This is a genomic window from Gluconacetobacter entanii (genome assembly GCF_003206495.1).
In the GTDB taxonomy this organism is placed as follows: Bacteria; Pseudomonadota; Alphaproteobacteria; order Acetobacterales; family Acetobacteraceae; genus Novacetimonas; species Novacetimonas entanii.
Map to the genome: position 1 here is coordinate 1 of NZ_NKUF01000020.1, position 54,442 is coordinate 54,442.

General features: G+C 64.7%; 49 protein-coding genes, 1 tRNA gene and 2 pseudogenes. 23 read left to right on the top strand and 29 right to left on the bottom strand.

What is annotated here, in order from left to right; all coding sequences use genetic code 11:
* Both CFR72_RS09905 and CFR72_RS09910 read left to right on the top strand, forming a co-directional pair.
* A pseudogene (locus tag CFR72_RS09905) lies at positions 1-217 on the top strand (transposase); the annotation flags it as partial.
* A gap of 257 nt (positions 218-474) precedes the next feature.
* Positions 475-1,443: a YihY/virulence factor BrkB family protein gene (locus CFR72_RS09910; RefSeq protein WP_110913831.1), complete on the top strand. Its 969-nt coding sequence runs from the start codon at positions 475-477 to the stop codon at positions 1,441-1,443.
* On the opposite strand, the gene CFR72_RS09915 is transcribed toward CFR72_RS09910, so the two are convergent.
* On the bottom strand, positions 1,406-1,972 hold the full coding sequence (locus CFR72_RS09915) for a septal ring lytic transglycosylase RlpA family protein (RefSeq protein ID WP_233044586.1): 567 nt from the start codon (positions 1,970-1,972) through the stop codon (positions 1,406-1,408). The two genes, CFR72_RS09910 and CFR72_RS09915, sit on opposite strands and share 38 nt — an antisense overlap.
* Before the next feature lie 269 nt (positions 1,973-2,241).
* Here CFR72_RS09915 and aroQ point away from each other — a divergent pair, with 269 nt between their 5' ends.
* Genes aroQ through accC form a run of 3 tightly spaced genes read left to right on the top strand, consistent with a single transcriptional unit; the run spans position 2,242 to position 4,504 of the window.
* Positions 2,242-2,697: a type II 3-dehydroquinate dehydratase gene (gene aroQ, locus CFR72_RS09920; protein ID WP_003616996.1), complete on the top strand. Its 456-nt coding sequence runs from the start codon at positions 2,242-2,244 to the stop codon at positions 2,695-2,697.
* A complete protein-coding gene (gene accB, locus CFR72_RS09925; RefSeq protein WP_110913801.1) occupies positions 2,694-3,155 on the top strand; it encodes an acetyl-CoA carboxylase biotin carboxyl carrier protein in 462 nt (153 codons plus the stop codon). Before aroQ ends, accB begins: the two co-directional genes overlap by 4 nt.
* The gene (accC, locus tag CFR72_RS09930; RefSeq protein ID WP_110913802.1) at positions 3,155-4,504 is read left to right on the top strand and encodes an acetyl-CoA carboxylase biotin carboxylase subunit; all 1,350 of its coding nucleotides are present in this window, start codon (positions 3,155-3,157) and stop codon (positions 4,502-4,504) included. Before accB ends, accC begins: the two co-directional genes overlap by 1 nt.
* Before the next feature lie 127 nt (positions 4,505-4,631).
* Here the strand turns inward: accC and CFR72_RS09935 are convergent, their stop codons facing one another.
* The 4 genes from CFR72_RS09935 to CFR72_RS18290 form a co-directional block, all read right to left on the bottom strand.
* Positions 4,632-6,866: an FUSC family protein gene (locus CFR72_RS09935; protein WP_110913803.1), complete on the bottom strand. Its 2,235-nt coding sequence runs from the start codon at positions 6,864-6,866 to the stop codon at positions 4,632-4,634.
* Positions 6,867-7,023: 157 nt separating this feature from the next.
* Entirely contained in the window at positions 7,024-7,554 is a 531-nt protein-coding gene (locus CFR72_RS09940; protein ID WP_110913804.1) for an adenine phosphoribosyltransferase, read from the bottom strand.
* 180 nt (positions 7,555-7,734) lie between these two features.
* Positions 7,735-9,048, bottom strand: coding sequence for a multidrug effflux MFS transporter (locus tag CFR72_RS09945; RefSeq protein WP_110913805.1), 1,314 nt, complete (start codon positions 9,046-9,048; stop codon positions 7,735-7,737).
* Between the two features lie 191 nt (positions 9,049-9,239).
* On the bottom strand, positions 9,240-10,052 hold the full coding sequence (locus CFR72_RS18290) for a TVP38/TMEM64 family protein (RefSeq protein ID WP_110913806.1): 813 nt from the start codon (positions 10,050-10,052) through the stop codon (positions 9,240-9,242).
* A gap of 87 nt (positions 10,053-10,139) precedes the next feature.
* On the opposite strand from CFR72_RS18290, the gene CFR72_RS09955 reads away from it, so the two are divergent.
* Complete coding sequence (locus tag CFR72_RS09955; RefSeq protein ID WP_208630005.1) at positions 10,140-11,240, top strand: COX15/CtaA family protein; 1,101 nt, start codon at positions 10,140-10,142, stop codon at positions 11,238-11,240.
* 182 nt (positions 11,241-11,422) lie between these two features.
* On the opposite strand, the gene treF is transcribed toward CFR72_RS09955, so the two are convergent.
* Entirely contained in the window at positions 11,423-13,780 is a 2,358-nt protein-coding gene (gene treF, locus CFR72_RS09960) for an alpha,alpha-trehalase TreF (protein WP_110913833.1), read from the bottom strand.
* Between the two features lie 795 nt (positions 13,781-14,575).
* Here treF and tldD point away from each other — a divergent pair.
* Positions 14,576-16,033, top strand: a complete 1,458-nt coding sequence (tldD, locus tag CFR72_RS09970) for a metalloprotease TldD (RefSeq protein ID WP_110913807.1) — start codon at positions 14,576-14,578, stop codon at positions 16,031-16,033.
* A gap of 126 nt (positions 16,034-16,159) precedes the next feature.
* Here tldD and CFR72_RS09975 read toward each other — a convergent pair whose 3' ends face one another.
* From CFR72_RS09975 to CFR72_RS09990, 4 genes are all read right to left on the bottom strand, one after another.
* Positions 16,160-16,951, bottom strand: a complete 792-nt coding sequence (locus CFR72_RS09975) for a pyridoxine 5'-phosphate synthase (protein ID WP_110913808.1) — start codon at positions 16,949-16,951, stop codon at positions 16,160-16,162.
* On the bottom strand, positions 16,948-17,919 hold the full coding sequence (pdxA, locus tag CFR72_RS09980) for a 4-hydroxythreonine-4-phosphate dehydrogenase PdxA (RefSeq protein ID WP_208630011.1): 972 nt from the start codon (positions 17,917-17,919) through the stop codon (positions 16,948-16,950). Before pdxA ends, CFR72_RS09975 begins: the two co-directional genes overlap by 4 nt.
* A 27-nt stretch (positions 17,920-17,946) precedes the next feature.
* Positions 17,947-19,356 carry a M20/M25/M40 family metallo-hydrolase gene (locus CFR72_RS09985; RefSeq protein ID WP_110913810.1) on the bottom strand — a complete coding sequence of 470 codons (1,410 nt, stop codon included), beginning with the start codon at positions 19,354-19,356 and terminating at the stop codon, positions 17,947-17,949.
* A gap of 262 nt (positions 19,357-19,618) precedes the next feature.
* Entirely contained in the window at positions 19,619-19,909 is a 291-nt protein-coding gene (locus tag CFR72_RS09990) for a hypothetical protein (RefSeq protein ID WP_110913834.1), read from the bottom strand.
* 180 nt (positions 19,910-20,089) lie between these two features.
* On the opposite strand from CFR72_RS09990, the gene CFR72_RS09995 reads away from it, so the two are divergent.
* The 3 genes from CFR72_RS09995 to CFR72_RS10005 are packed head-to-tail and all read left to right on the top strand — an operon-like array spanning position 20,090 to position 21,876.
* The gene (locus tag CFR72_RS09995; RefSeq protein ID WP_233044592.1) at positions 20,090-20,476 is read left to right on the top strand and encodes a LapA family protein; all 387 of its coding nucleotides are present in this window, start codon (positions 20,090-20,092) and stop codon (positions 20,474-20,476) included.
* A gap of 6 nt (positions 20,477-20,482) precedes the next feature.
* Positions 20,483-21,238, top strand: a complete 756-nt coding sequence (pyrF, locus tag CFR72_RS10000; protein ID WP_110913811.1) for an orotidine-5'-phosphate decarboxylase — start codon at positions 20,483-20,485, stop codon at positions 21,236-21,238.
* 2 nt (positions 21,239-21,240) lie between these two features.
* On the top strand, positions 21,241-21,876 hold the full coding sequence (locus CFR72_RS10005; RefSeq protein ID WP_110913812.1) for a phosphoribosylanthranilate isomerase: 636 nt from the start codon (positions 21,241-21,243) through the stop codon (positions 21,874-21,876).
* 200 nt (positions 21,877-22,076) lie between these two features.
* Here CFR72_RS10005 and CFR72_RS10010 read toward each other — a convergent pair whose 3' ends face one another.
* Together CFR72_RS10010 and CFR72_RS10015 are read right to left on the bottom strand one after the other, a co-directional pair.
* Positions 22,077-22,391, bottom strand: coding sequence for a hypothetical protein (locus CFR72_RS10010; protein WP_110913813.1), 315 nt, complete (start codon positions 22,389-22,391; stop codon positions 22,077-22,079).
* 197 nt (positions 22,392-22,588) lie between these two features.
* Positions 22,589-23,146, bottom strand: a complete 558-nt coding sequence (locus tag CFR72_RS10015; protein ID WP_110913814.1) for a DUF721 domain-containing protein — start codon at positions 23,144-23,146, stop codon at positions 22,589-22,591.
* On the opposite strand from CFR72_RS10015, the pseudogene mutY reads away from it, so the two are divergent.
* From mutY to hemH, 3 genes and pseudogenes are all read left to right on the top strand, one after another.
* Positions 23,064-24,234: pseudogene (gene mutY / locus CFR72_RS10020) on the top strand (A/G-specific adenine glycosylase). The gene CFR72_RS10015 and the pseudogene mutY sit on opposite strands and share 83 nt — an antisense overlap.
* A gap of 100 nt (positions 24,235-24,334) precedes the next feature.
* Positions 24,335-24,472 (top strand): hypothetical protein, encoded by a 138-nt coding sequence (locus CFR72_RS17540; protein ID WP_167400348.1) that lies wholly within the window; start codon positions 24,335-24,337, stop codon positions 24,470-24,472.
* Between the two features lie 289 nt (positions 24,473-24,761).
* Positions 24,762-25,811: a ferrochelatase gene (gene hemH / locus CFR72_RS10025; RefSeq protein ID WP_110913815.1), complete on the top strand. Its 1,050-nt coding sequence runs from the start codon at positions 24,762-24,764 to the stop codon at positions 25,809-25,811.
* Between the two features lie 207 nt (positions 25,812-26,018).
* On the opposite strand, the gene CFR72_RS10030 is transcribed toward hemH, so the two are convergent.
* The 5 genes from CFR72_RS10030 to CFR72_RS10050 form a co-directional block, all read right to left on the bottom strand.
* The gene (locus CFR72_RS10030; RefSeq protein ID WP_320442935.1) at positions 26,019-26,378 is read right to left on the bottom strand and encodes a hypothetical protein; all 360 of its coding nucleotides are present in this window, start codon (positions 26,376-26,378) and stop codon (positions 26,019-26,021) included.
* Positions 26,379-26,497: 119 nt separating this feature from the next.
* The gene (locus tag CFR72_RS10035; RefSeq protein WP_208630006.1) at positions 26,498-27,148 is read right to left on the bottom strand and encodes a hypothetical protein; all 651 of its coding nucleotides are present in this window, start codon (positions 27,146-27,148) and stop codon (positions 26,498-26,500) included.
* Positions 27,149-27,411: 263 nt separating this feature from the next.
* Positions 27,412-27,488: transfer RNA gene (locus CFR72_RS10040), tRNA-Pro, on the bottom strand.
* Between the two features lie 56 nt (positions 27,489-27,544).
* Entirely contained in the window at positions 27,545-28,129 is a 585-nt protein-coding gene (locus CFR72_RS10045) for an LOG family protein (RefSeq protein ID WP_110913816.1), read from the bottom strand.
* Between the two features lie 51 nt (positions 28,130-28,180).
* Complete coding sequence (locus tag CFR72_RS10050; RefSeq protein ID WP_110913817.1) at positions 28,181-29,377, bottom strand: MFS transporter; 1,197 nt, start codon at positions 29,375-29,377, stop codon at positions 28,181-28,183.
* 246 nt (positions 29,378-29,623) lie between these two features.
* Between CFR72_RS10050 and CFR72_RS10055 the strand changes: the two genes are divergently transcribed.
* Positions 29,624-30,208 carry an NUDIX domain-containing protein gene (locus CFR72_RS10055; protein ID WP_110913818.1) on the top strand — a complete coding sequence of 195 codons (585 nt, stop codon included), beginning with the start codon at positions 29,624-29,626 and terminating at the stop codon, positions 30,206-30,208.
* Positions 30,209-30,363: 155 nt separating this feature from the next.
* Here the strand turns inward: CFR72_RS10055 and CFR72_RS10060 are convergent, their stop codons facing one another.
* The 5 genes from CFR72_RS10060 to CFR72_RS10075 all read right to left on the bottom strand — a co-directional run bounded on the left by CFR72_RS10060 (position 30,364) and on the right by CFR72_RS10075 (position 34,474).
* Entirely contained in the window at positions 30,364-31,098 is a 735-nt protein-coding gene (locus CFR72_RS10060; protein WP_208630007.1) for a methylenetetrahydrofolate reductase, read from the bottom strand.
* Positions 31,098-32,009, bottom strand: a complete 912-nt coding sequence (gene folD, locus CFR72_RS10065) for a bifunctional methylenetetrahydrofolate dehydrogenase/methenyltetrahydrofolate cyclohydrolase FolD (protein WP_110913820.1) — start codon at positions 32,007-32,009, stop codon at positions 31,098-31,100. The genes CFR72_RS10060 and folD overlap by 1 nt, the downstream gene beginning before the upstream one ends.
* 77 nt (positions 32,010-32,086) lie before the next feature.
* On the bottom strand, positions 32,087-32,257 hold the full coding sequence (locus CFR72_RS17545; RefSeq protein WP_167400349.1) for a hypothetical protein: 171 nt from the start codon (positions 32,255-32,257) through the stop codon (positions 32,087-32,089).
* Between the two features lie 54 nt (positions 32,258-32,311).
* Positions 32,312-33,871 carry a Do family serine endopeptidase gene (locus CFR72_RS10070; RefSeq protein WP_110913821.1) on the bottom strand — a complete coding sequence of 520 codons (1,560 nt, stop codon included), beginning with the start codon at positions 33,869-33,871 and terminating at the stop codon, positions 32,312-32,314.
* A gap of 165 nt (positions 33,872-34,036) precedes the next feature.
* Entirely contained in the window at positions 34,037-34,474 is a 438-nt protein-coding gene (locus tag CFR72_RS10075; protein WP_110913836.1) for a nucleoside deaminase, read from the bottom strand.
* Positions 34,475-34,887: 413 nt separating this feature from the next.
* Here CFR72_RS10075 and CFR72_RS18295 point away from each other — a divergent pair, with 413 nt between their 5' ends.
* The 9 genes from CFR72_RS18295 (at position 34,888) to CFR72_RS10115 (ending at position 45,774) form a co-directional block, all read left to right on the top strand.
* Positions 34,888-35,022: a hypothetical protein gene (locus tag CFR72_RS18295; RefSeq protein ID WP_261310486.1), complete on the top strand. Its 135-nt coding sequence runs from the start codon at positions 34,888-34,890 to the stop codon at positions 35,020-35,022.
* An 89-nt stretch (positions 35,023-35,111) separates the two neighbouring features.
* A complete protein-coding gene (locus tag CFR72_RS10080) occupies positions 35,112-35,849 on the top strand; it encodes a gamma-glutamyl-gamma-aminobutyrate hydrolase family protein (protein WP_110913822.1) in 738 nt (245 codons plus the stop codon).
* Entirely contained in the window at positions 35,846-36,622 is a 777-nt protein-coding gene (locus CFR72_RS10085) for a pseudouridine synthase (RefSeq protein ID WP_110095252.1), read from the top strand. The genes CFR72_RS10080 and CFR72_RS10085 overlap by 4 nt, the downstream gene beginning before the upstream one ends.
* 10 nt (positions 36,623-36,632) lie before the next feature.
* Positions 36,633-37,208, top strand: coding sequence for a 16S rRNA (guanine(966)-N(2))-methyltransferase RsmD (rsmD, locus tag CFR72_RS10090; protein ID WP_110913837.1), 576 nt, complete (start codon positions 36,633-36,635; stop codon positions 37,206-37,208).
* A gap of 179 nt (positions 37,209-37,387) precedes the next feature.
* A complete protein-coding gene (locus CFR72_RS10095) occupies positions 37,388-40,240 on the top strand; it encodes a DNA translocase FtsK (RefSeq protein WP_110913838.1) in 2,853 nt (950 codons plus the stop codon).
* On the top strand, positions 40,237-41,088 hold the full coding sequence (locus tag CFR72_RS10100) for an RluA family pseudouridine synthase (RefSeq protein ID WP_110913823.1): 852 nt from the start codon (positions 40,237-40,239) through the stop codon (positions 41,086-41,088). The genes CFR72_RS10095 and CFR72_RS10100 overlap by 4 nt, the downstream gene beginning before the upstream one ends.
* Positions 41,089-41,111: 23 nt before the next feature.
* Positions 41,112-43,217 carry a hypothetical protein gene (locus CFR72_RS10105; protein ID WP_110913824.1) on the top strand — a complete coding sequence of 702 codons (2,106 nt, stop codon included), beginning with the start codon at positions 41,112-41,114 and terminating at the stop codon, positions 43,215-43,217.
* Positions 43,218-43,386: 169 nt separating this feature from the next.
* A complete protein-coding gene (locus CFR72_RS10110) occupies positions 43,387-44,052 on the top strand; it encodes a histidine phosphatase family protein (protein ID WP_110913825.1) in 666 nt (221 codons plus the stop codon).
* A gap of 78 nt (positions 44,053-44,130) precedes the next feature.
* The gene (locus CFR72_RS10115) at positions 44,131-45,774 is read left to right on the top strand and encodes an NAD-dependent malic enzyme (protein ID WP_110913826.1); all 1,644 of its coding nucleotides are present in this window, start codon (positions 44,131-44,133) and stop codon (positions 45,772-45,774) included.
* A gap of 119 nt (positions 45,775-45,893) precedes the next feature.
* Here the strand turns inward: CFR72_RS10115 and CFR72_RS10120 are convergent, their stop codons facing one another.
* The 7 genes from CFR72_RS10120 to CFR72_RS10150 form a co-directional block, all read right to left on the bottom strand.
* Positions 45,894-46,232: a YnfA family protein gene (locus tag CFR72_RS10120; RefSeq protein ID WP_408869968.1), complete on the bottom strand. Its 339-nt coding sequence runs from the start codon at positions 46,230-46,232 to the stop codon at positions 45,894-45,896.
* 176 nt (positions 46,233-46,408) lie between these two features.
* Positions 46,409-47,389: a glycoside hydrolase family 113 gene (locus tag CFR72_RS10125; RefSeq protein WP_208630010.1), complete on the bottom strand. Its 981-nt coding sequence runs from the start codon at positions 47,387-47,389 to the stop codon at positions 46,409-46,411.
* Complete coding sequence (locus tag CFR72_RS10130) at positions 47,386-48,846, bottom strand: hypothetical protein (protein ID WP_110913827.1); 1,461 nt, start codon at positions 48,844-48,846, stop codon at positions 47,386-47,388. The genes CFR72_RS10125 and CFR72_RS10130 overlap by 4 nt, the downstream gene beginning before the upstream one ends.
* A complete protein-coding gene (locus tag CFR72_RS10135; RefSeq protein WP_110913828.1) occupies positions 48,843-50,711 on the bottom strand; it encodes a glycosyltransferase family 2 protein in 1,869 nt (622 codons plus the stop codon). Before CFR72_RS10135 ends, CFR72_RS10130 begins: the two co-directional genes overlap by 4 nt.
* A 14-nt stretch (positions 50,712-50,725) precedes the next feature.
* The gene (locus tag CFR72_RS10140) at positions 50,726-51,616 is read right to left on the bottom strand and encodes a hypothetical protein (protein ID WP_110913829.1); all 891 of its coding nucleotides are present in this window, start codon (positions 51,614-51,616) and stop codon (positions 50,726-50,728) included.
* Complete coding sequence (locus tag CFR72_RS10145) at positions 51,606-53,537, bottom strand: hypothetical protein (protein WP_110913830.1); 1,932 nt, start codon at positions 53,535-53,537, stop codon at positions 51,606-51,608. Before CFR72_RS10145 ends, CFR72_RS10140 begins: the two co-directional genes overlap by 11 nt.
* Positions 53,538-53,673: 136 nt before the next feature.
* Positions 53,674-54,442: cupin domain-containing protein (locus CFR72_RS10150; protein WP_146220705.1), on the bottom strand; the 769-nt coding region annotated here is incomplete at its 5' end.

The window sequence follows — 54,442 nt, forward strand, 5'->3', positions numbered from 1 at the left end:
CGCCATGGGAAAATGGACCCTCGAAATCATCAGGCGGTCCGATACGACGAAGGGCTTTCAGATCCTGCCGCGTCGCTGGGTGGTGGAACGGACATTCGCCTGGCTGGGACGGTGCAGGCGGCTCGCCAAAGATTGGGAAAAGTCCATTGCGTCCTCAACCGCATGGACATTGATCGCCTCGATCCGCATGCTCACACGACGGACAGCAAGGCATTGTCAAGCTTGGAAAACTTTCGGATCGGGCTCTAAGGTGGGCGAAATCGACCAAAATATTGTCGTGATTCATTTTTCGTCCCCGGCAGGACGGGAGGCCGGGGACGCAGCATGTCGCCCACCGGCCCCGGCCACCGGGACCCAAGTGACCAGAACCTGGACAACGCATTGATCTCTTCTTCCCCAGACCAGATCGAGGTGGCGGCCTCCGTCACCCCCGCGCCGCCCACCCCCGGACGCGCCACAAAGAACGGCACGGACATGAATGACGCCCTGCACCGTCACATCCTGCCCGTCATGAAACAGGTGGCCACCAACATCGCGTCGGACCAGATCACGCTGGCGGCCGCGGGATGCGCGTTCTACGCCACGCTGTCGCTGTTCCCGGCCATGAGCACGATGATCTCCATCTACGGGCTGCTGTTCGATCCCCAGACGGTGGAGCCACAGCTTGTCGTCCTGCGCAACCTGCTGCCGCCCGCGGCATACGACCTGATCGGCGAGAGGATCCACATCCTTGTCGCACAGTCCCATTCCTCGCTGACACTGAACCTGATCGTCTCGACCACCATCGCCATGTGGTCGGCTTCGGCGGCGACGCGTTCGCTGCTGCTGGCGATGAACGTGGCCTATAACACGCCTGAAACCCGCAGCTTCCTGCGCTTTCAGGCCATGGGCATGATCATGACGCTGTGTGCGATCTTTGGCGGCATCCTGACGCTGGCGCTGATGGTGGCGCTGCCGATCCTGCTGGATTACCTGCCGCAGAAGCTCTCGCTCGCCCCGCCGCCGGGGTCGGTCGAACTGCTGGTGCATATGGGCGGGCCGGCGCTGATGCTGCTGTTCGTGCTGTCGGGATGTTCGCTGCTCTACCGATTCGGCCCCAACCGGCAGAGCACGTCATGGCGCTGCATCCTGCCCGGTTCGGTGGCCGCGACCCTGCTGTGGCTGCTGACCTCGTTCGGGTTTTCCTATTACGTCAGACATATCGCCGGATATGGCGCGACCTATGGACCCCTTGGCGCCTTTGTGGCGACGATGATGTGGTTCTACGTCTCGGCCTATGTCGTGCTGCTGGGCGCGGAACTCAACGCCGGGCTGGAAATCCAGATGTGCCTGCGTGACAACGGCCCGCAGATGGAGGGATGGTCCATCGCGCGCAAGTCCCACCACGCGCCAGGGACCGAGGCCACTACCCCTGCGAAGCAGCCCCCGGGGGAAGCGCCGTAATCTCGACCATCATCGTCCCGCGGTCGAGCAGGCCGATCATCCGCGCCGCCGCCGGCGACAGGTCGATGATCCTCCTGCCGCGATAGGGGCCGCGGTCATTGATCCTGACAATGACCGAACGCCCCGTGGAGGTCGAACGAATCCGCACCAGTGTGCCCAGCGGCAACTGCCGGTGCGCCGCCGTCATCGCCATGGGGTCGAACACATCCCCCGATGCCGTGCGATGGCCGATTTCGCGATGGGTGCCATACCAGCTTGCCAGTCCGTGCTGCGACCATGTGGATGAAACGCTGTGCATCGGGGGCAGGCCGGGCAGACGGCGCAGGGCATGGTGATGATGGTGCCGGGTGGCCGCACCCTGCCGGGCCACGGCGTGATGCACGCCATGTTTGGCATGCCGGGCATGGGCATCACGGGCGCCACACATCAGGCCAAGGCAGACCATCAGCAGACATGACAGGACCCATGCCGGAAAATCCGGTATCCGCCGCCGCTTTCGCGACTGTATATGAAGGGGTCCGACAGTCATGGCGGGAACCATTACATAATATACATGAACGCGACCAGCCCGATTCAGGTATGCGTCCATCCCGTATATTATGACTTCAAAAGTCAGCTTTATATTTATTGAGGGATTATTTCCTATCCCTCATGTCATTAACATAGGGAAACTGTCCGCCACATGCCGCGCGGGCACATCCGCCAGGCCCACGGGACGGCATGGGCGGCGTTCGATTCGCCATGGCATGCAGAACAGGCTTGGATCGCAGCGAAGGGCATGCTACGGCGCCTGTCATTATGGAGCGTCCCCTGATTGCCGTTCTCAACGGCCCGAACCTCAACATGCTTGGACTGCGGCAGCCGGAAGTGTACGGCGTCGCAACCCTTGATGATGTCGAACAGGTCTGCGTGCAGGCTGCGGAGCAGCTCGACGTGGCGATCGATTTCCGCCAGACCAACGGCGAAGGGGAACTCGTTTCATGGATTCAGGAATGCCGGGGCCGCGCACGTGGCATCATCATCAACCCGGCGGCCTATTCCCATACCTCCATCGCGGTCCTTGACGCCCTGCTGGCGGTCGATCTGCCGGTGATCGAGGTCCATATTTCCAACATCCATCGCCGTGAGGCGTTCCGCCATACTTCCTACGTCTCCCGCGCCGCCATCGGCGTCATCTGCGGGCTTGGCGTGCGGGGGTACGCGCTGGCGCTTCATGCGATGACCGACATGATTCTGGACGAGGACGATCAATGAGCCGACTGCTCGTGGATGCGGATGCCATTCGGGCATTGGCCGAAATTCTGACCGAAACTGGCCTGACCGAAATCGAGATCGCGGAAAAGGACAGCCGCGTCCGTGTCGTGCGCGCGGCGCCGGCCGCGACCCATGCCGTCGCCCCGCCGCCGCCGGTCGCAGCGCCCGCCCCGGTCGCGGCCCCGGTGCCCGTCGCGGCCCCGCCCGCCGACCTGTCGAAGCATCCGGGCGCGGTCACCAGCCCGATGGTCGGCGTGGCCTACCTGACGCCCGACCCGTCGGCCCCCCCCTTCGTGACCGAAGGCCAGCAGGTCGTCGCGGGCCAGACCCTGATGCTGATCGAGGCGATGAAGACCTTCAACCAGATCAAGGCCCCGCGCGCGGGCACCCTGACCAAGATCCTCGTCCCCTCGGGCGAGCCTGTTGAATACGGCGAAGTCCTGGCCATCATAGAGTAATGTTTTCCAAGATCCTGATCGCCAATCGCGGCGAGATCGCCCTGCGCATCCTGCGGGCCTGCCGCGAACTGGGCATCCCCACCGTTGCCGTGCATTCGACGGCCGATTCGGATGCGATGCATGTCCGCCTCGCGGATGAGGCCGTGTGCATCGGCCCGCCCGCCAGCCGCGATTCGTACCTGAACGTCGCGGCCATCCTGTCGGCGGCCACCATCACCGGGGCGGACGCGATCCATCCCGGCTATGGCTTCCTGTCGGAAAATGCGGATTTCGCCGAAACGGTGGAAGCCCACGGCCTGACCTTCATCGGCCCGACGGCCGACCATATCCGCATGATGGGTGACAAGATCACCGCCAAGACCACCATGCGCGCGCTTGGCGTGCCGCTGGTGCCGGGGTCCGACGGGGCGCTGGAAAACCTGGAGCAGGCGCGCGAAGTCGCCGACAGGGTCGGCTATCCCGTGCTGATCAAGGCGGCGGCGGGCGGCGGCGGACGCGGCATGAAGGTTGCCACCACCGCCGACGACCTTGAGGAAGCATGGAGCGTCGCCCGCACCGAGGCCCGCGCCGCGTTCGGCAATGACGAGGTGTATCTGGAAAAATACCTCGACCGGCCGCGCCACATCGAACTGCAGATCATGGCGGACACGCACGGCAATGTCGTGCATTTCGGGGAACGCGACTGTTCCCTGCAGCGTCGCCACCAGAAGCTCCTCGAAGAAGCCGGGTCGCCCGCGCTCGATGCGAAGCAGCGCGACGAAATCGGCGAGATCGCGACCTCGGCGCTGAAAAAGCTGGGCTATCGCAACGCCGGCACGCTGGAGTTCCTGTATCAGGACGGGCAGTTCTGCTTCATCGAGATGAATACCCGCCTGCAGGTGGAACATCCGGTGACGGAAATGGTCTGCGACGTGGACCTCGTGCGTGAACAGATCCGCATCGCGGCGGGTGAACCGCTGGGATACGACCAGAAGGACATCCACTTCTCCGGCCATGCGATCGAATGTCGCATCAATGCCGAAGATCCGCAGACCTTCATGCCCACCCCCGGCACCATAAGCGTCTTCCACCCGCCCGGTGGCCTGGGCGTGTGCGTGGACAGCGCGCTGTATGCCGGATACCGCGTCCCGCCCTATTACGACAGCATGATCGCCAAGCTGATCGTGCGCGCGCCGACCCGTCTGGAGGCCATCCAGCGCATGCGCCGCGCCCTTGATGAGTTCGTGATCGAGGGGGTGAAGACGGTGATCCCGCTGCACCTGAAGATCCTTGACGATCCGCAGTTCCGGTCGGGTGACTACACCATCCACTGGCTGGAAAAATTCGTCGCCGCCCAGAACGCGGAATAACACGGCCAGACAGGACAGAGGGCCAGCGGGATGAGAAATCCCCTGGCCCTTTTTTTGTGTCCAGAACCAACATTCCGGGTGCCGCCTTCCGATCGAAAGAGGCGGCGTGCTTTGAAACTTTTAAATGTCAGTTCAGGACCGGGTCCAGATACGGGCTGGAGGCGTCAAAGAATTTCTGGTTGTTGTCGAGTTCGTAAGAAATCACATACAGGCAGACCAGCGCCACGTTCATCTCCAGCCGGACCCCAAGGTTCCTTTCCTCCTGCGTCATGCTCTGGATATGGGCGATCGCCAGCTTCGTGGCCCGCGCGGTGCGGCCATAATGCCCGCCGTAACGCCCGCTGAACTGTGCCATGCGGGCCATCATCTCGCCCAGTACCTGCTGCGCGCCCGGTGGCAGGAGGTTACGTTCCTGAACCCCGCGCAGGCGGATGATGTTCAGCCCGATCGTCATGGCCGACAGGATGCCCTGCAGGTAGGAATCGATGATCACGTCGGGCGTGTTTTCCGCATTCGTCAGCAGCCGCACGAAACGGTCCACATTGCGTTCCACCACATACAGCGTCGTCGGCAGCGTGCGTGCGTGCGCGACGTGACGCAGGCCCCGCAGGATGCTGGTACGCATCTGCCAGCGCATGTCGTTGGTATCGAACGGCAGCACCAGCCGGAAGACCCACATCGCGTACCACAGGCCAAGGATCAGCGGCATCGCCGTGTTGAAGAACGAGACCTCGTCCAGTCGCGACTGGTTCCCCGGCCCCAGCAGGATCGGCATGAACAGGTTGTATGACACCGCCCCCAGAATCAGCACCGGATAGGCAAAGGCCAGCCCGCCCATCAGCATCGGGATCATCAGGCACATGGCCATGACTTCATAGGTGGAGGGCGTGGGCAGCACCCACAGGACCAGCACACCGGCCATCACGCTGGCCCAGATCGCACCACCCAGGAACGCCTTGGTCGCAAGTGCGGGCTTCTCCAGCGTCGCGAACAGGCTGCACACGATGGAGACGAACATGATGAAGGTCAGGCCGGACGACCATGCCGTCGCAATCCAGATCAGGCCGGCCCCGAAAATGGTGACAGAGGCGCGCAGGCTGTTGGTAAAGGCCTGCTGCCAGTCGCGGAACGTCTTGATCCGGTAATGGAAATGGTCATGGCGCAGCGTATGGCGGCTGGCGTCGAACTGGATGATGGCCTGTTCAAGCTCATCGAGCATCTCGCCAAGCCCGTAATGCAGCATCCGCTGCTGCTCCAGGATATGCGCAACGGCGGGCGAGGCCGGGTCGCGGGTGTCGCTGCCCATTTCATCTTCGATGGAATCGGCGACACTCTGGCGGCATTCCGCCTGCAACGTGGCAAGTTCGGCAAGGACGGGATGGATGTCATCCGTCATTTCCAACTGCCCGACCATATCACGCAGGAATGCCTGCACCTTGGCCGATGTGGCGTTGAAGGCCGCGCCGGGAATGTTGCCGGGGATATGCATCAGCGCCGCAAGGTCCAAGCCGCGCGACAGCAGCATCGCCACCCGGGCAAGGGCCGCGCGTGCGTGATCGCCCTCATGCCCGCGCTGGGCGCCCATTTCTACCTCGGCGAACTCGATCTGGTCACTCAGGCTCGTGATATTGGCAAAGACCTGCCGCGACCTGCGCAGGACATCATGCTCCCCCGCCAGCAGGGAGGCCAGCGTCTGGCCCGCCCCGTCGATGGCCGTCAGGAAATTGGCGGTCAACCGGTCCTGCGCCCGCTTGCCCAGCCGGTACTGGAACAGGGAGGAGACGGTGCTTTCCAGCACGATGCCCAGCACGATATAGGTCGCGCGCGACATCGCGGTCATGAAGATGTGCTGCGGATCGGCAATCCCGTCGAGCGAGATGATGGCGTAGGTAAACCCGCTGGCCCGCATGCCGTGGATGCGGTAATTCGTCATCGTCGCGGGGCCGGGCAGCAACGTGCCGATAAAGCAGAACATCCCGATCCCGCCCGCAAGCAGCAGGATGAACATCAGCGGCGCCTGCGGGAACGCCGCGACCAGCAGCACGGCGCAGATCGTGCCCACCACCATGCCGAACAGGTGCCATCGCGCCTTGGCCACGCTCTTGCCGCGCGACCCTTGCGCGACCATCCACACCGTCAGCGCCGCCCATTGCGGGCTGCCGAGTTCCCACCACAGCGCAATCCCCAGCGCGATCAGCGAGGTGATGGTCGTACGCAGGGCATAGCCGAAGGTAAACAGCCCCGGCGCGAACAGCCAGCGCATGTGATCCTGCCGGATCGTGGCCCCAGGGGGCCACAGACGCCGCAGGAAGGCGACGATCCGGGTCTGGAACTGGATCAGGGAGAGCTCAAGACTATTCATCCCGGCATCCGCGCTCCATGAGATATGAAAAACGGCTATGCAGTTTCAGGTACACTTTACACGTGTTGCCGCAACACCGACATGTGATGTCCGGTATATCAGCGTTCATGAAACTGTATATTGCAAGACGGCCCCGCCGGCAAAGCAGCGATACCGATCAGTCGTCGTAAGCCACCAGCGTCCTGACCGGCACATCAAGGCGGTCACGCCCCCCAAGCCCGGTCAGTTCGATCAGCGTGGCAGCCCCCACGACCTCCGCGCCGACCTTGCGCAGCAGCGCAATGGAGGCGGCAAGCGTGCCCCCGGTCGCCAGCAGGTCGTCCATCACGACCACGCGCTGTCCCGGCGTGATCGCATCGGCCTGGATATGCAGCGAATCCTTGCCGTATTCGAGGTCATAGTCATAGGAAATCGTCTCGCCCGGCAGCTTGCCCGGCTTGCGCAGCATCACAAGGCCACAGCCAAGGCGGCTGGCCAGCGGGGCCGCCGTCAGGAAGCCGCGCGATTCAATGGCCGCCAGCACATCGACCGACCACGGCGCGACCGCCGCCGTCAGACGCCCCATCGCGATCTGCCAGGCATCCGCATTCCGCATCAGCGTCGAGATATCGTAGAACAGGATACCCGGCTTCGGAAAATCGGGAATGCCCCGGATGTACTGCTTCAGATCAATGGTGGGAGTCGTCATGGCCTGTCTATATTCCCGCAAACCTGTTCCGGGCCGCGACGTCCGACGGACATCCCGGTCCCGTAAATTACGCCCGTGGTCACGGGCGCGCGATGCACGTCGCCTGTAGCGGCCGGGTCGCCGGACGGCAACCCCGTCATGGCCGCTTTTGTCGCAGACCGCCCGTGCGTGCGCCAGACATTATGGCCTGGCCCTGCCTGCCGTCGTGGCCTCCGCCGCGGGGGCATCGGCCGGGCGGCGCGGACGCAGCACCACCATCAGCAGCATGACCACAGCCCCCCCCATCATCACCGCCGCCATGGGAATGGGGGAGTTCGACGGCAGCATGCCGACGATCGCCCCCGCCAGCGCGCCCAGCACGTACTGCAGCGTCCCGACGAAGGCCGAAGCACTTCCCGCCAGACGCGGATGATCCGCCAGTGCGCCCACCGTCGCGTTCGGCCCGATGATCCCGGTCGTGCCGAGCGAGAACATCATCGTCCCCACCAGCGCGATCATCAGCCCGATGGAGGGATGCCCCCCCGCCTTCGTCGTTTCCGAAATCAGGCTGGCGACCAGCGTCATGCCGATCGTGCCGACAAGCGCGATGATGACCGACACACCAAGGATGCGCGCCGCGTCGATCCGCCCCACCAGCATGCCGTTCAACTGCGACGCGCCGATCATGCACACGGCGAATACGCCGAACATCATGCCGAAATGCGCGGGCGACAGGCCGAACTGGTGAATGAACACCGACGGCGCGGCCGACAGGTAGGTAAAGGACATGAAGCACGAGAAACCGGCGATCATCGCATTGGTGAAGAACCCGCGGTCACGCACCAGCAGCAGATAGCGGCTGCACAGTGTCACCGGCGACAGTTCGCTGCGGTTTTCAGGCTTCAGCGTTTCAGGCAGGACGCGCCAGATCAGCAGCATGCACACCACGCCATAGACCGCCGCCGCCCAGAAGATCGACCGCCATGTCGTGAACGACAGCACCATGCCCCCCAGCGTGGGCGCAAGGATCGGCACGACCCCCATCACCAGCACAAGGCGCGACATCATGCGTGCGGATTCATTGCCATGCGACATGTCGCGCACGCACGCGCTGGGGATGATCAGGCTGGCCGAAGCGCCAAGCGACGCGACAAGGCGAAAGGCCGAGAAGGTATAGATGTCCGTCGCCACCGCGCACCCGACGGAGGCCAGCGTATAGACGAACGTCCCCAGCAGCATCGGGATGCGCCGGCCGAACCGGTCGGAGACGGGACCCATCGTGATCTGCCCGATCGCAAGGCCCACGAGCCAGATCGCCAGCGTCATCTGCGCGGAACCGGTGCGCGCATGCAGCGACTTTTCCAGTTCGGGGAAGGCAGGCAGGTAGATATCCGTCGAAACGGGCCCGACCGCCGTCAGGACCCCCAGCAGGATGGCAATCCATCCCATGGACCGTCCGGCTGTCTTGCCAACGGATGCATCGGACGACTGCGCCGCGAGTGCGGAAGAGCCCATGACGGCACTCCAGAAATCAAGGGAAGCAAGGATTGCGAAAGTATCTAGCCGAGGACACCGGAAATTTTCATCCTCTATTCCGGCATTCCAGCGTTTCGCTCACCGAAGGTATCGCGCGTGCATGCGCGTCGCGTCAACCATCCGTGAAGACAGAAAAACACGACGATACCTAAAACATTTTTTCAAAGTGTTCATGTGGTACGATCGGCACGCGCGATCCTGCTGGCACGCAGCAGCCACACCCCGCCAAGGCCCGAAATCACGAACAGCACGACAGCCAACGCAACCTGCCACTGATGGTTCACTTCCGTCCCGCCACCGACCAGGACGAACACCACCGTCTGCGGCAGGCTGCCCAGCAGCGTGGCGGCGATGAACCCTGCCGCCCGCGCACCCGCAAGGCCCGCCGCGATGCTGAGCATCATGGCAGACCCCACCGGCAGCAGGCGCAGCACCAGCACGCAGCTAAATGTCCGCTCACGCAGGGGGCGGCCCAGACGCGCGCACATGTCGCGCACACGTGGCGGCAGGCGTGCGCCCCCCCCCATGCGCCCCATCGCCCGCGCGACCATGAAATCCGCCATTCCCCCCGCAACCGTGGCGCAGGTGGCCAGCGCCATGCCCGCCGCCGTGCCATAGGCCATGCCCGCCGCAAGGCACACCGCCTGGCGTGGCAGGCCCAGCGCGCAGAACGCCGTCCCCGCCAGCACGAACCACACCCGCCCCCATATCCCGTCACGCAGCATGGCGACATTGCCCGGCCCCATCTCCAGCCCCGTGCGCAGTCCCGGTATCGCGCGCACCGCGACCACCACCGCCACCGCCAGGGCGACCATCAGCGCGGGACGCAGCAGCACGCCCAGGCCCGCACGCGGCGCGGCGGCGGAAGACGGGGTACCGGAAGGGGCATGGGCCACGGAGGGCGGGGGGCGGCATGATCGCGTCACGCGGGGAAAGACATCCTCTGTTGCGATATATGTGGCGCGGGCACGCACGCCAGTCATGCCGTGGACGTGCGGCAGACACGAAAACCTTACCAGCGCCCTAGCATTGCCTTGCGGCGGCGTGCAAGGCCAGTCTAAATCCGGCCTATGTCCGCACATCCTTCCTCTGGCCTCGCCAAGGGCCGCGACTCCGTTTTCCCGGCCAGCGCGCATGACCGCCGCCGGGTCTCGAACTGGCTGTTCGCCATCTGCTTCATGCTGCTCGGCATGATCGCGCTCGGCGGGTATACCCGCCTGACGGGGTCGGGCCTGTCCATCATGGACTGGCGGCCGATCACCGGCATGATCCCGCCGCTGTCGCATGCGGAATGGGAACGGCAGTTCGAACTGTACAAGACCATCCCCCAGTACAAGATCCTGCATGACGGATTCGGCCTTGCCGGGTTCCAGCAGATCTTCTGGGCGGAATGGATCCACCGCTTCTGGGGGCGGTTGATGGGGATGGTCCTGCTGATCCCCCTGATCTGGTTCGCCGTCACCGGCGTCCTGTCGCGCCGCCTGATCGCGCGCCTGCTGCTGTTCTTCGTGCTGGGCGGACTGCAGGGTGCGATCGGGTGGTTCATGGTGGCCTCGGGCTTCAATCCCGACAGCACCGCCGTGGCGCCCGTGCGCCTCGTGCTGCATCTGTGCTGCGCCTTTGCGCTGTATATCGCCATCCTGTGGACCGCGCTTTCGACCCGTGCGCCGGAACCGGTGTTCATCCCCGCAACACCGGAGGTCGTGCGTATCCACCGCCTGGCGTGGGCCATCTGCTGCATCATCGGCATTACCGTCATCGCGGGCGGGTTCACCGCCGGGACGCATGCGGGCTTTTCGTACAACACCTTCCCGCTGATGGACGGGCACCTGATCCCGGCGGGATATGCGCGACTGCATCCCTTCTGGCTCAACTGGTTCCAGAACATCCCCGCCATCCAGTTCGACCACCGCCTGCTGGCGACCGCCACGGCGATGCTGATCGGTGTGACGATCTTCCTTGGCCTGCGCACGCCAAAACTGGGCCGGCCCGCACAGGACGCGCTGATGCTGATGGGGTGGGTCGTGCTGCTGCAATATGCGCTGGGCGTGACCACGCTGCTGCTGGTGGTGCCGGTCTGGGCCGCCACGGTGCACCAGACCTGCGCCGCGCTGCTGCTGACCACCGCGATCGTGGTGCTGCACCGCCTGCGCGGGGTTGGCCGGGTCTGACGCCTGATGGTGGGGTAACCGGCTGATAAAATAATAAAAGTTCTGGGTGCCGCCTTTTTTTGAAAGGCGGCATTCTTTTATGACCGGCTGCCGCCTGACACTGTACCTGATGAACCGGGGTGCATGGGCCTGTGGTCCCTGCCGGGTCCGGGCAGGGCCCGCGATCCCGCCCCCTGACGCGCTTAATGCGCGACAGGTTGTGATGCGGCGGAATTATCCTTTGGCACATCGGTGATATGCGGCGGCAGGGTTGGCGTGGCCTCGTCCTGCTGCGCCTTCGGCTGCGCGGCAGGAGCAGCACTCCCCGGCGGCACGGCCGAAGCCCCCGCTGGCGGCTGCGCAGCCGGAGCCGGGGAGGCAGCCGTGGAGGTCGCGGGCGCAACCGCGTCCTGCGCCCCGGCCGCATGATCGGCGGCAGGTGCCGCAGGTGCGGTGGCGGGGGGCTGCGCCGTTGCCTGTGCCTGTGCGCCAGAGGACGTATCGGCGGGCGCGGGCGCGGCGGCCGATTTTGACGCGGCCTCCGCAGGGGTGGCCGCTGTCGGAGTCGCCGTTGCAGGGGCGGGCGTCGGGGGTGCGGACGGCTGGACCGGCGGCGCGCTCGACGGCGGGGTGGGCGCGCTTTCGCCCACGCTCGACACCTGCGGCAGGGACGGCGTCGGCGCGACCGGGCGCGGCGTCAGGGTCGTGGTCGGCAGGTTGTAGCTGTTGATCGTGGCCTTGTCGCTCTGCACGCCATAGGCGTTCATGGGTGGCAGAGCATGGGCCACCGGACGGTCCGGCAGGTCGGCGGCCGGGTTATGATCCAGCACCACGCGGGTATTCTGCGGGTAACGGTCCATCAGGCCCAACAGCGTGCCATTGGTCCAGCCAAAGCCGATCTGCATCGGGTATTCGCCACCACCCTTGCCCCCCTTGGGGCTGATATAGGGGTTGGAGACGTCATATTTTTCCAGCAGCACGCCCGATTTTTCGTACGTGCCGATCACGCGCCCCATCCAGCGCGCGGCAATGTCGCTGGCCAGTTCGTCGTACCCGTACTGGTTCAGGCCCTTGACCGCCATCCACTGCAGCGGGGCCCAGCCATTGGGGGCGTCCCACTGCTGCCCGCTGTTGGTGCGTTCGGTGGCGATCAGGCCCCCGACCTTCAGCAGGTTCTTGCGGATCGTCTCCGCCACGGCCTTGGCCTGTTCGGGGGTCGACATCTGCAGGAACAGCGGCATGGCCGTCGCCCCCGACAGGATGGAGGTCGATTCGCCCTTCTTCCAGTCATAGTCGATATAGGCGGCGCGACGTTCATCCCACAGGATGCGCTGCATGGCGGCGACCCGTTCGTCCGCGATCTTCGCATACCGTGCGGACGCTTCCTTGTCCCCCTTCAGGGCATAGGCATGCGACAGCGTCTGCGCCAGATGCGGGATCAGGCAGTTCAGTTCCACCGTCAGCAGTTCCGTCGTGTGGATGGTTGACAGCGTATGCCCGTCCGCCAGCCAGCGCGAGGAGAAGTCCCATCCCGTTTCCGACCCGGCGCGCAGGTCACGATAGACCTCCTCCGGCTTGCGCGCCGACTGCGACGCCGCCGTGGCGAGGTCTTCGGGATAGCTTTCGTCGCGCGGCGAATCGCGATCATCCCAGTGGCGGTTCATCACCGTCCCGTCGGGCAGGCGCACGACATGCCGGTACGCCCCGCCCGGTGCGACCGAATCCGCGCCATCCATCCAGTAGTCATATTCCGCCTGCAGTTCCGGCAGGAACGTGGTGTAGGCGATCTGCCCGTCATGCATCGCCAGCAGATCGACCATCAGGGAGAAGAACGGCGCCTGCGAACGGCTGAGGTAATAGGTGCGGCTACCGTTGGGGATATGGCCATAGCGGTCGATCATCGATGCCATGTCGCGCACCATGTCGCGCATCAGGTCGATCTTCCCGTCTTCATACAGGCCGATCATGGTGAAGTAGCTGTCCCAGTAATACAGTTCGCTGAAACGGCCACCGGGCACGACATAGGTATAGGGCAGCGGTAGCTGCGACGAGTACTGCACCTGCGTGTCGGGCGGACGCTGCAGCACGTCCCACATGCCCATGATGTAATCGCGCACGTTTTCATTGGGGCTGCGCTGGTAGGTGACGGTCTTGCGTTCCGGCAGGGTGAAATGCTGGCTGACGAAATCCTTCAGCACGAAATCCGGGCGCACCTTCGCCGCCCTGTACTGCGCCAGCAGGTCCTCGGGCGACTCGTCGGGGATGGCGTCCACCGCCGTCTTGGCGTCGGTATAGATATGCGCGCGGGCAATATCCTCGAACAGGCCGTCAAGCACGACCGATGGCGGGCGCAGGTCCTGCGTGATGGTCACCGGCGCCGCCGCCTCCGTCAGCAGGGCATTGGCGGGGGGAACCATGTGCGAGCCGGCAAGTTCCTCCCTGTGCCCGTCCTGTGGCGTGGGGGCAAGGATGCCTGCGGGCGTATCGACATGGGCCGCGGGCGACGTCGCCTTCGTGCCATCGGCGGCGGTGGCGGACGGTGCGGATGCCGGGACCGCCATGCCCTCGCCCCCCAGTCCCTGCGGCGTCGGCGCGGCATAGGAATCGTCATCCGGCGTTGTCGCGGCAGGTGGGGCCGCAGGCGCGGAAGCCGCCGGGGACACGGCGGGCGTCGATGCAGGCGCGGGGGTGGCAGGCGTGGAAGATGCGGCGGGAGCAGCGGGAGACGGCGTGGCAGGCGGCGGCGCGGCGGCGGCTGGCGCGGGCGCCGTGACCGGGGGCGTGCCGGAAGCCGTAGCAGACGCCGCCGGAGCGGACACCGGGGGCATCATCGGACCTGCCGCTACTGTCCCTTCCGCATGGGGCTGCGCGGGGACGGCGGGGACGGAAGCGGCAGGGAGAGATGCTGCGACGGAAGCCTGCGAAGGGATTGGTGCGTCCTGACGGACTTCCTGCGAAAGGGCTGGACTCACTGATGACACGAGCGCGACCAGCGCGGTGCCGGCGCAGCACGCGGCCGGACGCGACAGGGCCGAACCGGCCATGAGGGAAACATTCACGAGACGTCTGAACTCCACGCTGTTGGGACCGCATATACCCCACACCATGCCCTGCATGCGAAGGGAACGAAAAGAAAAACCGCCTACATGGAGGGAAGTTCATTTTTTATTGTGTCCAGTTTATGTCCAGTTCATGTTGCGCCCCTTTTCCGCCGCATCCGCGATGTACGGTTTCGTCCCGACGGCAATGGCATTATGATTCGGGGGCATGGCCATGCACGCCCCGCCCTTCCCGCGTCGCACGACGCCCTGCCACCGGGGCGTGGCCACGTTCCCGTTACCCGCGGAGTATTCCCGATGTCGCCTGACCCCACCCCGTCCCCCCTGGCCACCACGGACAGCCTGTTTTTCGAACGCGCCGACGCACGCCTTGGCCGGACGGAGGCCGAACGCCTTGTCCAGCAGGCGCTGTCGGGCATGGATGACGGCGAACTGTTCCTGGAATACCGCGAAAGCGAGATGATCTCCCTCGACGAGGGGGTGATCCGTTCGGCAACCTTCGACACCTCCTCCGGCTTTGGCCTGCGTGCGGTGATCGACCAGGAAACCGGATTCGCCCATTCGGACGAAATCAGCGAAAGCGCCATCCGCCGCGCCGGTGAAACCGTGGCGCAGATCCGCGCGGGACGCAGCGGCACGCTGGCGGTGGGGCCGCAGGCGACGAACCACCGGCTTTACCCCACCCTCAACCCGCTGGGGGAGACGGACTTCGCCTCACGCGCGGCGTTGCTGTCGGAACTCGACGCCTATGCCCGCGCGCGCGACCCGCGCGTGGTGCAGGTCATGGCGTCGCTGTCGGCGCAGTGGCAGGCGGTGCAGATCATCCGTCCCGACGGGCAGCGCGTGGCCGACATCCGCCCGCTGGTGCGCATGAATGTCTCGGTCGTGGTGGAAAAGGACGGCCGCCGCGAAAGTGGCGGGCACGGGCTTGGCGGGCGGTATGCCTATACCCGCCTGCTGGATGCCGCCGTGTGGAAACCCGCCGTGGACGAGGCGCTGCGCATGGCGCTCGTCAACCTTGACGCCGCCCCGGCGCCTGCGGGGGAAATGGAGGTCGTGCTGGGCGCAGGCTGGCCCGGCATCCTGCTGCATGAGGCCGTGGGCCATGGGCTGGAGGGAGATTTCAACCGCAAGGGCACCTCCGCCTTCGCCGGCCTGATGGGCCAGCGCGTGGCTGCTCCCGGCGTGACGGTGGTCGATGACGGCACCCTGCCCGAACGTCGCGGCAGCCTGACGGTCGATGATGAGGGCACGCCCACGGGCCGCACCGTCATGATCGAGGACGGGATCCTGACCGGCTACCTCCAGGACCGGCTGAACGCGCGCCTGATGGGGGTACGGCCCACCGGGAACGGACGGCGCGAATCCTATGCCCATGCGCCCCTGCCGCGCATGACCAACACCATCATGCTGGGCGGTGACGCCACGACGGAGGACATGATCCGCACGACGAAGCGCGGGCTGTACGCCGTCAATTTCGGCGGCGGGCAGGTGGACATCACCTCCGGCAAGTTCGTCTTCGCCGCGTCGGAAGCCTACCTGATCGAAGACGGGAAGATCACCACACCGGTCCGTGGCGCGACCCTGATCGGCAATGGCGCTGATGCGATGACCAAGGTCACCATGATCGGGCAGGAACCCGCCCTTGACCCCGGGATCGGCACCTGTGGCAAGTCCGGGCAGGGCGTACCGGTGGGCGTGGGACAGCCGACGCTGAAGATGACCGGCCTGACGATCGGCGGCACGGGCGGCTGACCCCCGCGCCGGGTCGTCCGGAAGTCATGGTTTCCAAAGGGCAATGCCCTTTGGCGGGTTTCAGGGCAGAGCCCTGAGGAGAAAGTGCCTTTTGAAGCTTTTAAAAAAAAGCTTCACCAAAAACTTCTATCCGTCATCTTCCATGGGGGAGGCCGCCCCGTCCTGCTCCGTCCTGTTACGGGCATGGGCCATCAGGCCCTTCATGTGACGGATGACGACGGGCAGGCCATCGAAAATCGCCTGCCCGATCAGGAAATGACCGATATTGAGTTCAACGATTTCCGGCCGCGCGGCAATCGGTGCGACATTGTCGTAACTCAGCCCATGGCCCGCATGCACCTCCAGCCCCATGGATGCGGCCAGCGTCGCCCCACGGGCGATCCGCGCCAGTTCACGCACCTGCGCATCCTCGCCCACGGCCCCGGCATAGGCCCCGGTATGCAGTTCCACCACCGCCGCGCCAACGCGCGTGGCCGCCGCGATCTGTTCCGCATCCGGGTCGATGAACAGGGAGACACGTATCCCCGCATCCCGAAGGCGCGCGACATGCGCGGACAGCGCCGTCTCCGTCCCCGCGACATCAAGGCCGCCCTCTGTCGTGACTTCCTCTCGCCGTTCGGGAACAAGGCAGCACGCATGCGGGCGCAGGCTGGTGGCGATCCCGACCATCTCTGGCGTTGCGGCCATTTCCATGTTCAGCGGGATCGCCAGTTCCGCGCGCAGGCGTGACAGGTCACGGTCGCGGATATGCCGCCGGTCCTCCCGCAGATGGGCGGTAATGCCGTCCGCACCCGCCGCCTGCGCCAGCAGGGCCGCGCGCACGGGGTCCGGGTCGGCCCCGCCGCGCGCATTCCGCACGGTGGCGACATGGTCGATATTCACACCCAGACGCTGCGGGTGACGCGGGAAAGATGTCATGACCTGTTCCTGTGTACTGCCATTTCGGCGGCCATGCGCATCGCCGCCACCAGGCTTGACGGGTCGGCGGTGCCATGGCCCGCGATATCAAAGGCCGTGCCGTGATCGGGGGACGTGCGGATGACCGGCAGGCCGAGCGTCACATTCACCCCCTGCGCCATGTCCAGTGTCTTGAGCGGGATCAGTCCCTGGTCATGGTACATGCACATCGCCACATCATAACGCGCGCGCGCCGTGGGCGTGAACATCGTATCGGGCGGCCACGGGCCGGTGATGTCCATGCCCTCCGCCCGCAGGGCCTCGATCGCGGGGATGATGATGTCGCGTTCTTCCGTGCCCATCGTGCCGCCCTCGCCCGCATGCGGGTTGAGGCCCGCAACCGCGATGCGTGGTGCATCAATGCCGAAATCCCGGCGCAGCGCGGCATGCGTAGTGCGCGTCGCACGGATGATGCCCGATGTATCCAGTTCCGCAATCGCCCGGCGCAGCGCGACATGGACCGTCACCGGCACCACCCGCAGGTACGGGCAGGCCAGCATCATGACCTCGCGCCCCGGCGCATCACACAGTTCACCCAGATATTCGGTATGGCCCGGATGAGGAAAACCCGCCCGGCGCAGCACGACCTTGCTGATGGGATTGGTGACGACGCCCGCGACCTCCCCCGACAGCGCCATGCACACGGCGCGCGCGATGCTGCCGGTGATGGCCCCGGCATTGGCGCTGTCGGGATGGCCCGGCGTCACCGGGGCGGCAAGCGACAGCGGCAGGACGGGAATCGCGTCGGCAAATGCAGCGCGCGCCGCCGCCACGTCAGGCACCACGCGCACCTGCCCCCCCGCGCGGGTCAGGATATCGGGATCACCGATCACGACGAAGGCCGGACCCTGCCGGTGCAGCGCGCGCCACGCGCCCACCGTGATTTCCGGGCCGATCCCCGCCGGGTCGCCCATCGTCAGGGCCAGCATGTCGGACATCGGCCGTACCTCCCGTCGTCAGCCCTGCGCCCCTGCCGCGATGGCGTGCAGGATGCGCACCCACGACCGGATGCCCTTGTGGAAGGAGACGAGGTCATATTTCTCGTCCGGGGAATGGGCGCGGTCATCATCCTGCGCGAACCCGATCAGCAGCGCGGACATGCCAAGGATGTTGCGCATGTCCGCGGCGACGGGAATGGACCCGCCACATCCGATGGTGACGGCAGGCACGCCCCATTCCGCCCCCAGCGCCGCAATGGCCGGACGCAGGCCGGTGGCGTCATCGGCCACGACACACGCGCCCGACCCGCCATGGGGGGCGAATTCCACCGTGCAGTCCTGTGGCAGGGCGGCGCGCACATGGCTGCAGAAGCTTTCGCGCACCCGCACCGGGTCCTGCCCCGCGACAAGGCTGAACGACACCTTGGCCGACGCCATCGCGGGCAGGACCGTCTTGAACCCCTCCCCCGTATAGCCGCCGGAAATGCCGTTGATCTCGAAACTCGGGCGGCACCATGTCTGCTCTATGGCGGTGTAGCCCTTCTCCCCCGCAGGCTGCGACAGGCCGACCGCACCGAGGAAGGTCGCGTCATCGGGCGCGATCTCGCGCCAGCGCGCGCGCAGTTCGGGGGAAGGTTCGCGCACGCCTTCGTAAAATCCCGGCAGCGTGACGCGACCGCTTTCATGATCCCGCACGGAGGCAAGGATCGTGCACAGCAGTTCGATCGGGTTGCGCGCGGCATTGCCGTAAATGCCCGAATGCAGGTCGCGCGTGGCGCATTTCAGGGTCACCTCCTCCCCCACCATGCCGCGCAGGGCGGTGGTGACGGCGGGTGTCGCGCCCAGCATGCCGGTATCGCAGATCAGGCCGATATCGGCGGCGAGTTCGTCGCGATGTTCCATCAGGAACGGCACGAGGTTGGGGCCGCCGCTTTCCTCCTCCCCCTCGATGACGAGGGAGATGCGCACCGGCATCGTACCCCGTGTCGCGCGAATGGCGCGCAGGGCCTCGATGAAGGTCATGACCTGTCCCTTGTCGTCGGACGCGCCGCGCGCGACGATCTGGCGCGCGCCGTCATCGCGCGTCACCATGACGGGTTCGAACGGGTCGCTGTGCCACAGGTTCAGCGGATCGACAGGCTGCACGTCGTAATGGCCATAGAACAGGACATGCGGGCCTTCGGGCGGGGTGCGGTCATGGGCGACGACCACCGGATGGCCCGGCGTTTCGCACACGCGGGCGGAAAAACCGATCTCCTCAAGCTCACGGCACAGCCACTGCGCCGCCGCACGGCAGTCGCCGGCATGTTCGGGCCGGGTGGAGACACTGGGAATACGCAGCAGGCCGAACAGGCGCGACAGGCTTTCCTCAAGCGCGCGATCGACATGATCGAGCACAGGCGTCAGGTCAGTGGAAAGGTCGGTCATCGGTCCTGGGATCCTTGCTGCTTTGGTCTGGTGCTGCGTTACCGCAACGCGCGCGACTGTGCGAATGATGCCATGAAAATGCAATCCCGCCGGATGACTGCCTGAAATGCCGTTTCCAACAGGGTGTACAGATATGAAAAGTTTTTGGTGAAGCTTTTTCCAAAAAGCTTCAAAGAACGCCGCCTTTTTGAAAAAAGCCGGCACCCAAAAACTTTTATTCATTTTATCAGCGGGTTATTTTAAATACCACGCGGATGCCGGATCAGAAGAACTGCCCCCGCAGGAAGCCCAGCGCGGGCAGCGGACGCCATGCGCGTGGCAGGTCGGTGCGCCGCACGGGGCGGATGTCATAGACGGGCACGGGCTGCCCCGACTGCCGCAGGAACGCGCGATAGGCCGCGACCTGCTGCATGCGCCATTCGCAATCCGCAAGCGCCGCCTGCCGCGTGGCATAGATGCTGGCGATACGCGTGCGCCGCCCCAATGTTGCGACCACGCCCCACATCCCGTCGTCCCGACGGGCGGTGGCGCCAAAGGCAATGACTTTTCCCATTGCGCCCCTTTCCACCGCGCCATCATGGCGCAAGCCGCGCCATTCCGGCAATCCGAACATCCACGACATCATGTTGCATCGGCCGGATCAAGCTTTCATGCTGTCACAAACATTGTGACCACACCGCCCCGACAGGGTTTTCCTTGCAGGGGAAAATCCTTGACGCTAGGGAAGCGCATCATGATCCGTCTGTTCATCACGCTGCCGTTCGTGCTCGGGCTTATTATCCTGGCCGCCTGTAACCAGGGCTCAGCCCCCATGACATGGCTGGAGTGGCAGTGGAACTCCTCCCCCGGCGTGCTCGCGCTGCTGACGGGGGCGGTGTTCTATGCGCTGGGATATGTCTGCGCCTGGATCGGGACGCTGGGCCAGATCCGCCGCGCCCGAAAGGCGGAGCAGCAGGTCCGCACGCTGGAGGCCGAGGCCGCGACCCTGCGCGCCAGCGTGGCGGCCAATTCCGCAATGCCGGCGGCGGCAGCCACGCCTGCTCCGGCAGCGGCGCCCCCCACGCCTCCGCTGGCGGCACCTGTCATCCCATCCCCGACCCCCACTGAAAACAGGACCTGATCGCCCATGCCCGCAGGCCCCGCGCATTCCGCCCGCACACGTCCCACGCGCCTGATCGTCTCGCTCGACACCAAGGATCGCGCACAGGCCATCGCATGGCGCGACGCGGCCGTGAATGCATCGAAGCGTCCGGAGATCATGCGGCCGCCGATGGTGAAGCTGGGGCTGGAGTTCACCTATGCGCAGGGGCTCGAAGCCGTAAGCGAGGTCGCAGGCGACCTGCCGCTGTTCCTTGACCTGAAGCTGCATGACATCCCCAACACCGTGGCCTCCGCCATCGGCAGTCTGGCGCGGGTGCGTCCGGCGATGCTGACAATCCACGCATCAGGGGGACGCGCCATGATCGCCGCCGCACGCAGGGCCGTGGACGACGCCTTTCCCGAAGGCGCGCGCCCGCTGCTGCTGGCGGTAACGGTGCTGACGAGCCTCGACGCCGAGGCGCTGCATGAAACCGGTGTCGAATCGAGCGTTGCGGACCAGGTGGTGCGACTGGGCCGTCTGGCGGTTTCGGCCGGGGCGGACGGACTGGTCTGCTCCCCCCATGAAATCGGCCTGCTGCGCGCGGCACTGGGCGAGGAACCGGTACTGGTGGTGCCGGGCATCCGTCCCGCCGGAAGTGCGGCGGGCGACCAGAAACGCATCATGACCCCGGCGCAGGCCCATGCGGCGGGCGCGGATTATATCGTGGTGGGGCGTCCCATAACCCGCGCGCCCGATCCGGCAGCGGCGGCGGCGGCCATCATGGCGGAACTGTTGGCCTGAACATGGCCATCGGGGTCAAGATCTGCGGCATTACCGAGGCCGGTGCGCTGGACACGGCCATCAAGGCCGGTGCGCGATGGGTCGGGTTCGTGTTCTTCGGCCCCTCCCCCCGCAATATCGCGCCAGATGTCGCAGCCACACTGGCGGCACGGGTGCCTGCTGGCGGTCCCGGACGGATCGGCCTGTTTGTAAAGCCCACGGATGCGGAGATTGAACGCGTGCTCGACACCGTCACGCTTGACGGGTTGCAGGTCTATGCCCCCGAGGCACGCGCCATGGAAATCCGCGCGCGTTTCGGCCTGCCGGTCTGGCGCGCGGTCGGGATTGCGACACATGCCGACCTGCCGGACAGCACCGGCCTTGACGGGCTTGTCATTGAATCGCGCCCACCGGCAGGCAGCACACGACCCGGCGGCAATGCCCGCTGCCTCGACTGGGGCCTGACCGAGGGGTGGCGCGCGCCCGTGCCATGGATGCTGGCCGGTGGCCTGAATCCCGTCAATGTGGCCGACGCCATCCGGCGCAGTGGCGCGCGGGCGGTTGACGTGTCATCGGGCGTGGAAAGCGCGCCGGGCGTCAAATCGCCCGACCTGATCCGTGCCTTCATGACGGCGGCAACGAACGCCCTTCCGGCTTAGGGACTGCCTTCGCCCAGGGCGCCGCCCTGAAACCCGCCAAAGGGCATTGCCCTTTGGAAACCATGACCTGCCCCCGCGACATCGTTCAGATCATTCAAACGTTTGTCGGTGAAGCTTTTGATCCAGAAAGCTTCGGAAGACGCCGCCTTTACTGGATCAAGGGCGGCGCCCGGAAACGTTCAGTCCCTGACGCCAACACCTCAGGGATAGGGGTAACCATAAACCGGCGGAGTGGGTGGCGGCGGCGGATAGGCGTAATAGGGATAGGGCGCGGGATATCTGTACACGGGATAGGGATACACATAATAGCGATAGGTAGAAAGCGCGCCGCCCACGATGGCCCCGGCCACCATTCCCGCGCCGAAACCACCCCAACCCCAGCCCCAGCCACCACCGCGCCAGCCCCATCCACCGCCATGCCAACCACCGACACCACGCCAGGCATAGGCGGAGGGGGCAGGCAGTACGCTGACCAGTCCAAGCGACACAGCCAGCACGAATGCAATCCTGCGCATCGACCCAGATCCTCTTTCCTTCATTGCCTTCCGCACGGGCGGCAATGCATTGTCCCTTCTGCGGGCATGGCCCACGCCGGCCTGGGGCAACCCGGCGGTCCGTGCGCTGTCATGTTCCCGAAAAACGTCCTTTTCGCGACGGTTTCATGGCCGTCCGCCATCATTATGTAATACCCGCGCGCGGTTCGACAATGCCATCACCCCCCACGCCTGCGCGATGCGCCACGCTGCCCGATCCATCCCCCCAGACGTGACAGCGAATCGCGCAGCGGCCCCTCCGGCATGTCCCCGATTTCCACCGGCGCGGGTACGGGGCGTGGACGCGGCGGCGGGGGGGCGGGGCGCAGTGCCAGGTCCTGCAGCGGCTTGATCCTGCTGACGACGCCCGTGCCACAGACGCCATTGATCCGCGCGATCAGTCCGGGGGCGAGATACGGGAGTTCAGTCGCCACCGGCCCGGCACACGCCACCGTCAGCGTTCCGCCCGACAGGCGGCGCGGGACCGTGACGCGGGCAAGTTCAGGCCCCACGATATCGGCCCAGTCCAGCATCACCTGCACCGCCGCGGGCGACTGCCTGCGAAAGGTCGGGCGCGTCACGGCGGGCATCAGTGCGCCAAGGCTGCACAGCCTGCGGGCACGGTTGGGGGCCTCCGCCTTTGGCGCTGCGGCCGTGGACCGGGCGGCGGGGGCAGGCTTCTGCGCGGTCGGGGTGGCGGCTTTCTTTCGCTTGCCCCGTGTCGGTTCCTTCGTCATAAGCGGCCCTGTGTCACCTTCTGCTGCCGAACTGTTGCGCTGGTACGACCGGCATCGCCGAACCCTGCCATGGCGCGCCCTGCCGGGACAGGGCGCCGATCCCTATCATGTCTGGCTCAGCGAAATCATGCTGCAGCAGACAACCGTCACTGCCGTCATCCCCTATTTCGAACGCTTCACGCAACTGTTCCCGACCGTGGGCGACCTGGCGCGCGCGGATGCGGATACCGTCATGGGGGCATGGGCGGGGCTTGGCTACTACGCGCGGGCGCGCAACCTGCATGCCTGCGCGCAGGTCGTGGCGCGCGACCTGGGCGGACGCTTCCCCAACACGGTTGACGGCCTGCGCGCGCTGCCCGGGATCGGCCCCTATACCGCCGCCGCCATTGCCGCGATCGCGTTCGGGCGTCCCGTGGTGCCGGTTGACGGCAATGTCGAACGTGTCACCACGCGCCTGTTCGCCATGACCGATCCCCTGCCCCCGCGCGCGTCCCGCCATCGCACGGCAGGCGGCGCACCTGAATGATGATCCGCTGGCGCATGCCCGCCCGTCGGATTTCGCACAGGCCCTGTTCGACCTTGGCGCGGGGATCTGCACGCCGCGCACACCGGCCTGCGCGCTGTGCCCGTGGCGCGACGCCTGCGCGGGCCTGCGGCAGGGAAGCGCGGCCACCCTGCCGCGCAAGACCCCGAAGGCCCCGCGTCCCACGCGCTATGGCGTGCATTTCCACCTGACCGACGCCAGCGGCGGCCTGCTGCTGCACCGGCGGGCGGAAACAGGGCTGCTTGGCGGGACACTGGGCCTGCCGGGGCCACAATGGCGGGCGGAGCGCTGGTCCATGGAAGAAGGGCTGCGCCATGCCCCGGCGGGACGGCCCGCGCCACAATGGCGGCATGTGGGCGAGGTGCGGCATGTCTTTACCCATTTCACCCTGATCGTCGATGTCTATGCCGCGCGTATCGAACGCTTCCCCAACAGCATCGCCCGCAGCGGCGGGCTGGTACATCCGCACGACCGGCTGCAACAGATGGGGATTGCATCGCTGATGCGCAAGTGTATTGCGCTGGCGGCCACCCCCACGGAATGAAATGGCCGCGCGGGGCGGCAATGGATGTCACTTTTTTCATTGACGCGGCCGTGCCCGTCGCGGTTCACTTCAAAACCGCGATGTGGAAAGGGACCGTATCATGACCGTTGTCCAGCTTCTTTCACCGTTGATGCTCGCCCTTTCCATGGGCGCTGCCGCAGCACTTTACCTTGTGCGCGCCCGGGGCCTCGCCCCGCAGGCCCAGCCGGTGCGTGTACGCACCCGCAACCGGCGCTGACGTGCCTGCTGAAAAGCCATTTCGAACCAACGCCCTAACGCCAGTGTAAAGGTTTCCGGATGCCGCCCATGATCCGAAAAGGCGGCATCCACCTGACAGGCGATTCAAAAACAGCCCCCATAACATCCTGAAATTATAAAAGTTTTTGGTGAAGCTTTTTTCAAAAAGCTTCAAAAGGCGTCGCCTTATTTCAGATCACAGGCGCCCAAACCGTCCTTGTATTTTTACGCGATATTCCATAAGCGGGGATTTTGCCTAAAGGCGTTTCCTGCTGTAGCACGATTGTCCCATGACATTCATAACCATCCATCGGGATTCACCGACCCATACGCCCAAGATCGGCGTCCTTCTGAGCAACCTTGGAACCCCTGATGGAACGGGATATGCGGCCATCCGCCGCTATCTGGGGGAGTTCCTGTCGGACCGCCGCATCATCGAGGCGAATCCCATGCTGTGGAAGCCGATCCTCAACGGGGTCGTGCTGACGGTCCGCCCGCGCAAGACAGGGGCGGCATACCAGCGTATCTGGCATACCGACCGCGACGAAAGCCCGCTGCGCACCTATACGCGCGATCAGGCCGAAGGGCTGGCGGCCCGTCTGGCCCCTGACGGAATCGTGGTGGCCTGGGGCATGCGCTATGGCACGCCCACGACCGCAGACGCGCTGCATGACCTGATCCGGCAGGGATGCGAGCGTATCCTCATCGCGCCGCTTTACCCGCAATACAGCGCGACGACGACCGCCACGGCCAATGACCAGGCCTTTCGCGCGCTGATGCGCCTGCGCAACCAGCCTGCGACGCGGACATTGCCGCCCTTTCCCGACCATCCCGCCTATATCGCCGCCCTTGCGGCGCGCGTGCGCGAACATCTGGCGACGCTTGAGACCCCGCCGCAGAAGATCGTGGCCTCTTTCCACGGCCTGCCGAAACAGTATGTGGAAAAGGGCGACCATTATCCCGCAGACTGCGAACGCACGATCGCGGCCCTGCGCACGGCGACGGGATATGACGCGGACACGATGCCCCTGACATACCAGTCGCGCTTTGGCCCGGCGAAATGGCTGGAACCCTATACCGCGCCCTATATCGAATCCCTGCCCGCGCAGGGCGTGACGCGGATTGCGGTCATCATGCCCGGCTTCGTCGCGGACTGTATCGAAACCCTTGATGAAATCGGCAATGAAGTGCGCGCCGGCTTCCTCAAGGCGGGGGGCAAGGAACTGACGCTGATCCCGTGCCTGAACAATGCCCCGGTCGCGATCGACATGCTCGAGACGCTGGTGCGCAACGAACTGCGGGGCTGGACCGAGGATCACACCACAGCGACTGATAAATAATAAAAGTTTTCGGGTGCCGCCTTTTTCCAAAAAGGCGGCGTTCCTTGAAGCTTTTGGGAAAAAGCTTCACCAGAAACTTCTGATTTTCAGGATACGGCGCAGGCCGGTCGATCAGACATAAAAAAGGAAGGCATCCCGACCATGCCGGGACGTCCTTCCTCCTTACGATAACCGGCCCCGCATGCGGGGCCGGTTGCCGCCATGGCCTCAGTGCGCGGCCTGCGGTGCGGGGGGATGTTCCGCATCATACAGGGTGGCTTTCTGCTCGTCCGTCTTGCGGTTGCGATAACGCTCCCACAGGCTTTCCTTCGGGTCGGCGGGATGTTCCTTGTCATACAGGGCCGCCTTCTCGCGCAGGCCCTTGCGGTATTCATGGCGCTTGTACATGCCGACCGCACAGCCACCCATCGCGCCCGCAACCGTATGATGGTTGGCGACATGCCCGCCCACGGCCCCGACCGCGCCATATTTCAGGCATCCGCCCGGTTCCGCATGCGCCACCGCGACCGCGCTCCCCACAAGAGTGGTCGCCAGCAGGAATACCCTGGAAATTTTCTGTACCGTCATTGTCTGCATCATACCTGGCCCGATACTGGTCCTGCCGGAAACGGGATGGCCTGCCCCGCTACGGCGCTTCTTGTTCAGAGACATTAGTAACACAATCCTTCGGACATGCATCATCCCCGTCAGGGCCGGTCACAGCTTTCCGTAAGGTCATTATAGACCTGTCCCCTTGGACAGGTATGCGTCTGCTGCATGGGTGCGGCAGGCGTGGTGGTGCCGGGCACCAGTGCGCGCGCAGGTCCCGACCCACCCCCGGCGGGGGCCGGTGCGGATGCAGGCGCCGACTGCTGCTGCTGTTGCTGCTGCATTTCGGAATAGAGGCTGTTCAGTTCGGCATCATAGACGGAGTCGTCTTCCGGTCCGGACCCGCTGGTGCCGTTATAGATACCGGGCGCGGCCTGATGGCTGGCGGCGACCGCCGCAGCAGCGGCCCCCATGCCCAGACCCATGCCAAGCCCGTAACCACCCCAGCCCCAGCCCCAGCCGTACGGATATCCCCATCCACCCCAGCCCCACATCGGATAGCCACCGCCCCAGCCCCAGCCCCAGCCGCGGCCGCTCCAGCCGCCACCGCGCCAGCCATCGACATTGCGCCACCGGCCGCCGCCGCCATGCCAGCCACCACCACCGCCGTGCCAGCCGCCTCCGCCGCCACCGCCACGGAAACCACCACCGCCTCCGCCGCCGCCACGGGCATCAGCAGGCACGGGACCACCGACGATCATGCCCCCGGCCAGGGCCAGCACCACGCCAGCCAGAAGAAAGCGTTTCATTCCCAGTTCCTCCCTCGCCAGGGGCATCATGCCCCGCAAATACGCCCCGATATGGCACGGGATCCTATCAATATGTTGCATCCCGCCCCATGCGCACGGCGCACGGACGCTGCATGCGTATCAGCACCAATATGGGAGAATACAGCCCCCTGCGCGAGGGGGCACATATCCAATAATTTCTGGCATGATTTTCTGACGGGGAATATCGCCTGAAGGCGGCGCCTTTTTCAGGCGGATCGACCAGTCCGCTGTAAAAACAGGGCTGGTCGGAGTGAGAGGATTCGAACCTCCGGCCCCTGCGTCCCGAACACAGTGCTCTACCAGGCTGAGCTACACTCCGTCTGGAGGCGGCTATACAGGGGTCTGGCGCGTTCCGCAAGTGGGAGAGGCGTCTTTTCAGAAATGATCGACGTTGACGTTGCCGCCATCGGGGGTAGCCGCGCCATGCAGCGCGCGCATCAGGGCAGGTACATCATCGACCACATGGAACAGGCGACGCACGCTCGGCGATGCGAATCCATTTTCGATCGCGGATTCGATCATGGCCAGCAGCGGCCCCGCCCAACCCGCGATGTTGACGATGAAGATCGGCTTGTCATGCTGTTTCAACTGGCGCCACGTCATGATCTCGATCGTCTCGTCAAAGGTGCCAAGGCCGCCGGGCATCACCACGAAGACATCGGATTTAGAGAACATAAGCGCCTTGCGTTCATGCATGGAGGTCGTGACCGTCAGGTCCGTCACCCCTTCATGCATGACTTCGCGGTCATGCAGGAATGCGGGGATGATCCCCGTCACCCGTCCCCCGGCCTTCAGCGTCGCGTCGGCCACGGCCCCCATCAGACCGACATGACCCCCGCCATAGACCAGGCGGATCCCCGCCTGCCCCAGGCATGTGCCGAGTTCCGTGGCGGCATCATGGAATTCGGGCCGCACGCCAAAGCGCGATCCACAGAATACAGCGGCCGAGGAAATGGACATATCAGAGCAGTCTCCCACAAATCATGGCGATGGATATCCGGCCACGCGCCCTCATGCACGCGCCTGGCGCTGCAGGAGGATCGTGGTCGCGACCCCCGCCAGCGTAAACAGTGCGGACACCATGAACAACGCGCCATAGCCCATCGTCTGGATGACAAGGCCAAGCAGCGGTCCCGACAGGCCCACGGCGATATCAAGGAACACCGAAAACGCGCCAAGGGCCGCGCCACGGTTTTCCGGCCCGACCCGTGCGACCGCCAGCACGCCAAGGGCGGGAAACACGAGGGAGAATCCCGCCCCCGTCAGGGCCGCGCCGACATCGGCCATGAACACGCTGGAACAGCGCCACAGCACCAGCAGGCCGATCGTCTCCACAATAAGGGAGATCAGCGCCACGATCAGGCCGCCGCGCCGGTCGATCTGGCGTGCGAAGACGAAACGCACCAGCACGAACACGATCCCGAACGCCGCCAGCGCGATGGCAGCGCCATTCCAGTTCTGGTGCGCGAAAAACAGCGCAAGGCACGATGAAATGGTGCCAAACCCGACCGACCCGCACGCCAGCACCGCCCCATGCGGCAGGACGCGCCAGAAGACGGTGCGAAACGGCGTGGGCGGTCCCTTGTGCACCACGGGGGCCACGGGTTCGTATCCCAGCGCCATCAGGAACCCGATGAACGGCAGCAGCGCCGACAGGAACCCAACCAGCACCAGCCCCCCATAAGGCAGCGGCAGGCCCGAAAGCATCTGCCCGATCGGCGCGCCCAGCGCGATCCCGCCATAGGAGGTCACGCCATTCCATGAAATCACCTGCGCCGTGCGCGCGGCCCCCACGCGCCCGATGTTCCACATGATCGCGCCGGTCGCGGTCCAGCTTTCCCCGACGCCAAGGAACACGCGGCTGAAAATCAGCATCAGCGCCGACACCGCGGCATAATGGCGCAGCATGCCCGACGTCATCAGCATCACGCCCGACAGCGTGCAGACCACAAGGCCTATCACCACCGCCGGTTTCGCCCCGCGCCGGTCCGCCGCCTGCCCCGCCGAAGCGCGTGAGGCGAAGGTCGCGAGATACTGCAGCGACACGGCGAAACCCGCGATGACCGTGTTGTATCCCAGCACCTGATGCACAAAGACCGGGATGACCGCCATCGGCAGCCCGATATCGATGTAACACAGCAGATTGAACAGGACGACGGCCAGAATCCGCCGTGTCGGTGACGCCGTGGACGTCTGCGGCAGGGTCATGATGCGATCGAAACTCCGGCTGGAACATACAGGTCACTGCGATACGGGCCATACCCGTCAGCCCGCATGAAGGAACATGCGGCGGCAGCAGTCATGCAATATCAGTAAACGGGCATAACGCAGGCAATACAAGCGCGTGACCCATGCACATAACACGATGCGCGTCGTGGTTGGCAGGACAGGGGGGTAACATATAACGTGTCCCGACGTCATCCAGCCAACAGGACAGCAGGCCCGCACGCCATCATGACCGACACGCCCATTGACCCCACGCCCGACGCGGGTGGCTTCGTCACCGTATCAAGCCGCCTTGCCTATGAAAACCCGTGGACCCGCCTGCGGGAGGACATCATCATCCGTCCCAATGGGCGCAAGGGCCTGTACGGCGTGGTCGAACGCGGGGATTTCGTCGTCATCCTGCCCCTGTGGGAGGAAGGCGGCAAACGCTTCGTCACGCTGATCCAGCAATACCGCTACCCCATCAAGCAGCGGATGTGGGAACTGCCGATGGGCATGTGGGAAACCCGCCCCGACGCCAGCGCCGAGGACGTGGCCCGCGGCGAACTGCGCGAGGAGACGGGCCTTCTTGCGGAAACCATGCGCGACGCCGGCCTGATGTACCAGGGCGCGGGATACACCACGCAGAAGGGCCGCGCCTACCTCGCCACCGGACTGACGCAGGGGCCGCCCGCGCGCGAGGATACGGAGGAGGACATCACCTGCCACAAGGTCGCGCTGGAGGAGATAGAGGCGATGATCCGCGACGGGCGCATCACCTGCATGGTCACCATCGCAGCCTTCGGCCTGATCCGCGCGCAGGGCTGGATCTGACCCCTTACTGAAACGCAAAGGAACCTCCGGCCACGCAAGCCAGAGGCTGCCTGATACAAGCAAAAGTTTTTGGTGAAGCTTTTTTCAAAAAGCTTCAAAGAACGCCGCCTTTTTGAAAAAAGGCGGCACCCAAAAACTTTTATCACTTTTCCTTTTCAGACGTCACACAGCGGCACGAGATACCGTTGCAGGTTCACCCGCAGCGGCATGAGATAGACATTCCCCCCCTGTGCGCGCACCGTGCGCATCATCTGCCGGGCGAAGGCGATGTTCGCCTCCATCGTTGGCTCGAAATCATGGTGGAAGATGACATGGTTCGTCGTCTCCCAGTAGGAGCGCGAGCGCGGGCCGACGACGGGGGAAATACCCCAGAACACATTTTCCCCATGCAGCCAGTTCATGCACAGGTCCAGCATCCGCATGTCAAAGATCGGCTGTGTGAAGAACCCGACGGCCCCGGCCTCTTTCTTGCGCGCGATCGCCTCCATCTCCTGGTACGGCGCACGGCGGTACGGGTCGAACGCGGCATAGACCGACAGGTGCGGGGCCTCCGCACGGTAACGGCGGATGATGCTTTCGGTCGTGTTGGGATAGGTCAGGTGACGCAGGTCCGATGGCGGATCGCCCTGCACCACCAGCACCGCCTCCAGCCCCTCCTGCCCCACGCCCGGCAGGGGCGCGTCGGGGGCTATGTCGATGGCGCGGATATGCGGGATCACGTTGGGGAAATGCGGGCGCACCAGCGCCGCCGCGTCCCAACTGCGCAGGGGAAAGCGCAGCAGGTCGGGAATGTTGATCATGTCCGCAAGGGGGAAGCACGACCGCACCTCCGCCGCGTCACGCAGCAGGGTTTCGGTATCGCGGGGGATCAGTTCGACGGAAACATGCATCACACGCTTCCTCCCGCGCCTTCGACCAGTTCACGCGCCGCCTGCATCGTGTTGCGCAGCAGGCAGGCGATCGTCATCGGGCCGACGCCACCGGGAACCGGGGTGATCTGTCCCGCGATGCGGCGGGCTTCGTCAAACACCACATCCCCCACCAGCCGCGTCTTGCCATTATCCAGCCGCACGCGGGAGATGCCGACATCGATCACGGTCGCGCCGGGCTTGATCCATTCGCCCGTCACCAGTCCGCTGCACCCGGTCGCAACCACCAGGATATCCGCCTGCCGCGCCAGCGCCTGCGGGTTGCGCGTGTCGATATGCGCGACGGTCACGGTGCAGCCTTCACGCAGCAGCAGTTGCGCCATGGGACGGCCGACAAGGTTCGACGCCCCGACCACCATGGCGTTGAGGCCCCGCAGGTTCCCGACATAGGATTTCAGCAGCAGCAGGCACCCCAGCGGCGTGCATGGCACGATCCCCGGCAGGCCAAGGGCAAGGCGCCCCGCATTGACCACGCCCAGACCATCCACATCCTTGCGCGGGTCGATGGCGTTGGTCACCGCCACGGGGTCAAGCCCACCCGGCAGCGGCAACTGCACAAGGATGCCGTGGATTTCAGGATCGACATTCAGCCGCCCGATCAGGGCGAGCAGTTCCTCCTGCGATGTCGTCTCCGGCAGCATGTGCATGAACGACCGCATGCCCGCGCGGTGGGTCTGCAACGCCTTGTTGCGGACATAGACCTCGCTTGCGGGATCATTGCCGACCAGCACCACCGCAAGGCCGGGCGTCACCTGATGGCGGGCATAGAACGTGCGCACGTCCTCCGCGATGTCCTGCGTCAGGCGGTTGGCGAATCCCTTGCCATCAATCAGGCGGGCTTCTCCCGGTGTGGACGCCCCGGATACGGACATCTGTGGATCGGATGATACTGGACCGGTCATAACCCCTCCGCGACTTGCAACACGACGCACAGCAGATACGCAAGAAGTCAGGCCGCGACAATCACCTTTGGGGATTGTTTCAAAAAACCGCCGATAAACATAATAAAAGTTTTCGGGTGCCGCCTTTTGATCGAGAAAGGCGGCGTCTTCCGAAGCTTTTTGAAAAAAGCTTCACCAAAAACTTTTGGACGATTGGCATAAAAAAAACCGGGGGACATGCCCCCGGTTTCCCTTAGCCGGAAATGTTATCGCACCTGATGGTGGAATACGGCTTACTGGTCGTCGTCGTCATCGCTGCCATTGTCGTTGTCATCGCTGCCGGGCGTCACCGCGACGAAGATGCTCTGCCCGTTGCGCACGACCCGCAGAAGGACGGAATGGTTGATCTCCAGCGCCTGGCGGATGGCAGACACGGTGGCGCGGGGATTTTCCACCGGCTTGTTGCCCACCGCCTGGATCACGTCACCGGCATGGATGCCCGCCTGCTCCGCCGAGGAACCGGGCTGCACGTCGCTGACGACGACACCATGGACATTCTCGTCAAGGCCAAGCTGCTGGCGCGCATCCGGCGTCAGCGGCGCGAGCGAGACGCCAAGGCGCGGTCCCTTGTCCTCGGCATGGTCATCGCCGATGGTCCCGTCGGCCGAACCGCCCTTGCCAAGGTTGGCGATGGTCACGCTCGCCGTCTGGGGCTTGTTGTTGCGCAGGTATCCGACCGTCACCTTGGTCCCCGGCACGACGGACGCCACCTTGACCGCGAGCGTATGGGGCGTGTCGATCTTCTGCCCGTTCAGGTCGGTCACGACGTCACCCGCCTTGATCCCAGCCTTTTCCGCCGGGCTGCCGGCGCTGACGCTGGCGACAAGGGCACCTGCTGCAGGCGCGCCATTGACGGATTTCAGGCCCAGCGCCGTGGCCATGGACGGCGTGATCGCCTGCGCCGTGACGCCAAGATAGCCGCGCGTGACATGGCCGGTCTTCTCAAGCTGTTCCACCACGTTCTTGACCGTGTCGGACGGGATGGCGAAGCCGATGCCGATCGACCCGCCAGACGGCGACAGGATGGCGGTGTTCACGCCCACGACCTTGCCGTCCTGCGTGAACAGCGGGCCGCCGGAGTTGCCACGGTTGATCGGGGCGTCGATCTGGATGAAGGAATCATACGGACCATCGCCGATGTCGCGCCCGCGCGCGGAGACGATGCCCGCCGTCACCGTGCCGCCCAGGCCATAGGGATTGCCCACCGCGACAACCCATTCACCCGGCTCCACCTTGTCGGAATCGCCCAGTTCGATGAAGCGCAGCTTGCCCGACGGCGTGACCTTGAGCAGCGCGATGTCGGTCTTGGAATCCCGGCCGACGATCTTGGCCGGCAGGCTGGTGCCGTCATCGAGCGTCACCGTCACCTTCGTCGCGCCATTCACGACATGGTTGTTGGTCACGACATAGCCATCGGCGGAAATGACGAAGCCCGACCCGCGGTCCTCCACGTCATGGTGCTGCTGCGGCATCATCTGGAACGGGAAGGGGAACGGAAAGCCGCCGGGCATGCCGCCGCCCATTTCCTCGCCCGTGTCGGCATTGTGGATCTTGGCCGTGATGGAGACGACGGCGGGTTTCACCTGCTTGACGAGGTTGACGAAATTCGGAAGCTGCTGGACCTGGGTATCAGGCCGGATGACGCCGCTGTCATCCGCGCGGGCGCAGGGCGCACCGGCCACCGTCCCGCCCAGCAGGCTGCTGGCAAGCAACGTGGCGAGGAGTGCCCCGCGCGCCGGGCGGGGGAAAAGGGTTTTCGGCTTTACTGCGTCTGACATGGCATCCCTGAACATCTTGGTCTGATCTCGCTTGCGTCGGACTGGGCCGTCCCGACCGGGGTTACAGTCCCATCGCCCGCACTGTGACGCAAGAGAACCAACCCCTCTTATACCACCGCATGAAAGATACGTTAGATTACACGGCGTAACGCCCGGCCCCATCCCACGGGATGCGCCCCTTCAGGACATGCGGCGCGCGCCGAAAAATGCCCGCAGCATGGCCTGCGCCTCACGCTCGCGCAGGCCGCCAATGGTTTCGGGCCGGTGCAGGCAGCCGGGACGGGCGAACAGGCGCGGCCCGTGCTCCACCCCGCCGCCCTTGGGGTCATAGGCCCCGAACAGGATGCGCCCGATGCGGAAATGCACCGCCGCCCCCGCGCACATCGGACAGGGTTCGAGCGTGACATACAGCGCGCAGTCCGCAAGGCGCTGCCCGCCCCGCACGCGCACCGCCTCACGCAGGGCCAGCATCTCCGCATGGGCGGAGGGATCATGCAGTTCCTCCGTCCGGTTGCCCGCGCGCGCAAGGACGGTGCCACCGGGGCCGACCACCACCGCCCCCACCGGCACCTCCCCGCGCGAAGCTGCGGCCCGTGCCTCGGCAAAGGCAAGGGACATCGGGTCACGTGTGCTCCCAGGGGCGTGTCCAGGCGCTGCATCGGGGAAGGAGGGGTGCGGCATCATGTCATGATAGCGCGTCTGCAACCCTTCGGGCCATCATGACGTTGCCGACATGTAACGGGGGCGGGCAGATGGGGCCGCACCGGGGCACACCGGCGACCCATGGGGCACCGCACAGTCCGTTACCGTGCAAAAACACAACAACAGTGCAAATTCATGTCAGGAAACCGCCATTTTCATGGACATTTCATGATCCGGGCTGCCATCCTGCCTTGTATATCGTCACGTTCTGTAACATTCTGTAATCAGGGAAACCGACTTCACCCGCGCGTCACCTCCGGCGAGGTTTTCCGCACTCCACTGCGGATCACACGGCATCGGCGCGCATGACAGCACACGGGAGAAAGGGCATGCATACGCTTACGCTGATTCTGACCACTGCCGCGATTGTTGCAGGCATGGCCATCGCGGACGCACCCCGTGGCATCCGCCGCTCCGAAGCCTGTTCCGTCGCATGCAGCCTCTCCCCCGTGGGGCAGCAGTAATGGGACGGCCCTAGGCGGGGCCTGTTGGGACGACACGGGACGGGCGCAGGCGCATTTCCTTTCCTTGCGAATTATTCTAGGGAAACGGAATGGATACGTCCCCTCCCCTGATCGGCGTGACACTGGACTGCGAACCGCCCTGCCCCCCGCAGCGCGGTGGCTATTCACGCTATCCGTGGTATGCGCTGCGCTGCAACTATATGGAGGCCGTCACGGCGGCGGGGGGACTGCCGGTCGGCCTGCCCCATGACGCGGCGCAGGCAGCGGACATGGTCGCGCGACTCGATGGCCTGATCGTCACGGGCGGCGCGTTCGACATCGCACCCGACCTGTATGATGGCGGCGATGCCCACCCCACCGTCACGACGAAATCCACGCGCACCACCGCCGAACTGGCGCTGGTGGAGGCGGCGTTGCGCATGGGGCGGCCGATCCTTGGCATATGTGGCGGGGAACAGTTGCTGGCGGTTGCGCTGGGCGGCACACTGATACAGCATATCCCCGACACCATCACGGCCCCCCTGCCCCATGAACAGCCCAACCCGCGACACGAGGCCGGGCACGAGGTCACCATCGTCCCCGGCACACGCCTTGCGCACATCACGCGCGCCACCCGCATGGCGGTCAATTCGTCCCACCACCAGGCCATAGCCACCCCCGGCCGCGCCATCGTCAGCGCCGTCGCCCCCGATGGCGTGATCGAGGCCGTGGAACTGCCGGGCCATCCCTTCTGCATCGGGGTGCAATGGCATCCCGAATTCGGCATATCGGCAGGCGACCGCCTCCTGTTCGATGCCCTGATCGACGCTTCGAGACACACAGAATGACAAAAGACGCCTCCCCCGCCCCTTCCGCCCCGCATGGCGACCGCATTGCCAAGTGGCTGGGCCGTTCCGGCGTTGCCAGCAGGCGCGACGCCGAACGCATGATCGAGGAAGGGCGCGTGCGCCTCAACGGTGACATCGTGCGCCATCCCGCCACCTTCGTCAGCGATGGCGACATCGTGCAGGTGGATGAAAAGGTCATCGCCGCCCCCGACCGCACCCGGCTGTGGCGCTATCACAAGCCCGACGGTCTTGTGACCACGCACCGCGACCCCGACGGCCGTCCCACGGTGTTCGCCTCCCTGCCCGAAGGGATGCCGCGCGTCATCAGCGTCGGGCGCCTCGACCTCAACAGCGAGGGGCTGCTGCTGCTGACCAATGACGGCGAACTCGCCCGCCGCCTGGAACTGCCGAGCAACGGCTGGATCCGCCGTTACCGCGTGCGTGTCTTCGGCGTGGTGAACGAGGACCGCCTCGCCGACCTTGCGCAGGGCAGCGTGTTCGAGGGCGTGCGCTATGGCCCCATCGAGGCGGCGCTGGATTCCAGCCGGGGCGACAATGCGTGGCTGACCGTTTCCCTGCGCGAAGGCAAGAACCGCGAGATCCGCAAGGTCATGCGCGGGCTGAACCTGCATGTCAGCCGCCTGATCCGCACCTCCTACGGCCCGTTCCAGCTTGGCACGCTGGAGCGCGAGGAGCTTGAGGAAGTCACCGGCAAGGTCCTGCGTGAACAGGTGCCCGGACTTGCCAGCCCGCGCCGCAACGGCCGGGCGTGACGGCCCGCGCATGAGGATCGTCGCCGGACGTTTCCGTGGCCGCGCCCTGCGTGCGCCACCGGGCCGTGTGACGCGCCCGACCGCCGACAGGGTGCGCCAGGCGCTGTTCGACATGCTGATGCACGCGCCATGGGCCGGGCGCGACCGGGTCGAGGGCGCGCAGGTGATCGACGGATTCGCAGGCACCGGTGGGCTGGGGCTGGAGGCCCTGTCGCGTGGGGCGGCGGGTGCGCTGTTCATCGAAAGCGACCGCAACGCGCTGTCGGCCCTGCGCGACAATATCGCGGCCTGCGGGGCGCAGGCCATGGCGCAGGTGCGGGCATGGAACATGACGCGCCTGCCCCCCCGTGGCGCGGCGGCCGCGGCGGATCTGGTGTTCCTTGACCCGCCCTATGGCCGCGACCTGCCGGCCGCCGCCCTCGCCACGCTCGAACGCGGCGGGTGGATCGCGCCCGGCGCGCTGGTGATCGTGGAAACGGCCGCTGACGAGGCCCCGCCAATCGCCCCCGAACACCTGCTGGCGCAGCGCGAACATGGCGCGGCACGCCTGTCGGTCTGGCGGTACGAGGACGGCCGGGCACGATAATTTCGTCCATAAAAGACGCAACCGCCCTTCTTTCACCCGCCATCGCCGCGTTATAGTCCCCTTTGCGCAGGGATGCATGGGCTTGGGCCCGGCCCACCCCGCCCGGATTTTTCATGACGGCCACACCCCGGCAGCCTGCATGCCGCGATTTCATGGCCATGCAAGCAGGATACGGATTTTTGGCGATCTCCGGCCGTTTCATCCCCGAGTCCCTGACGTCCGGCCCCACGCGGACGCGCCTGCTGCGGCGCCTTGCCGAAGCGGGCGGGGTCGTGCTGTGGATGCTCGCCCTCGCGCTGATGGCCGCGTTGTGGAGCTATGACCCGCGCGATTCCTCGGCCAATACCTCCAGCGCGCAGGCCCCGACCAACCTGCTGGGCACGGTCGGGGCCTATGTCTCGGACTTCCTGCTGCAGAACATGGGCGTCACCAGTGCGCTGGCCATCCTTGCCCTGATCGCATGGGGATGGCGCATCATCCGCCATAATGGCGTGGGATCGGGGCTGATCCGCGTCACCGCGCTGCTTGCGGCGATGCCGGTCGTCTCCGCGCTGCTCGCGGCGCTGCCGATCATGCTCCCCTCCTTTCCCAACCCGCAATGGCCCGCCGATTCCGGCCTCGGGGGCGCGGTCGGGCTGTCCCTTGCACATATGGCGCTGCAGGCGGGCGTCAGCCTGATGGGGGCGTGGGGGCGGCCCGTCATGTGGCTGCTTGGCCTTGTGCTGGCGCTGCTGCTGATTCCGCTGGCGCTGGCGCTCTCGTTGTCGGAATGGCGGGCGATCGGGCGCGCGCTGCGCACGGTGGGACGTCAGCCAGCACGCCTTGCCGCGGGCACGCAGGCGCTGGCGCAGAACATACGCGCCCGCACCCAGCCCCCCGCCATGGCGGCGGCGGACCCCTCCGCACGTGGACATGACAGCCTTGCCGACGCCCTGCCTGAGGAGGATCTTCCCCCCCGCCGCATGATGTCGGACAGGCCACCCGTGGCCCCCGACCCGACCCTGCCCGTGACGGAGTATCCGGCGGTGGAAACCACCCCCGCCGCACCATCGCGGGCCATGACCCCGCCGCCGCCCGTGCCGCCGCCCGCGACTTCGCGCTCGCTGAGCGTGCGCGAATCCGCGCCGCCGCCGCTGCCCCCCACGCGCGAGACCGTCCCGCAGCCTGCCGCCGCCAGCGTGCCCACCCCGTCCCGGCAGGGGCGTGTGTCGATCGGCACGAACTGGGTGCATCCGCCGGGCATGGAGGAAGACATCCCGCCCCCGCTGCTGGAAACCCAGGCGGGGTCGCAGGATGTCGCACCCTGGCATGAAGACCCGCCGCCACCGGCGACGACATTCGTCCCCCCGGCCGCCGCCGCGCCGCAGCAGGAACGCCCGACGCTGCTGGGACGCCTGTTCAGCACGGGTGCCGCGCGCGCGCCCGCATCCCCGGCCCCCGTGATGGATGACCCACCCCCAGCGCCACAGCAGCATGCGGCCAGTGTCCCTGCCGAAGACCATTATGACGCGCCGCAGCAGCATGCGTGGCAGTTGCCGCCGCTTTCGCTGCTGCATCCGCCCCCGTCCCATGCGACGACCGGCCCGACGGAAGAACTGCTCAGGGCCAATGCCGCGCACCTTGTCACCGTCCTGTCGGAATACGGGGTGCAGGGGGAGATCAATACCTATCACGCCGGGCCGGTCGTTACCCTGTTCGAACTGATGCCCGCGCCGGGCATCCGTGCCGCGCGCGTCATCGGGCTGGCCGATGATGTCGCGCGTTCGCTTTCGGTGCTGAGCGTGCGCATCGCCACGGTGCCGGGACGCAATGTCATCGGTATCGAGGTGCCCAACACGCGCCGCGAAACGGTCTATTTCTCCGAACTGCTGCGTGACGAGCGCTGGGTGCATGCGCGCGCGCGCCTGAACCTCGCGCTGGGCAAGGACATCGCGGGGGAGCCGGTCTACAGCGACCTTGGCTCCATGCCGCACCTGATGATTGCGGGCACCACCGGGTCGGGCAAGTCGGTGGGCGTGAACGCGATGATCCTGTCGCTGCTTTACCGGCTGTCGCCGGATCAGTGCCGCCTGATCCTGATCGACCCCAAGATCCTTGAATTCTCGATCTATGAGGGGATTCCCCACCTGATGACGCCGGTGGTGACCGAACCGGCGAAGGCGGTCGCGGCGCTGAAATGGACCGTGCGCGAAATGGACCGCCGGTATCGCGCCATGGCCCACCTGCAGGTGCGCAACATCGCCAGCTACAACGAACGCGTGGCCGAGGCCCGTGCCCGGGGCGAAATCGTCACCCGGCGCGTGCAGACCGGATACGACCCCGAAACCGGCAAGCCGACGTTCGAGGAACAGCAGCTTGCGCTCGACGCGCTGCCCTATATCGTCGTCATCGTTGACGAGATGGCGGACCTGATGATCGTCGCGGGCAAGGAGATCGAGGCCCTGCTGCAACGTCTGGCGCAGAAGGCGCGCGCGGCGGGCATCCACCTGATCATCGCGACACAGCGCCCGTCGGTCGATGTCATCACCGGCACCATCAAGGCGAACTTCCCGACCCGCATTTCCTTCCAGGTCATCAGCAAGTTCGACAGCCGCACCATCCTTGGCGAACAGGGCGCGGAACAGTTGCTTGGCCGGGGCGACATGCTGTTCATGCAGGCGGGCGGGCGCATCACCCGCGTCCACGGACCGTTTGTCGAGGACAGCGAGGTCGAGGCCGTGGTCGCCTTCCTGCGTGCGCAGGGCGAGCCGATCTATGACGATGACGTCATCTCCGCACAGGACGAGGATGGCGGCGGCCGCGCGATCGGTGGCGGCGGCGGGGGCGAGGAAGACAGCCTGTTCGGGCAGGCGGTGGAACTTGTCGCGCGCGAAGGCAAGGCCTCGACCTCCTTCATCCAGCGCCATCTCTCGATCGGCTACAACCGCGCGGCCAAGATCATCGAGCAGATGGAAAAGGAAGGCCTTGTCAGCGAGGCCAACCATGTCGGCCGCCGCGAGGTGCTGATGCGCAAGACCGCCGAGGACGAATGACGCGCAAGGCCGGCCCCTCCCCCCGCCGCGACATCCCGAGCGGTGGCGGGGGGAACCTTCCCTTTCCCATCCTGTTTCAGGACCGGCATTTCATCGTGATCGACAAGCCCGCGGGCCTGTCCGCCCATCCGGGCCGCGCGGGCGGGCCGAGTGTGGAGGACGCGTTCGGCCTGATGTCACGCCATCGCAACGGGCCATGGCTGGCCCACCGGCTGGACCGTGACACGTCGGGCTGCCTGCTGGTCGCGTTACGCAAGCAGGCGCTGATCGCCGCACAGGAGTGCCTTGCCAATGGTCAGGCGACCAAGCTGTACTGGGCCATCACCCATGGCCACCCCCCCGCCGATGATGGCGTGGTCGATGCGCCGCTGCTGCGCCGGGCCGACCGTGCCCGATGGTGGGTCGAGGCCGCACCGGGCGGGCAGGCGGCACGCACGACATGGCGCTGCCTTGCACGCGGGCACATGCCCGACGGCAGCCCGGCAAGCTGGCTGGAACTGCGCCTGCATACGGGGCGCACCCATCAGGCACGGGTGCATTGCGCGACGCTGGGTTGCCCGGTGATGGGGGATGGTCAATATGGTCGGGCGGACGGAAAACTGCTGCACCTGATGAGTCGTGAACTGTACCTCCCCCTTGACCCGCCCATCCATGCCCTCGCTTCCCCCCCGGCCCACATGCGCCTGACCGCGCGGCAGGCAGGCTGGACGCTGGAGCGGCCCGCCACCATCACGCCCCGCGCATCCGCACCGCCGACCACCGAACCCCCTGCTGCCGCGGCCATGCGGGGTCATGCCCCATCGCGCGCGCACCGCCGCGGCCCCGGCGCGCCCGCCACGACATCCTGACGCGCCCCATTACGGAGAACCACGTGCTTGCCCACCAGCTTACCGAAGGTCTGATCCGGGTCCTTGAACGTCCCGACCTGCGCGTCATTGCGGGAACGCGGCGCATCAGCCTGTCGCCTGACCTGCCCGAACCGTTCCGCGTCACGGACCGGGGGGATGTCCTGCTGGGATCGGCGTGCATGGGCAATGGGGCGCACAGTGCGTTCTACCTGCGCCACGCGCTGGAACTCGCGCACCTGCTTGACATCGCCCCCCACCAGCCCGTCATGGCGGCGTTGTGCGCGGCCCGGACGGCGGCGCTGTTCCATGGGCTTGACGTCACCTGCGATACGGTGGCGGAACCAGGCGTGGCCATGACAGCCGCACCGACCGCCCTGCCCGCATGGATCGACATCATGGCGGCGGACCATCTGCCCGCGCCCGAAATCCTGCGCGATGTGTGGCTGGCCATCGCCCCATGCCAGCCTGCCCCCGCCGAACGGCCCGACATCGACGCCGTGCATGCGCGCCTCGGTGCGCTGTGGCCATGGACCGGGCCGACCGAGACGCTGATGGCGATGGGCGGGGATGCACGGCTGAGCATCGATCCCACCACCGGCCTGAACCATTACGGATGTTCGCACCGCCCGCGTCCGTGGGCTGTGACGTTTGCGTCCTCCACCGCGTCGTCGCTGTCCGAGCGGGGCTTTGCCGGGGCGGAGGCCGCGCGCCTGCGCCTGATCGCCGCCGCCCTGTCGGACCCGCAGGCCGACGTGCCCGCCACCCTGACGACGGAAATCCATGACGGGATCGCGCGCCATTTCGGCCTGCGCGGGGACGAGGGCATCATCCTTGCCCCCTCCGGCACGGATTGCGAACTGTACGCCCTTGCGCTGGCGGCCCTTGCGCCGGGGGGGCGTGCGGTCAGCAACATCCTGATCGCGCCGGAAGAAACCGGCAGCGGCGTGCCGCTGGCCGCGCGGGGCTGCCATTTCGCCAACGACACGGCACTGGGCCACATGGTGCCAAAGGGGCACCTGATCGCGGGGTTCCACGATGATACGCAGGTGATCGACCTGCCGATGCGCGACGCGCGCGGGCAGCAGATCCAGCTTGCGCAGGTCGATGCGGACTGCCTGCGCGTGGCGCGGTCGGAACTGGCGCGCGGGCGGCATATCCTTCTGCATCGCCTCGACATGTCGAAGACCGGGCTGCTCGCCCCGCAGATGGAGACACTCGACACCCTCATGGCCACCGCGCCCGCGGGGCAGGTGGATGTGGTGGTCGATGCCTGCCAGACGCGACTCGACCCCGCACGGGTGCGCGACTACCTCGACCGGGGGTGGATGGTGATGGTCACGGGGTCAAAGTTCTTCACCGGCCCTCCCTTCTGCGGTGCGGTCCTGCTGCCTGCGCCGGTCATGGCGCGCCTGTCGGGCCGCCTGCCCGCGGGCCTTGCGCAATACACCCATCAGGCAGCATGGCCCGTGGGACAGGCGCGCACGGTGCTGCCTGCGGGGCATAATATCGGGCTGCTCCTGCGCTGGCATGCGGCCATGGCGGAAATGGCGGCACTGGCCGACGTGCCGCGCGCCACCGTGACGCAGCGCCTGCGCACGTTCCTGTCGGCGGCGCGCGACGCCATCACGCACAACCGCGACCTGTGCCTGCTGCCGCCCTATGCCCCCCGGCGGCCGCCGCTTGCGGATGCGTGGGACGACGCGGCGACCATCCTGTCCTTTTTCGTGCGCGCCCATGACGCGGGCGACACGTTCCGCCCGCTGGCGCTGGCGCAGGCGCGCAGGCTGTACGCGTGGCTCAATACCGACCTGTCCACCGTCATTCCCGCCCGTGACGCGGACGAACGCCGCCTTGCGGCCCTGCTGTGCCATGTGGGACAGCCCGTGCCGCTGGCGCATCCGGCGCTGGACGGGGAACTGGCCGGGGCGCTGCGCATCTCGGCGGGGGCGCGCCTCGTCTCGGGCGAGCCATCGCATGACGGGATGGACAGTCGCCGCCGGATGGAGCGCGAAACCCGCGATGTCCGCCGCGTGGTGGACAAGATCAGCCTGATCCTGCGCCACTGGCCCACCATCGCGGCCTGTGACCCGCATCCGACCTATATGCCGCATCATCTGGAACAGGGCTGACGTCTGGAAAGGCTGTATTGGAAAATAAAAGTTTTTGGTGAAGCTTTTTTCAAAAAGCTTCGAAAGACGTCGCCTTTTTGAAAAAAGGCGACACCCAAAAACTTTTGAATTCTGGCTTCGCCCAAAGCCCGGCAAACGCCCACAAGAGCCTATGGAGACTCCTGCCCCCATGCCGCAGAATCACGGTAATTTCCTCGACACCCCGCAACTGCAGAAAGGGGTGACGCGGTTCTGGCTGATCCGTCATGCCATTGTCGAACAGAACGCGCGCAGGCACCTGTATGGCGCGATGGACGTGCCGCTGTGCCCCGACAGCCTTGTGGCGCAGCGTCCCATGTACGAAGTGCTGGCCCGCCGCCTGCCGCACCCGGCGCTGTGGTTCACCTCCCCCCTTGGCCGTGCGCAGCAGACGGCGCAGGCGATCCAGCAGGCCGGGTACGGCTTGCAGGCCAGCCGGATCGAACCTGCCTTTACCGAGCAGTCGATGGGCGAATGGCACGGCACGACGCATGACCGCCTACCTGAAAAGCTGGCGGTGCCGGCCCACCCGTTCTGGTCCGTCGGCGCCACGGAGCAGCCACCGGGCGGCGAAAGCATGGTGCAGGTCTGCGCACGCGTTGGCGCGGCACTTGATCGCATGTCGCGCGAACATGCGGGACAGGACATGGTGATCGTCAGCCATGGCGGGGCGATCCGCGCAGCACTGGCGCATGCGCTGCATGTCCACGCGCACACGGCGCTGCATTTTTCCATCCAGAACCTGTCGCTCAGCGTGATCGAGCACCTGCGCGAGGGCTGGCGCATCGTCAATGTGAACGAACTGCCGCTGGCCTGATACGTTGGGTGTGCGGCATGTTCGGGCGTTGGCAAGGACGACCCGTTGCCCCCTTTCCCCTGCCGGAGACCGCACACGATGACCCATCCCACGTCCCGTTCCATTCCCCGGGGGGCGGCGCTGCTGAACGACCCCGCCGCCAACAAGGGAACCGCCTTCAGCGCGGAGGAACGACGGGCGCTGGACCTCGAAGGGCTGCTGCCACCGCAGATCGAGACGCTGGAACGTCAGGCGGAGCGCGTGTTCCGTCACCTCGACGCCAAGCCGAACGACCTTGAGCGCTATATCTACCTCTCCGGCCTTGGCGACCGGAACGAGACCCTGTTCTACAAGGTCATCATGTCCGACCCGGCGCGGTTCGTGCCCATCGTCTATGCGCCCACGCTCGGCGCAGTGTGCAAGGCGTTCAGCCACCTGTACCGCCGCCCACGCGGCATGTATATCAGCCTGGAGCACAAGGGCCGCATCGCCTCCGTCCTGCGCAACTGGCCCGAACGCAATGTCCGCTTCATCTGCGTGACCACCGGCGGGCGCATCCTTGGCCTTGGCGATATCGGGGCCAACGGGATGGGCATCCCGATCGGCAAGCTGCAACTCTATACCGCCTGCGGGGCGGTGCCGCCGCACACGACGCTGCCGATCCAGCTTGATATCGGCACGACCAACGCGGCGCTGCGGGCGGACCCGCTCTATCTCGGGCTGCGGCGTGAACCGCCGGAGCAGGAGGAACTCGACGCGTTCGTGGAGGAATTCGTCGAGGCGGTGCAGGAGGTCTTTCCCCCCTGCTGCATCCATTTCGAGGACTGGAAGGGCACCGACGCGATCCGCTACCTCGCGCAATATCGCGACCGGGTGCTGTGCTATAATGACGACATCCATGGCACGGCGGCCGTGACCCTTGCGGGGCTGACCACGGCGCTGCAGATCATCGACGCGCCATTGTCAGAGCAGAAGATCGTGTTTTTCGGGGCCGGTTCCTCCGGACTGGGCATCGCGGACCTGCTGGTGCGCGCCATGCAGCGCGAGGGCCTGTCCGAAGACGCCGCCCGTGCGCGGATCACCATGATGGATAAGGATGGATTGCTGGTCGCCTCGCGCAGCGACCTGTCGGAACAGCAGCGGCCCTATGCCCGCGATGAGGCACCCTCGACCGACCTGCTCGACGTGATCGACCGGGTGCGGCCGTCCATCCTGATCGGGGTATCTACCGCTGGTGGCACCTTCACGCAGGCGGTGGTGGAGCGCATGAGTGCGATCAACACCCGTCCCATCATCTTCGCCCTGTCGATTCCCCATGCCGAATGTACGGCGGAACAGGCCTACACATGGTCAGGGGGACAGGCACTGTATGCCGCCGGCATCCAGTATCCGGTGGTCCAGATGGGCGAGAGGACGTTCCATCCGGGACAGGCCAACAATTTCTACATCTTCCCGGGCCTCGGCCTTGCCACCTACGCCACCTGCCCGCGCCACATCACCGACGACATCATCATCGAGGCCGCGCATGCGCTGGCGGATCAGGTGGACCTTGCGACGCGGGCACGCGGACGCCTGTTCCCGCCACAGGACCAGATCGTGGAGGTGGAGATCACCTCGGCATGCCGGCTTGCGGAATATATCTTCGACCATGACATGGCCCATGTCGAACGCCCCGACGACATCCGCAAATGGATCGAGGGCATGATCTATACGCCCGCCTATAAACCGATCGCGCTGGACTGATGGTGGTGCGGGGAATGGGTTTTTAAGAGATAAACGTTTTTGGGTGCCGCCTTTTTCCAAAAAGGCGGCGTCTTTCGAAGCTTTTTGGAAAAAGCTTCACAAAAAACTTCTTTCACATTTCAGGCGTTGCGGGGGTGGAACAGGATGATCCCGGCCCCGACAAGGCAGATCGCAGCCCCCAGGATCTCCCAGCGTGTCGGGGTATATCCCTCCACCACGCGCATCCATGTCAGCGATGCCAGGATGTAGATCCCGCCATACGCCGCATAGGCCTGTCCCGCCGTATCGGTATCAATGCGCGTCAGCAGCCACGCAAAGACCACCAGAGACGCCATGCCGGGGATCAGGCAGGCCATGGACCGGCCCTGCCGCAGCCACGCCCAGAAGGCAAAACATCCACCGATTTCACAGAACCCGGCCACCATGTAAATGGCAAGGGACAGGATGTACTGGTTCACGGGCGACGTATCCTCTCCTGATATCCGAACCTGTCATGGACCATATCCACCGGGGAATTACCATCCCCACGGAATCGACAGGCAGGACGCAGGACCTGCCACACGCAACATGCCCGGAATCAAAAAAGCAGTTCCGGGTGAAGCTTCCATCAATGCGCAGTTTTCACAAAATCCTTTCAGAACCGGAATGCCGGTCGCGACAGGACACTGCTCGCCGGTTTGTTCTGCACGGTAAAGTCGGAATTGTCAGTGCCACCATCATGCGGGTCGGTATACCAGCACCAGATTGAAATGCCGGTGACGCCATGTGCGGTAAGGGTATCGCGCCATTCGGTCAGGACCGTTTTCTGGATGGCGAGGTCAACAGGAACCTTAAGCTGTTCCGGGCTCATCCACGGGCGTTGCAGGATCCCCTGTCCGGAACGCAGGCCAAGTTCGGCGACCCAGACCGGGCGTTTCCATTTTTCCCCAAGGTTCTGCAAACGGCGCGCATTATCGGTCATAACACCGATACGATCCTTCTGCGCGTCCGGCAGGGCGGTGTACAGGCTGGTGGCAACCGCATCGAAAAGATCCCAGTGCTGGAATTTCTCGGCCTGCTCCAAGCTGTCCGTGTCATATATGACCTGACCGGCATAATGGGCGCGGATGGCACTGACCAGAGCGGGCCACTGCGACGCCGTTTCCACGCCACGCAGTTCGGTTCCCGCAAAAACGGCAGGCACGTTTTCTTCGCGGGCGATATCGATCAGCGGCATGATCGCCTTCTGGTAATTGGCGAACCATTCATCCATATGTGCCGGCGCAACCTCTCCGGCCCAGTGCCACGGAATCCACAGATGGATTTTCAGCATGGGCGTCAGGCCGGCCGCGCGGATGTCACGCAGGCCCTTCCTGATCGTTTCCGGCTGGCTGTCATTGCCCAGTATGGGCGTGACAGATTCCGGCTTGTCCTGCCATGCAAAGGCGACCAGCATCCCCATGCGGGCCCCCGTCTGGGCAAGCTGCTTCATCGACGCCTGGGCTGCGGGTGATCCCCACGGCGCATTTGCCGACATCTTGATATTGACGCCTGTCCAGTACGATGGCGTGCGGATAAAGAAGAACACAGCCAGCGCCAGTACCAACGCGATAAGAACAATGCGGAAAATTTTCATGGATGGGTCGCCTGCGTCCATATCCTGTAGGGGCCACGCTCGTAAGCCAGCTTGTATCCCGGCATGCCCAGGGCCCATATCGTCGGTTTGAGGGCATTGAGACGATCAATCTCGCCCTGATCGGTATCCGGGCGCATCGTCAGCACTTCATGCGATACAAAGCGGATGTCGGTCGCATGATCCGCAATGCCATTAGGCATGACCAGGTTATCATCGCGACCGGTCAGGGCGATGATGCGGTAATCTGTCGTCGGGTCAACGGTAATCGCATCGGGATGTTGTGCAATCCATTTCGCAATGGCTTCCTCATCCGCATGTCCCGTGATTTTCGTCCCCGTCACGGCCTGCATCCAGCCATTGGGCAATGCCGCGCCGGGAATGGAAAGCAGCATCCAGCCAAAGGCGACGGAGGCAACCTGAACCCCGAGGGTCGTCATCCGATGGGCCGGCGCGGTCTGCCGGGCGATCATGACAAGCGGCCCCGTAAGGTACGGCAGGTAATCAAGCACGTGATACGGCACGCCACCAAGTGCCGCGATGACGGGAGCCGTGAAGATCGTCAGCAGGACGACAGCAAACGCACGCCTTTCCGCGACGGTGCCAAAAGGACGCGTCAGGACAAGGACAGGGAAGAATGCGACGACCGCGATCATGAAGACCGGCACGATATCAAGGCGATCGGCCAGCCCCGTCGCACTGAGGACACGATCCCACGGGAAATCCTGTCCATGTCCGGCATCCAGCGGGGTTATGAAAGGCGAAAACCTGCTGATCCCGGCCCAGTTGAGATAGCATACGGAAAGCGCCGTCATGGCGATCGGGGTATATGTCACCAGATAATAGGCCACGGGCTGCTGCACGGTCTGCAGGCGCGGCTTGGTCAGGATGATCCATGGGATCATGGCGATGCACATGATGATCGCCGTGGGGTCCGTCATGATGAAGAGCGCGGCCGCAAGTCCGAATTTGAGGTACGAACCGGGGTCCTGCCGTTCCGCAACCTGCGTCAGGTTGCTGCACAGCCACGCAAAGATCAGCACGCCAAGCGCATGCCCACCCGAAGCGGTCGCAACCCATAATACAATCGGGTTCAGCGCGATCGCGGCAGCAAACAGGGCCGTCCAGAGCAGCGGGGGCCGACGCGCCGACATGGTCTCCGCCGGGGTTGCCGCCAGCCATATGAGTCCTGCCGTTGACACGACGGCCATCAGGACCGGGACGATCTCGTGCTGTTGGCCGAACGCCCATGCCACGACATCATAGATAACCGTGGGGAGGTCATAAGGGATGCTCCCCAGAATCAGGTCGGCATGGGCATCACCACCGGACCGCACGATATGGTCGGACACTTCACGCAACACCAGGTCGCTGAGATACCCGTCGTGCAGGAGCATGAAAGCCACCGCGCCAAAAAGCACGACCGACCAGAAGAACAAGACAAGCCGCGCCGCCTTCATGTGGTGATGTCCTTGAGTTCCGCCGCCGTATGCTTGCTCAGGCCGTGCTGGGTCTTTTCCCAGTAGAAAGGCTTGGTAATCAACTGGATGAGCCCCTTGTAGGCCGCGATGGACTGTAGCACCCAGTACAGCGGCACCGTCAGGGCATAGAACGCCAGATGCTGGTACTGCCGCTTGAACGAACACAGGACATAAGTATAGATCAGGAAGCCATTGCCAAGCAGCAGGTTGATGACATTCATCGCCACGACGGCCTTGGGAAAGATGTCGATCCCCAGTTTCAGGTTGAAAATCGTGAACAGCACGAACGGCACGCAGAATACCGGCCCGAGCAGCGCCGTCATGAACGTGCCGCCAATGAAGAACTGGAACCCCCAGAACCCAGTGGCCCCCGTCTTGCGATAGAACTGGATGGGATGGCGCATATGCACGAGGTAGGTCTGCATATATCCCTTCAGCCAGCGTGAACGCTGGCGGATCCAGTTGGGAATGCTGACGTTCGCTTCCTCGTAGGTTGTGGAATTGACGACGGCGACCTTCCATCCACGCTGCGTAATACGCACCCCGAGATCGGCATCTTCGGTGACGTTATAAGGATCCCACGCACGTAGCGAACGCAGCGCGTCCATGCGGAAATGATTGGACGTCCCGCCAAGCGGGATCGGAATACGCAGGAATTCCAGCGCCGGAAGATAAAAATCAAACCAGGACGTGTATTCGAGGGTGAACATCCGGGTCAGCCAGTTTTCAGTGGCGTTGTAGTAATTCAGGCGCGCCTGGATGCAGACCGTGGTTTTGGGAAGTTTACGGAAGGCAACCAGAACCTTTTCAAGCTGTGTCGCTTCGGGCTTGTCCTCGGCATCGTAGATGGTCAGGAATTCACCCTTGGCGAAACGGATCGCATAATTGCAGGCCTTGGGCTTGGTGCGTGGCTGCGAGGGCGGGACGGCAATGATTTCGAAAGTCGATTCAAGCGCCAGCTTTTTCGCGGCCTCGATGGTTTCGATATCATCCTCCTCAAGCACGAGTTTTACATCAAGCTTCGACTGCGGATAGCTGAGGTTGCGGATCGCGTTGACAAGGATGGGGAGGACATCCGGTTCCTTGTACATCGGCACAAGGATCGTATAGATCGGGTATTCCTCATGCCGCAGGCTGCCGACTTCGCTTTCCTCCACCTTGACGTCCACATCACGCCGGCTTGCAACGCAGGCCAGGAGGAATTTGAGGATGAAACTGGAAAAGAAGATAACAGCCGCAACGACATTGACCGCAATCAGGGTTGCTTCGGGCCGCAGGCACAGGCTCGTAAAAAATCCTGCCGCCACCAGATAGAAAAAGACGATCTGGCGTACCGTAAAGACATTCTGTCCTGAATGTTCGGGCGACAGGCGTGACAGGGCATGCAGCGCATCACCGGACAGCGTTGACTGTCCAAGGCGCTGGAGAAGCCAGATGACGTCAAAACGACCGGTACCGACAAAGGTGGTATCGGCGCCATATCTGGCGGTCAGGTCATGGATGAGCGCATCCGTAGGATCGGCAAGGGCAAATGTGATTCCACCCTTCTCGTTACGCCGCCACGGAAGAAAGGAATGGCTGCTGTATTCATCGATCATTGTCGTGTCAAACAGCGCAGGATCAGGGTTATCCGTCATGAGATTGACGAAATCCAGATCGAAATACCGTGCAAGCGCCTTGTAGAATTCAAAAGGCTGCATCCACCGCTTCGACAGGATGATGTCGCCAAGGCGGGATTTCCAGCCATTCTGGAGCGACAGGGCTTCATCAACCTGTTCCGTAGTGAGATAGCCCTGTTCGACCAGGAACTGGCCAAACAGGAGTTTATCCGTGGAAAGCGCCATGATTCCTGGTCCTCTCAGGGTGCCAAGTGGCCGGAGGAGCCGCCGAAGGGAATCCATATGCCGACAAAGGGACCACCACCAGCACCCGTGTTGCGACCGGCAAGGTCACGCTCGTAACCGGCCTGAAGGCTGACGGGACCAAGCTTCTTCAGGAGGGAGAAACGCATTTTCGTCAGGTCGAAATTGGTACTGCTGATCGGGTTTCCGTAATTGAACATCTCCCCGTTATCCATTGTCTGGATGTGGCTGAATTCTTCCATGATCGTGAACCCGGCGCCGATATTCGTGCCATGTGTCACGTCAAAGCGAAGTTCATGCGCGCCACGTCCCGTACGAAACTTCAGCCCACCGCTGATATCGACATACGACCACATGTTAAACAGCTTGTAAGGGCGACCAATGCTGTGACGGATTTCGACAGAGGCGCCGCCCGTACCCAGGGGTTCCTTGACGTCGTGAACCCGGTAGGTCGGGATACCGATCAGGATCTGTGATGACCCGACCCATGGCTTTCCCAGGAAACCCAGCGGGCGCATTTTGTAACGCGCCCCAAGTTCCTGATCGCCAAAGCCGAAATTTTCCTGCCTGCCGTACGTATTGTGGTACCCGACCTGGTTCAGCCAGAAATTGCCAAGCAATGTCAGCTTGTTCGTCAGGCCGTACTCGGCATAGACGTTCGTCTGGTTCGTATAGCTCTGGCCATGATCGGGAAACCGGAACAGGTTGTGGTTGCTGGCGAACCCGTCATTTGCGCTCCACCTGTCATCCTGGATGATGAAGATCCCATGCCCCTTGGCCTGTGTCCAGGCAGAGGCATGGGCTGCCCCTGTCCCGAACATGGTTACGCAGCAGGCAACGGCAGCAAACGCTATCGCAATGGCAAGGCGTGAGAGGTCACGAATCATTTTGGCCGGACTGCCGTGGCTTGATTTTGTCGATGATGGCCAGAAAAATGAGCGTCAGTGCAAAGAGGCCCGCGCCAATGATCCACAGCCGGAGATTCTGGACACGATCAAGCCATGTCTGGCTGTCCGGATAGGCGATGGGCGGCGTGGTCTCATGGGCGGCGGCGGCGGCCACACGCGTATCAAGTGCCGTGACCTGCCCATGGCTGTCCATGAAAACGACATCCCCCGCGACCGTATCAAAGCCCAGCGGACGGATGGGCAACATGTCGGTCGCCGCCGTCTTGATCCACAGGCCCCGGCTGGTGCCGTTGCGCAGGATGGCGGCAAGTTCGATATCCGGCAGCGGCGGCGCATCGAGCAGGACGGTGCCATTGCTTTCGACAATGCGCAGCCGGCCGTGATCAAATGCGACAGGCGCACTGAAGCCGGTCGGAACGTTCGGGCGCAGCCAGATGAAGGGCTGCCCGTCCGTCGGCATGCTGGCGTCGGCATGGATCACCAGATTGTACGGATTGAGGTGCAGCGTGTTCACCAGACCCGCAAGCGTCGCCATCCACACATCGGGATGGACCAGCGCGTCCGCAGGCACATAGACCGGCGTCGCGGGGCCAAAGGTACGGCCGATGGCATCAAGCGTATCGGCCGGGAGGCTGACCGGACTGGTCGTGATCGTCGAGGATGGCAGGATCTGCGCGAAGGACGGTGTCAGCGTATTCTGGCTGCCGGCGGAATCCTGGCGCAGCAGGTCCAGCCGCATGCTGTCCGCCGCCGCGTGGCCGGTTTCCACCAGCGGCAGGTCAACGCTGACGGGGCCGCCATGTTCGGGCAGGGCCGCGACATTGCGCAATTCGCCGTTGTCAAAGACATGCAGCAGCAGCGGATTGCCCGGTACACTCGGCGGTACGATCATGTTGAGGTGAATATGGCTCGGCGCCTGCTGACGCATCATATCCAGCGGCAGCGTGAACGACCACGATGCGCGGCTAGACAGCGGCACCGCATCCTGTGTCGCACCCAGCTGTGACAGGGGGATCACACGCCCGACAGGCGGCCCCTTGCGTCCGGGCGCGCTGCTGTCAGCGTAGGAATCCCCCACCAGAAGATCGGTCCAGGGACTGAACAGAAGCGCCTGCGGGCCGCCCGTCCCAACCACGAGATGGGCCGGCATGCCCGCCGCCGCTGGCACAAGGCGCATGCCATGCGACTTTGTCGCACTGGCCTCATTATTGCCATTATCGCCGATGATAATGTCTGCAGGCGCCGGGGAAACGCCATCACCGGAAACCCAGTCGATACGACGCCCCTGCGCCTGCAGATAGGTGGATACCGCCAGAACTGCCTGGAATTCCTGCGGGGTCTTTATTGCACCTGCAAGACGGACACGCACCGTCGGGCCAAGCATGGTGAGGAAACCGCGGATGGAGCGCGCGCCACGATCTGCATCATCGAAGACAAACCCGCTGTCGGGAAGAATACGTACGTATCCGTGCCCATGGACACCGCTGCTGTGAACTCCACCCCTATCGGTAAAGACCGGCGTGACCCGAACCGCAAGGTAACGGCTTTCGAGATCGCGTGCCGTCAGGGGGATATTGACGATACGGTCGGTGTTCGCGTCCGACAGATCCCCGATCGGCACCTGCATGCGCGGCTGCCCTTCAATGAAGACCTGAAGGAACGAATCCTGCCCAAGGCCGGCCGCCACATCGAGGTGGAGCCGGATATGCGCATTTGCCAGCGCCATGTCCGCCGGTACACGCATGTAGAAGGAAGCAGGACTTCCACCATCAAGCAGCGAAAGTCCGTCCGTCATCCCCTGCTGGCCAAGTGTACTGACCGTTTCCGCACGGACCGTACCAGCAGAGATGGCGCAGAACAGGGTGCAGGCAAGCAGGTACTTACCGTAATCGGATTTCATAAGGGTATCTCACGTCTTTTGCAAAATGTCGGACACGCGCAGGCAGGAGGGAACAGACCCCGGCAGGAACCAGTGACCTGATCCCCGCCAGTCATCCGCAGGGGCAGATCGTATGCGATGCGCCACGTGAAGATTTCTAGGACCGCGCATAAATATCTTCGATCCGGACGATATCGTCTTCGCCAAGATAGGGCCCGGACTGTACTTCAATAAGAGTCAGGGGAATTTTCCCCGGATTTTCAAGGCGATGCACGGTGCCGAGGGGGAGATAGACACTCTCGTTTTCACGCACCATGATCCGTTCCTCATCACGCGTCACGATCGCCGTGCCTTCGACAACCACCCAGTGTTCCGAACGGTGGAAATGTTTCTGCAGCGACAGTTTCTGTCCCGGATCGACATGAATGCGCTTCACCTGGAAACGGTCACCCTCGATCAGGCTTTCGTAGAAACCCCACGGACGATACATGCGGACGTGATTGGTGGCCTCGGGCCGACCGGCGGCCGTCAGGCGCGCGACCATCGCCTTGATATCCTGCGCCCGGTCACGATGGGACACCATGACGGCATCGCGCGTGACAACGACAATCAGGTCCTCGACCCCCGTGACGGTTGCGACGATCCCGTCGGAACGGACGTAACAGTTCTTGGCACGATCAAGGAAAACATTCCCGAACGTGGCATTTCCCTCTGCGTCCTTGGGCGTGATTTCCCACAACGCATCCCAACTGCCGATATCCGACCAGCCGAAGGTGGAGGGCACGACCGCTGCAACCTTCGTACGTTCCGCAACCGCATAGTCGATGGAGATGGGGTGGTTGCCGTCCTCCCCGCACGGCATCGCAATGTGCCAGAATGGTCGTTGGAAGAAACGACTGCGCGAAAGGACGGCAGATGAAGGATAC

Bases quoted from the DNA above. Each gene is read 5' to 3' on its own strand.
- CFR72_RS09910 (WP_110913831.1), top strand. From the start codon at position 475: ATGAATGACGCCCTGCACCGTCACATCCTGCCCGTCATGAAACAGGTG.
- CFR72_RS09915 (WP_233044586.1), bottom strand. From the start codon at position 1,972: ATGACTGTCGGACCCCTTCATATACAGTCGCGAAAGCGGCGGCGGATA.
- aroQ (WP_003616996.1), top strand. From the start codon at position 2,242: ATGGAGCGTCCCCTGATTGCCGTTCTCAACGGCCCGAACCTCAACATG.
- accB (WP_110913801.1), top strand. From the start codon at position 2,694: ATGAGCCGACTGCTCGTGGATGCGGATGCCATTCGGGCATTGGCCGAA.
- accC (WP_110913802.1), top strand. From the start codon at position 3,155: ATGTTTTCCAAGATCCTGATCGCCAATCGCGGCGAGATCGCCCTGCGC.
- CFR72_RS09935 (WP_110913803.1), bottom strand. From the start codon at position 6,866: ATGAATAGTCTTGAGCTCTCCCTGATCCAGTTCCAGACCCGGATCGTC.
- CFR72_RS09940 (WP_110913804.1), bottom strand. From the start codon at position 7,554: ATGACGACTCCCACCATTGATCTGAAGCAGTACATCCGGGGCATTCCC.
- CFR72_RS09945 (WP_110913805.1), bottom strand. From the start codon at position 9,048: ATGGGCTCTTCCGCACTCGCGGCGCAGTCGTCCGATGCATCCGTTGGC.
- CFR72_RS18290 (WP_110913806.1), bottom strand. From the start codon at position 10,052: ATGACTGGCGTGCGTGCCCGCGCCACATATATCGCAACAGAGGATGTC.
- CFR72_RS09955 (WP_208630005.1), top strand. From the start codon at position 10,140: ATGTCCGCACATCCTTCCTCTGGCCTCGCCAAGGGCCGCGACTCCGTT.
- treF (WP_110913833.1), bottom strand. From the start codon at position 13,780: ATGGCGGTCCCGGCATCCGCACCGTCCGCCACCGCCGCCGATGGCACG.
- tldD (WP_110913807.1), top strand. From the start codon at position 14,576: ATGTCGCCTGACCCCACCCCGTCCCCCCTGGCCACCACGGACAGCCTG.
- CFR72_RS09975 (WP_110913808.1), bottom strand. From the start codon at position 16,951: ATGACATCTTTCCCGCGTCACCCGCAGCGTCTGGGTGTGAATATCGAC.
- pdxA (WP_208630011.1), bottom strand. From the start codon at position 17,919: ATGCTGGCCCTGACGATGGGCGACCCGGCGGGGATCGGCCCGGAAATC.
- CFR72_RS09985 (WP_110913810.1), bottom strand. From the start codon at position 19,356: ATGACCGACCTTTCCACTGACCTGACGCCTGTGCTCGATCATGTCGAT.
- CFR72_RS09990 (WP_110913834.1), bottom strand. From the start codon at position 19,909: ATGGGAAAAGTCATTGCCTTTGGCGCCACCGCCCGTCGGGACGACGGG.
- CFR72_RS09995 (WP_233044592.1), top strand. From the start codon at position 20,090: ATGATCCGTCTGTTCATCACGCTGCCGTTCGTGCTCGGGCTTATTATC.
- pyrF (WP_110913811.1), top strand. From the start codon at position 20,483: ATGCCCGCAGGCCCCGCGCATTCCGCCCGCACACGTCCCACGCGCCTG.
- CFR72_RS10005 (WP_110913812.1), top strand. From the start codon at position 21,241: ATGGCCATCGGGGTCAAGATCTGCGGCATTACCGAGGCCGGTGCGCTG.
- CFR72_RS10010 (WP_110913813.1), bottom strand. From the start codon at position 22,391: ATGCGCAGGATTGCATTCGTGCTGGCTGTGTCGCTTGGACTGGTCAGC.
- CFR72_RS10015 (WP_110913814.1), bottom strand. From the start codon at position 23,146: ATGACGAAGGAACCGACACGGGGCAAGCGAAAGAAAGCCGCCACCCCG.
- CFR72_RS17540 (WP_167400348.1), top strand. From the start codon at position 24,335: ATGACCGTTGTCCAGCTTCTTTCACCGTTGATGCTCGCCCTTTCCATG.
- hemH (WP_110913815.1), top strand. From the start codon at position 24,762: ATGACATTCATAACCATCCATCGGGATTCACCGACCCATACGCCCAAG.
- CFR72_RS10030 (WP_320442935.1), bottom strand. From the start codon at position 26,378: ATGACGGTACAGAAAATTTCCAGGGTATTCCTGCTGGCGACCACTCTT.
- CFR72_RS10035 (WP_208630006.1), bottom strand. From the start codon at position 27,148: ATGAAACGCTTTCTTCTGGCTGGCGTGGTGCTGGCCCTGGCCGGGGGC.
- CFR72_RS10045 (WP_110913816.1), bottom strand. From the start codon at position 28,129: ATGTCCATTTCCTCGGCCGCTGTATTCTGTGGATCGCGCTTTGGCGTG.
- CFR72_RS10050 (WP_110913817.1), bottom strand. From the start codon at position 29,377: ATGACCCTGCCGCAGACGTCCACGGCGTCACCGACACGGCGGATTCTG.
- CFR72_RS10055 (WP_110913818.1), top strand. From the start codon at position 29,624: ATGACCGACACGCCCATTGACCCCACGCCCGACGCGGGTGGCTTCGTC.
- CFR72_RS10060 (WP_208630007.1), bottom strand. From the start codon at position 31,098: ATGCATGTTTCCGTCGAACTGATCCCCCGCGATACCGAAACCCTGCTG.
- folD (WP_110913820.1), bottom strand. From the start codon at position 32,009: ATGTCCGTATCCGGGGCGTCCACACCGGGAGAAGCCCGCCTGATTGAT.
- CFR72_RS17545 (WP_167400349.1), bottom strand. From the start codon at position 32,257: ATGTCCCCCGGTTTTTTTTATGCCAATCGTCCAAAAGTTTTTGGTGAA.
- CFR72_RS10070 (WP_110913821.1), bottom strand. From the start codon at position 33,871: ATGTTCAGGGATGCCATGTCAGACGCAGTAAAGCCGAAAACCCTTTTC.
- CFR72_RS10075 (WP_110913836.1), bottom strand. From the start codon at position 34,474: ATGTCCCTTGCCTTTGCCGAGGCACGGGCCGCAGCTTCGCGCGGGGAG.
- CFR72_RS18295 (WP_261310486.1), top strand. From the start codon at position 34,888: ATGCATACGCTTACGCTGATTCTGACCACTGCCGCGATTGTTGCAGGC.
- CFR72_RS10080 (WP_110913822.1), top strand. From the start codon at position 35,112: ATGGATACGTCCCCTCCCCTGATCGGCGTGACACTGGACTGCGAACCG.
- CFR72_RS10085 (WP_110095252.1), top strand. From the start codon at position 35,846: ATGACAAAAGACGCCTCCCCCGCCCCTTCCGCCCCGCATGGCGACCGC.
- rsmD (WP_110913837.1), top strand. From the start codon at position 36,633: ATGAGGATCGTCGCCGGACGTTTCCGTGGCCGCGCCCTGCGTGCGCCA.
- CFR72_RS10100 (WP_110913823.1), top strand. From the start codon at position 40,237: ATGACGCGCAAGGCCGGCCCCTCCCCCCGCCGCGACATCCCGAGCGGT.
- CFR72_RS10110 (WP_110913825.1), top strand. From the start codon at position 43,387: ATGCCGCAGAATCACGGTAATTTCCTCGACACCCCGCAACTGCAGAAA.
- CFR72_RS10115 (WP_110913826.1), top strand. From the start codon at position 44,131: ATGACCCATCCCACGTCCCGTTCCATTCCCCGGGGGGCGGCGCTGCTG.
- CFR72_RS10125 (WP_208630010.1), bottom strand. From the start codon at position 47,389: ATGAAAATTTTCCGCATTGTTCTTATCGCGTTGGTACTGGCGCTGGCT.
- CFR72_RS10130 (WP_110913827.1), bottom strand. From the start codon at position 48,846: ATGAAGGCGGCGCGGCTTGTCTTGTTCTTCTGGTCGGTCGTGCTTTTT.
- CFR72_RS10135 (WP_110913828.1), bottom strand. From the start codon at position 50,711: ATGGCGCTTTCCACGGATAAACTCCTGTTTGGCCAGTTCCTGGTCGAA.
- CFR72_RS10140 (WP_110913829.1), bottom strand. From the start codon at position 51,616: ATGATTCGTGACCTCTCACGCCTTGCCATTGCGATAGCGTTTGCTGCC.
- CFR72_RS10145 (WP_110913830.1), bottom strand. From the start codon at position 53,537: ATGAAATCCGATTACGGTAAGTACCTGCTTGCCTGCACCCTGTTCTGC.